50 protein-coding genes (2 of these 50 only partly in view) are annotated in these 57,671 nt (G+C 62.5%); 17 read left to right on the forward strand and 33 right to left on the reverse strand.

Translation table 11 applies throughout. From position 1 onward, the window contains the following. A protein-coding gene (locus tag Q8R81_RS15015; RefSeq protein WP_305619201.1) for a M20 family metallopeptidase crosses the window boundary here: on the reverse strand, positions 1–476 show its 5' portion. 727 nt of this gene lie to the left of the window's left edge; 476 of the gene's 1,203 nt are visible here — the first part of the coding sequence; its start codon is at positions 474–476; the stop codon falls past the left edge of the window. Positions 477–609: 133 nt separating this feature from the next. On the opposite strand from Q8R81_RS15015, the gene Q8R81_RS15020 reads away from it, so the two are divergent. Beyond that, the gene (locus Q8R81_RS15020; RefSeq protein WP_305619203.1) at positions 610–1,857 is read left to right on the forward strand and encodes an acetyl-CoA C-acetyltransferase; all 1,248 of its coding nucleotides are present in this window, start codon (positions 610–612) and stop codon (positions 1,855–1,857) included. Positions 1,858–1,960: 103 nt separating this feature from the next. Then, positions 1,961–2,974: a sensor histidine kinase gene (locus tag Q8R81_RS15025; RefSeq protein WP_305619206.1), complete on the forward strand. Its 1,014-nt coding sequence runs from the start codon at positions 1,961–1,963 to the stop codon at positions 2,972–2,974. 173 nt (positions 2,975–3,147) lie between these two features. Here Q8R81_RS15025 and Q8R81_RS15030 read toward each other — a convergent pair whose 3' ends face one another. After that, positions 3,148–4,482 (reverse strand): M28 family peptidase, encoded by a 1,335-nt coding sequence (locus tag Q8R81_RS15030; protein ID WP_305619208.1) that lies wholly within the window; start codon positions 4,480–4,482, stop codon positions 3,148–3,150. A 136-nt stretch (positions 4,483–4,618) separates the two neighbouring features. Here Q8R81_RS15030 and ettA point away from each other — a divergent pair, with 136 nt between their 5' ends. Further along, entirely contained in the window at positions 4,619–6,292 is a 1,674-nt protein-coding gene (gene ettA / locus Q8R81_RS15035) for an energy-dependent translational throttle protein EttA (RefSeq protein WP_305619210.1), read from the forward strand. A 21-nt stretch (positions 6,293–6,313) separates the two neighbouring features. On the opposite strand, the gene Q8R81_RS15040 is transcribed toward ettA, so the two are convergent. Further along, a complete protein-coding gene (locus Q8R81_RS15040; protein ID WP_305619212.1) occupies positions 6,314–6,790 on the reverse strand; it encodes a DUF6265 family protein in 477 nt (158 codons plus the stop codon). Positions 6,791–6,800: 10 nt separating this feature from the next. Then, on the reverse strand, positions 6,801–7,391 hold the full coding sequence (locus Q8R81_RS15045; RefSeq protein ID WP_305619213.1) for a flavin-binding protein: 591 nt from the start codon (positions 7,389–7,391) through the stop codon (positions 6,801–6,803). A 133-nt stretch (positions 7,392–7,524) separates the two neighbouring features. Here Q8R81_RS15045 and Q8R81_RS15050 point away from each other — a divergent pair, with 133 nt between their 5' ends. Continuing rightward, a complete protein-coding gene (locus Q8R81_RS15050) occupies positions 7,525–8,547 on the forward strand; it encodes an RcnB family protein (protein ID WP_305619217.1) in 1,023 nt (340 codons plus the stop codon). A gap of 83 nt (positions 8,548–8,630) precedes the next feature. Here the strand turns inward: Q8R81_RS15050 and Q8R81_RS15055 are convergent, their stop codons facing one another. Next, on the reverse strand, positions 8,631–8,999 hold the full coding sequence (locus Q8R81_RS15055; RefSeq protein ID WP_305619219.1) for a MarR family transcriptional regulator: 369 nt from the start codon (positions 8,997–8,999) through the stop codon (positions 8,631–8,633). A gap of 249 nt (positions 9,000–9,248) precedes the next feature. Here Q8R81_RS15055 and Q8R81_RS15060 point away from each other — a divergent pair, with 249 nt between their 5' ends. From Q8R81_RS15060 to Q8R81_RS15085, 6 genes are all read left to right on the forward strand, one after another. Beyond that, a complete protein-coding gene (locus Q8R81_RS15060; RefSeq protein ID WP_305619221.1) occupies positions 9,249–9,926 on the forward strand; it encodes a 2OG-Fe(II) oxygenase in 678 nt (225 codons plus the stop codon). After that, a complete protein-coding gene (locus Q8R81_RS15065; protein WP_305619223.1) occupies positions 9,926–11,809 on the forward strand; it encodes a DUF885 family protein in 1,884 nt (627 codons plus the stop codon). Before Q8R81_RS15060 ends, Q8R81_RS15065 begins: the two co-directional genes overlap by 1 nt. A gap of 86 nt (positions 11,810–11,895) precedes the next feature. After that, the gene (locus Q8R81_RS15070) at positions 11,896–12,303 is read left to right on the forward strand and encodes a DUF350 domain-containing protein (RefSeq protein WP_305619225.1); all 408 of its coding nucleotides are present in this window, start codon (positions 11,896–11,898) and stop codon (positions 12,301–12,303) included. Positions 12,304–12,326: 23 nt separating this feature from the next. Next, positions 12,327–12,725, forward strand: coding sequence for a hypothetical protein (locus Q8R81_RS15075; protein WP_305619227.1), 399 nt, complete (start codon positions 12,327–12,329; stop codon positions 12,723–12,725). Between the two features lie 3 nt (positions 12,726–12,728). Next, on the forward strand, positions 12,729–13,880 hold the full coding sequence (locus Q8R81_RS15080) for a glutathionylspermidine synthase family protein (protein ID WP_305619230.1): 1,152 nt from the start codon (positions 12,729–12,731) through the stop codon (positions 13,878–13,880). Further along, positions 13,877–14,248, forward strand: coding sequence for a potassium channel family protein (locus Q8R81_RS15085; RefSeq protein WP_305619232.1), 372 nt, complete (start codon positions 13,877–13,879; stop codon positions 14,246–14,248). Before Q8R81_RS15080 ends, Q8R81_RS15085 begins: the two co-directional genes overlap by 4 nt. Before the next feature lie 12 nt (positions 14,249–14,260). Here Q8R81_RS15085 and Q8R81_RS15090 read toward each other — a convergent pair whose 3' ends face one another. Beyond that, a complete protein-coding gene (locus tag Q8R81_RS15090) occupies positions 14,261–15,865 on the reverse strand; it encodes a lysine--tRNA ligase (protein WP_305619234.1) in 1,605 nt (534 codons plus the stop codon). A gap of 316 nt (positions 15,866–16,181) precedes the next feature. Further along, a complete protein-coding gene (locus tag Q8R81_RS15095) occupies positions 16,182–17,075 on the reverse strand; it encodes a flagellin (protein WP_305619236.1) in 894 nt (297 codons plus the stop codon). Between the two features lie 207 nt (positions 17,076–17,282). Here Q8R81_RS15095 and Q8R81_RS15100 point away from each other — a divergent pair, with 207 nt between their 5' ends. Then, a complete protein-coding gene (locus Q8R81_RS15100; protein WP_305619423.1) occupies positions 17,283–19,985 on the forward strand; it encodes an ATP-dependent DNA helicase in 2,703 nt (900 codons plus the stop codon). Continuing rightward, positions 19,982–20,527, forward strand: a complete 546-nt coding sequence (locus Q8R81_RS15105) for a histidine phosphatase family protein (protein WP_305619238.1) — start codon at positions 19,982–19,984, stop codon at positions 20,525–20,527. The genes Q8R81_RS15100 and Q8R81_RS15105 overlap by 4 nt, the downstream gene beginning before the upstream one ends. On the opposite strand, the gene Q8R81_RS15110 is transcribed toward Q8R81_RS15105, so the two are convergent. The 5 genes from Q8R81_RS15110 to rpmF all read right to left on the reverse strand — a co-directional run bounded on the left by Q8R81_RS15110 (position 20,524) and on the right by rpmF (position 23,632). Further along, positions 20,524–20,913, reverse strand: a complete 390-nt coding sequence (locus tag Q8R81_RS15110; protein ID WP_305619240.1) for a MerR family transcriptional regulator — start codon at positions 20,911–20,913, stop codon at positions 20,524–20,526. The genes Q8R81_RS15105 and Q8R81_RS15110 overlap by 4 nt on opposite strands. A gap of 23 nt (positions 20,914–20,936) precedes the next feature. After that, positions 20,937–21,233 (reverse strand): integration host factor subunit alpha, encoded by a 297-nt coding sequence (locus Q8R81_RS15115; RefSeq protein ID WP_305619242.1) that lies wholly within the window; start codon positions 21,231–21,233, stop codon positions 20,937–20,939. Between the two features lie 136 nt (positions 21,234–21,369). Then, positions 21,370–22,347: a beta-ketoacyl-ACP synthase III gene (locus Q8R81_RS15120; RefSeq protein ID WP_305619244.1), complete on the reverse strand. Its 978-nt coding sequence runs from the start codon at positions 22,345–22,347 to the stop codon at positions 21,370–21,372. Then, on the reverse strand, positions 22,344–23,426 hold the full coding sequence (plsX, locus tag Q8R81_RS15125; protein ID WP_305619247.1) for a phosphate acyltransferase PlsX: 1,083 nt from the start codon (positions 23,424–23,426) through the stop codon (positions 22,344–22,346). Before plsX ends, Q8R81_RS15120 begins: the two co-directional genes overlap by 4 nt. Before the next feature lie 26 nt (positions 23,427–23,452). Beyond that, positions 23,453–23,632, reverse strand: coding sequence for a 50S ribosomal protein L32 (gene rpmF, locus Q8R81_RS15130; RefSeq protein ID WP_305619249.1), 180 nt, complete (start codon positions 23,630–23,632; stop codon positions 23,453–23,455). 247 nt (positions 23,633–23,879) lie between these two features. Between rpmF and Q8R81_RS15135 the strand changes: the two genes are divergently transcribed. Continuing rightward, the gene (locus Q8R81_RS15135; RefSeq protein ID WP_305619251.1) at positions 23,880–24,272 is read left to right on the forward strand and encodes an MAPEG family protein; all 393 of its coding nucleotides are present in this window, start codon (positions 23,880–23,882) and stop codon (positions 24,270–24,272) included. 67 nt (positions 24,273–24,339) lie between these two features. Here the strand turns inward: Q8R81_RS15135 and Q8R81_RS15140 are convergent, their stop codons facing one another. From Q8R81_RS15140 to Q8R81_RS18395, 3 genes are all read right to left on the reverse strand, one after another. Continuing rightward, a complete protein-coding gene (locus Q8R81_RS15140; RefSeq protein ID WP_305619253.1) occupies positions 24,340–25,008 on the reverse strand; it encodes an MBL fold metallo-hydrolase in 669 nt (222 codons plus the stop codon). Positions 25,009–25,104: 96 nt separating this feature from the next. Then, positions 25,105–25,812, reverse strand: coding sequence for a LexA family transcriptional regulator (locus tag Q8R81_RS15145; protein WP_305619255.1), 708 nt, complete (start codon positions 25,810–25,812; stop codon positions 25,105–25,107). Beyond that, a complete protein-coding gene (locus Q8R81_RS18395) occupies positions 25,731–26,111 on the reverse strand; it encodes a hypothetical protein (protein WP_371135379.1) in 381 nt (126 codons plus the stop codon). Before Q8R81_RS18395 ends, Q8R81_RS15145 begins: the two co-directional genes overlap by 82 nt. Here Q8R81_RS18395 and Q8R81_RS15155 point away from each other — a divergent pair. Further along, positions 26,110–26,487: a hypothetical protein gene (locus tag Q8R81_RS15155; RefSeq protein WP_305619260.1), complete on the forward strand. Its 378-nt coding sequence runs from the start codon at positions 26,110–26,112 to the stop codon at positions 26,485–26,487. The two genes, Q8R81_RS18395 and Q8R81_RS15155, sit on opposite strands and share 2 nt — an antisense overlap. Positions 26,488–26,531: 44 nt before the next feature. Here Q8R81_RS15155 and Q8R81_RS15160 read toward each other — a convergent pair whose 3' ends face one another. From Q8R81_RS15160 to Q8R81_RS15230, 16 genes are all read right to left on the reverse strand, one after another. Next, a complete protein-coding gene (locus Q8R81_RS15160; RefSeq protein WP_371135380.1) occupies positions 26,532–31,127 on the reverse strand; it encodes a hypothetical protein in 4,596 nt (1,531 codons plus the stop codon). 11 nt (positions 31,128–31,138) lie between these two features. Next, positions 31,139–33,175, reverse strand: coding sequence for a hypothetical protein (locus Q8R81_RS15165; RefSeq protein WP_305619262.1), 2,037 nt, complete (start codon positions 33,173–33,175; stop codon positions 31,139–31,141). Then, positions 33,175–35,157 (reverse strand): heme-binding protein, encoded by a 1,983-nt coding sequence (locus Q8R81_RS15170; protein ID WP_305619263.1) that lies wholly within the window; start codon positions 35,155–35,157, stop codon positions 33,175–33,177. Before Q8R81_RS15170 ends, Q8R81_RS15165 begins: the two co-directional genes overlap by 1 nt. Further along, positions 35,157–36,557 (reverse strand): multiheme c-type cytochrome, encoded by a 1,401-nt coding sequence (locus Q8R81_RS15175; protein WP_305619265.1) that lies wholly within the window; start codon positions 36,555–36,557, stop codon positions 35,157–35,159. Before Q8R81_RS15175 ends, Q8R81_RS15170 begins: the two co-directional genes overlap by 1 nt. A 224-nt stretch (positions 36,558–36,781) precedes the next feature. Continuing rightward, entirely contained in the window at positions 36,782–38,218 is a 1,437-nt protein-coding gene (locus tag Q8R81_RS15180; protein WP_305619266.1) for an aldehyde dehydrogenase family protein, read from the reverse strand. 100 nt (positions 38,219–38,318) lie between these two features. After that, entirely contained in the window at positions 38,319–39,974 is a 1,656-nt protein-coding gene (locus Q8R81_RS15185; protein WP_305619268.1) for an acetolactate synthase large subunit, read from the reverse strand. A gap of 164 nt (positions 39,975–40,138) precedes the next feature. Then, on the reverse strand, positions 40,139–41,077 hold the full coding sequence (locus tag Q8R81_RS15190; protein WP_305619270.1) for a D-2-hydroxyacid dehydrogenase: 939 nt from the start codon (positions 41,075–41,077) through the stop codon (positions 40,139–40,141). Next, on the reverse strand, positions 41,074–41,565 hold the full coding sequence (locus Q8R81_RS18400; RefSeq protein WP_371135381.1) for an RES family NAD+ phosphorylase: 492 nt from the start codon (positions 41,563–41,565) through the stop codon (positions 41,074–41,076). Before Q8R81_RS18400 ends, Q8R81_RS15190 begins: the two co-directional genes overlap by 4 nt. Beyond that, the gene (gene cysS, locus Q8R81_RS15195; RefSeq protein WP_305619272.1) at positions 41,550–43,028 is read right to left on the reverse strand and encodes a cysteine--tRNA ligase; all 1,479 of its coding nucleotides are present in this window, start codon (positions 43,026–43,028) and stop codon (positions 41,550–41,552) included. The genes Q8R81_RS18400 and cysS overlap by 16 nt, the downstream gene beginning before the upstream one ends. 54 nt (positions 43,029–43,082) lie before the next feature. Next, the gene (locus Q8R81_RS15200) at positions 43,083–43,829 is read right to left on the reverse strand and encodes a hypothetical protein (protein ID WP_305619274.1); all 747 of its coding nucleotides are present in this window, start codon (positions 43,827–43,829) and stop codon (positions 43,083–43,085) included. A 2-nt stretch (positions 43,830–43,831) separates the two neighbouring features. Then, positions 43,832–44,599 carry a hypothetical protein gene (locus tag Q8R81_RS15205; protein ID WP_305619276.1) on the reverse strand — a complete coding sequence of 256 codons (768 nt, stop codon included), beginning with the start codon at positions 44,597–44,599 and terminating at the stop codon, positions 43,832–43,834. After that, on the reverse strand, positions 44,586–46,631 hold the full coding sequence (locus Q8R81_RS15210) for an adenylate/guanylate cyclase domain-containing protein (RefSeq protein WP_305619277.1): 2,046 nt from the start codon (positions 46,629–46,631) through the stop codon (positions 44,586–44,588). The genes Q8R81_RS15205 and Q8R81_RS15210 overlap by 14 nt, the downstream gene beginning before the upstream one ends. Before the next feature lie 165 nt (positions 46,632–46,796). Continuing rightward, entirely contained in the window at positions 46,797–47,468 is a 672-nt protein-coding gene (locus tag Q8R81_RS15215; protein ID WP_371135382.1) for a nitroreductase, read from the reverse strand. A 43-nt stretch (positions 47,469–47,511) separates the two neighbouring features. Further along, positions 47,512–49,323 (reverse strand): cobaltochelatase subunit CobT, encoded by a 1,812-nt coding sequence (gene cobT, locus Q8R81_RS15220; protein ID WP_305619279.1) that lies wholly within the window; start codon positions 49,321–49,323, stop codon positions 47,512–47,514. 74 nt (positions 49,324–49,397) lie between these two features. Further along, positions 49,398–50,051, reverse strand: coding sequence for a fructose-6-phosphate aldolase (fsa, locus tag Q8R81_RS15225; RefSeq protein ID WP_305619281.1), 654 nt, complete (start codon positions 50,049–50,051; stop codon positions 49,398–49,400). Positions 50,052–50,123: 72 nt separating this feature from the next. Further along, positions 50,124–50,807 (reverse strand): DUF4197 domain-containing protein, encoded by a 684-nt coding sequence (locus Q8R81_RS15230; RefSeq protein ID WP_305619283.1) that lies wholly within the window; start codon positions 50,805–50,807, stop codon positions 50,124–50,126. A 71-nt stretch (positions 50,808–50,878) separates the two neighbouring features. Here Q8R81_RS15230 and Q8R81_RS15235 point away from each other — a divergent pair, with 71 nt between their 5' ends. Together Q8R81_RS15235 and Q8R81_RS15240 are read left to right on the forward strand one after the other, a co-directional pair. Further along, positions 50,879–53,044: a primosomal protein N' gene (locus Q8R81_RS15235; protein WP_305619285.1), complete on the forward strand. Its 2,166-nt coding sequence runs from the start codon at positions 50,879–50,881 to the stop codon at positions 53,042–53,044. 48 nt (positions 53,045–53,092) lie between these two features. Further along, a complete protein-coding gene (locus Q8R81_RS15240; protein WP_305619287.1) occupies positions 53,093–54,649 on the forward strand; it encodes a cryptochrome/photolyase family protein in 1,557 nt (518 codons plus the stop codon). Positions 54,650–54,807: 158 nt separating this feature from the next. Here the strand turns inward: Q8R81_RS15240 and Q8R81_RS15245 are convergent, their stop codons facing one another. Together Q8R81_RS15245 and ada are read right to left on the reverse strand one after the other, a co-directional pair. Beyond that, positions 54,808–55,683, reverse strand: a complete 876-nt coding sequence (locus Q8R81_RS15245) for a CPBP family intramembrane glutamic endopeptidase (RefSeq protein WP_305619289.1) — start codon at positions 55,681–55,683, stop codon at positions 54,808–54,810. Beyond that, positions 55,680–56,723 (reverse strand): bifunctional DNA-binding transcriptional regulator/O6-methylguanine-DNA methyltransferase Ada, encoded by a 1,044-nt coding sequence (gene ada, locus Q8R81_RS15250; RefSeq protein WP_305619426.1) that lies wholly within the window; start codon positions 56,721–56,723, stop codon positions 55,680–55,682. The genes Q8R81_RS15245 and ada overlap by 4 nt, the downstream gene beginning before the upstream one ends. Before the next feature lie 154 nt (positions 56,724–56,877). Between ada and Q8R81_RS15255 the strand changes: the two genes are divergently transcribed. Then, positions 56,878–57,671, forward strand: the 5' portion of a protein-coding gene (locus tag Q8R81_RS15255) for a serine protease (RefSeq protein ID WP_305619290.1). 769 nt of this gene lie beyond the right edge of the window; only the first 794 of its 1,563 coding nucleotides appear in the window; it begins with the start codon at positions 56,878–56,880; its stop codon lies beyond the right edge, outside the window.

A 57,671-nucleotide genomic window follows, 5' to 3' on the forward strand; every position in this document is an offset into this window, starting at 1 on the left:
GGCAGTGGATCGATCAACCCATCGTCGAGCATGAAGCGCGCGCCGTGGTAGCCCTCTTCCCCCGGTTGGAACATGAACTGCACTTCGCCTGCCAGTTCGTCGGCACGCGCGCAGAGCAGTTCGGCAGCCCCTGCCAGCATGGCGGTGTGGGTATCGTGGCCGCAGGCGTGCATCGCGCCGGGGATGGTCGAGGCAAAATCGAGGCCCGTCTGCTCGGTCATCGGCAGCGCGTCCATGTCGCCGCGCAGCAGGACTCTTCGGCCTGCGCCTGCCCTGCCTTTCAGTGTGGCGACGAGGCCGGTGGTCGATGGCCCCTCGCGCCATTCGAGCGGCAGATGGGCAAGTGCTGAACGCACCTTGTCGCGCGTTTTGGGCGTGTGCAGGCCGAGTTCCGGCTCCGCGTGGATGGCGCGGCGCAGGGCGACGATGGCGTCGGCATGCCGGTGCGCCTGTTCGAGCAGTTCGTGATGAAGCATGGGGCCTCGCTGTGTGGATGTTCGCGAGGCTGGCAGGTTGCAGCGCCGCTGTCGAGCCTGCCGGTTAAGGGTTGCACACACGCGCTCCTTGCGTTAATCGAGCGATTAAACAAGCCCAGCGGGAGAGTCAGCAATGCCTGAAGCCTATATCATCGACGCCGTCCGCACCCCACGCGGAGTTGGCAAGCCCGGCAAGGGCGCGCTTTCGCATCTGCATCCGCAGCATCTTGCGGCAACGGTGCTCAAGGCGCTGAAAGACCGCAACAATCTTGATACGGCAACGGTGGACGACATCATCTGGTCAACCTCGTCACAGGTGGGCAAGCAGGGCGGCGACCTTGGCCGCATGTCCGCGCTGGCAGCGGGATATGACATCTCGGCCAGCGGCACGACTCTGGATCGCTTCTGCGGCGGCGGCATCACTTCGGTGAACCTTGCCTGCGCTTCGGTCATGTCTGGCATGGAAGATTGCGTGATTGCGGGTGGCACCGAAATGATGAGCTTCCACGCCACGCACGGTGCAGAGCAGGCCAACGCCGGGATCAAGCCATTGGGCATGGGATCGGGCAACATGGCATTGGACGCGATCCACCCGCAATCGCATCAGGGCGTATGCGGTGATGCCATCGCCAGCATCGAAGGCATCAGCCGCGAGGCGCTCGACGGGCTGGCTCTGGTCAGCCAGCAGCGCGCCGACATGGCGATCAAGGAAGGCCGCTTTGCCAAATCGGTCGTGCCGGTGCTGAACGAGGACGGATCGGTCGCGCTGGACCGTGAGGAGTTCCCCCGCCCCGAAACCACTGCCGAGGGTCTGGCCGGACTGAAGCCAAGCTTTGCCGGGCTGGCCGACTTTGACCTTGGCGGCACCACATTCCGCAAGCAGATCAACCGCCGTTACCCCGACGTGGAAATTCAGCACTTCCACCATGCGGGCAATTCCTCGGGCGTGGTCGATGGCGCGGCGGCACTGCTGATCGTCTCGCCCGCCTATGCCGAAAAGCACGGGATGAAGCCGCGTGCGCGCATCGTGGCCTATGCCAATCAGGGCGACGATCCCACGCTGATGCTCAACGCGCCGGTTCCAGCGGCGAAGAAGGTTCTGGCCAAGGCGGGCCTGACCAAGGACGACATCGACGTCTGGGAGATCAACGAAGCCTTCGCCGTGGTTGCCGAAAAGTTCATCCGAGATCTGGAACTGGACCGCTCGAAGGTGAACATCAATGGCGGCGCGATGGCGCTGGGCCACCCTATCGGCGCAACCGGTTCCATCCTGATCGGCACTGCGTTGGATGAACTGGAGCGGTCTGGCGGGCGCTATGGCCTGATTACGATGTGCGCGGCGGGCGGGATGGCCCCGGCCATCGTAATCGAGCGCATCTGACAGACAAATTGCGAATGAAACCATAAGCCCGCCGATTATTTCGGCGGGCTTGTAACTTGTGACATTGCAAAGCATCAATGTTGCTGCCAATCGTCACCCAGATATGCTGCCAGTTGCCCGCGCCCTATTCAGACCCGTTCGCGGCAGGCTGACCGCCTATTCGCTTGCCGTGCTCTTCGCTCTGATAGCAACCGTCGCCCGGTTTGCCGCAGATCATTTGCTGCCGCCCGGCTTCCCGTTCCTGACGTTCTTTCCGGCGGTGATCATCGCCGCGTTTCTGGGCGGGCGCGGTCCCGGCACGGTTTGCGGGGTGCTCAGCCTGCTGGCTTCGTGGTATTATTTCATCCCCCCGATCGAGAGTTTCGCGCTGAGCGTTCCGGTGGCGACAGCGCTGCTGTTCTTCACAGCTGTGGTGGTGGTTGATGTTCTGCTGATCGATGGATTGCAGCAAAGGCAGGCAAGGCTGGAGGACAGCCAGCGCCAGCTTTCCGCGATGGCCGACCAGCAAACCCTGCTGTTCAAGGAACTGCAGCACCGGGTGGCCAATAACCTCGCCTCTGTTTCATCGATGCTGCGCCTGCAACGACGCCAGATTGAGCGTGATCCGGCGTCTGCCATGCGCATTCTGGAAAGCGCGGATACCCGGATCGAATTGATGGGCCGGGTGCACCGCCAGCTTTACGATCCCGCTGCGCGTGAATTGGCCGTGCCTGAACAGATCGAAAGCGTGGTGCGCCATGCGCAGGAAGTGGCCGACGCCAGCCATGTGACGATAAACGTCGATGCGGTTGACGCGCGCATTGCGGTGGACCGCATGATGACCCTGATGCTGCTGGTAACCGAAGTGCTGAACAATTCGATCAAGCACGCCTTTTCTGAGGGGGAACCGGGCGAAGTGCGGCTGACGCTTGAGCGCAGCGGCAATAGCCGCCTGCGCCTGACCATCGCCGACAATGGGAAGGGCTTTGATCCGGCCAGCGGAAACGAGGCCCCGCGCCATCGCGGATTGGGCACGACGATTATCAAGGGCTTCGTCTCGCAACTTGGCGGCGAAGTGACCACCGACAGCCGCAATGGCGTGACGACAGTCGTGGAGTTTCCCGAAAACGCGGATTGAGCGGGGTTTGGGGATTTACAGGCCGAATGACACAATATCACCCCGTCACCCGTTCGTGTCGAGCCATTACCCGTTCGTGTCGAGCGAAGTCGAGACATCGCGCAACGTGTCTCGACTCCGCTCGACACGAACGGAATGGTGTGATGGCTTTGGGTTAGAATGCCATTCTCGTTCTACTCCACCGCAGCAATCGGCCCCGCCTCGTTCGCCACGATCTTCAGCACCTCGGTCCACGCAGCCACATTCTGCGCCAATTCCGCCGGATCGACCTTGTCCAAGGTGTCATCAGGCGTGTGGTGCAGATCGAAGTAGTGCGTGCCGTCCTGATCAAGGTCGACCACGGCAAGCTTTTGCTTGGCGATGACCGGAGCGACATCGGTGCCGCCGCTGGCCTTGCCCGCCCCGCGCACAATGCCCATCGGTGAAAGCGCCGTGGCAATGCGGTCCGTCAGGGCCTTGTTCGCGTCGGCCATGCTGAACGTCACACGCCACACTTTGCCAGCGCCGAAATCGCTTTCCATCGCCAACGCATAAGGTTCTGCGTGCTTATCGGCATAGGCCCTGCCGCCAAAACCGCCCAGTTCCTCTGACCCTGCCCACAATACACGGATCGTGCGCAGGGGCTTGCCGCCTTCCTGCGCCTTCATTGCGGCGGCAGTGATGATCGCGCAGCCTGCCGCATCGTCAATCGCGCCAGTGCCCATATCCCAGCTATCCAGATGGCAGCCCAGCAGGATCGCGGGCAGCGACGGATCGCGCCCCGGCAGATCGGCATAGACGTTGCCCGAAGGCAGCCCGTCAACGGTCTTGCCGGTCAGCGTCAGGTTCAGGCGGATCGGCTTGCCATTGCCGGCGATGCGCGCGATCAGATCGGCGTCCGGGTTTGACACCGCGCCCGCCGGGATGGCCTTCACGCCATCGGGGAACGTGGTGCCGCCGGTGTGCGGATTGCGGTGGCTGTCGGTGCCGATGGAGCGGATCACCGTGGCCAGCGCGCCTTTGCCCGCTGCGATGGCCGGTCCCTGCCTGCGCACAGCGCCATAAGGGCCATAGCCACTGCCATCCTGCGCACGCTTCATTGCGTGGTCGATGAAGGCGATCTTGCCCGTGAGCGAACCAGCGGGCGCGGCTTTCAGCGCATCGAGCGTGGGGAAATAGGCGACTTCACCTTCGACGCCCTTGTCCGGCGTGGTGCCGCTGTAACCCAGCGCGGTGACGGCCAGCCTGAACGGGATTGGCGCGATCAGGCTCGCCTCGTCACGCCCGCGCACGTAGCCACGGATGGTGAAGGGCTCGACCGTAACGTTGCTGAAGCCCAGCGCTTTCAGCCGCGCATCGGCCCAGGTGCGGGCGCGCGCCTCAGCCTCGCTGCCCGGCATGCGCGGGCCGACTTCGCTGGTAAGCCCTGCAAGAATATCCCACGCAACATCGCCCTTTGGCTCCTGCGCATAAGCTGTTGTGGACAGGAGGGCGACGGTGAGCGCGGTGGCGCGGGAAAGGTTTCTCATGCAACCTTGCTATCGTCCTGCTTCCCACCTGCCAAGCCCTGCCGACGCCCTTGTTTGTTACGCCCCGCTTGCCCGCGCGGTTCCTAGCCGGTAGAGGCGGCGCAACTCCTTTTCGCCATTCATCCAAGGACCAGACATGGCTGCCCAATACGCCTACGTCATGAAAAGCATGACGAAGACATTCCCCGGCGCGCAGAAGCCGGTGCTGAGCGACATCAGCCTGCAATTCTATCAGGGTTCCAAGATCGGTATTGTCGGCCCGAACGGTGCCGGTAAATCGACGCTCATCAAGATCATGGCCGGGATCGACAAGGATTTTACCGGCGAGGCTTGGCCGGGTGAGAACATCACGGTCGGCTATCTTGAGCAGGAGCCGCAGCTCGACGAGAGCAAGACCGTGCTTGAAAACGTCAAGGACGGCGCGCGCGCAATTGCCGATATGGTCGACCGGTTCAACCAGATCGGCATGGAGATGGGCGAGGAAGACGCCGATTTCGATGCGCTGGGCGCTGAAATGAGCGAGCTGCAGGACAAGATCGACGCGGTCGATGGCTGGACGCTCGACAATCAGCTGGAAATCGCGATGGAAGCGCTGCGTTGCCCGCCGGGCGACTGGCCGGTGGGCAGCCTTTCCGGCGGTGAAAAGCGCCGCATCGCGCTGACCCGCCTGCTGATCCAGAAGCCTTCGATCCTGCTGTTGGACGAACCGACCAACCACCTTGACGCAGAATCCGTCGAATGGCTGGAAAACCACCTGAAGGAATATGCCGGCGCGGTGCTGATGATCACCCATGACCGCTACTTCCTTGACAACGTGGTGGGCTGGATCCTCGAACTCGACCGTGGGAAATACTTCCCCTACGAAGGCAACTACTCGACCTATCTGGAAAAGAAGGCCAAGCGCCTTGAACAGGAAGATCGCGAGGAAAGCGGCAAGAAGAAGGCTCTCAGCCGCGAACTTGAGTGGATCCGGCAGACGCCCGCTGCCCGTCAGGTCAAATCCAAGGCGCGTATCCGCAAGTTCGAAGAACTGCAGAACGCGCAGGACAACCGGCCTATCGGCAAGGCGCAGATCGTCATTCAGGTGCCCGAGCGCCTTGGCGGCAAGGTGATCGAGGTGAAGAACATCTCGAAGGCCTTTGGCGACAAGCTGCTGTTCGAAGACCTGTCATTCATGCTGCCACCGGGCGGCATCGTGGGCATCATCGGGCCTAACGGCGCGGGCAAGTCCACGCTGTTCAAGATCCTGACCGGCAAGGAACAGCCGGACAGCGGCACGGTGGAAATCGGCAGCACCGTTCACCTCGGCTTTGTTGACCAGAGCCGCGACGATCTGAACCCGAAGAACAACGTCTGGCAGGAAATCTCTGACGGTCTGGACTACATGACCGTCAACAAGCAGGAGATGAGCACGCGGGCCTATGTCGGCGCGTTCAACTTCAAGGGTGCGGACCAGCAGAAGAACGTCGGCAAGCTTTCAGGCGGTGAACGCAACCGCGTCCACATGGCCAAGATGCTGAAGCTGGGCGGCAACGTGCTGCTGCTCGACGAACCGACCAACGACCTTGACGTGGAAACGCTGAGCGCGCTGGAAGACGCCATCGAGAACTTTGCCGGTTGCGCCGTGGTCATCTCGCATGACCGCTTCTTCCTTGACCGTCTCGCCACCCACATCCTGGCCTTCGAAGGCAACAGCCACGTCGAATGGTTCGAAGGCAACTTCGCGGCCTATGAAGAAGACAAGCGCCGCCGTCTGGGCGATGCTGCGGATCGCCCGACCGCGCTGGCCTACAAGAAGCTGACGCGCTGATCTGATCCGCTTGGTCTTCCGCTAACCGCCCTTTCGGCGGAAGCGGAAGACCAGCGTGTCGCGCTTGCCTTTTTCCTCGACTACGACTGACGCAGTCATTGCGTCAGGGCCGGTGCGTTCATAGACGAGGCCGGAGAAATCGAAGCGGTCTGCCGATCTTGCGGTCAGTGGAAAAGCCTCCACCTCGTCCTTTTCCTCCCAGCCGGTCAGGTCGGGATTGAAGTGCTTGAGCCGGTAGGCAAGCGATCCGCCCTGCTCCACGATGGTGATGATTTCGTAGAACATCACCATGCCATCGGCTCTCATCTGGCGGAAGTGGCCGACCATCTGGCCACCGGCGGGCGCGCTGTAGGATTCGAGCGCGGGCGCGCCGGCAATGCCCTCGCCCTCCCAAGAGCCTTGCAGCCACGCGAGGTCTGCCAATGTGGCCGCCGGTGCCGCCAGTGCTGTTGCCGGTGCCAGCAGCATCACGGCAAGGGCAAGGTTGAGGCTGTTCATGGCATTCTCCTCATGGTGCCACCCATTCTGCGCGCCACGGCAGATCCGCGCCAGCGCGGGCAAATCTTGCGCGTTCTCCGCCAAGGTGTGTCAGCCGCAGCCAATCGAGACTGCGCACTTCGACCAGCAGCACGGCGAAGTTGCTGTGCCCCGGCAGGGTCTCTTCGGGCAGAGGCGCGCGGTACAAGAGGTCTTCGGGCAGCGCCGATCCCGGCTCGTCCAGCAGAGCGCCCGGTCCCGCCTCGGCCAAGTAGCAGCGGCGGCTGGAAGGGGCAGATCGCTCCCACGCGGCGTCCGAAAGAAGGCTGCCGTGCTCGATCCACCCCGCGCCGCGCATGCGCAACTGCACGCGCGCGGCCGGATCATAAGCCAGCAATGAAACCGGAGCGCCATCACCGATCAGTGCACACTTGGGGCTGCGCAGGTCTGTGTGAAAGCGCAAACGTGCAAGGTCTGCGGTCGCCTCTCGCAGCACCATGATCCGCAGGTCACCATCGGCGGTGCCCACCACCGGCGTGTGCATCGCGTGCCGACGGTCTTGCGCTGCTGCAACAAGCCGCCCCGCCGCATCGGCCAGCACCCCATCCAGCGTCAGCTCCATTCATGTTTCTCCACACAAACCTGAACGAGAGGCCGTCAAGCCGGTTCATATATCGGACAGCGCGAATCAGGTATTACGAAATGGTAACGGCCCTGAAGTGTCACGGCCAACAATCGGGAAAGGGTCGGCCACGATGTCCGGCAAGTCAATCTTCAGCAAGAGCGCCATCGCAGTGCTGGTCGTGGCAATGGCAACCACCGCCATTCCCTTAGAAGTCATGGCGCAGGAGCGGCAGCAGCGCGGCGAACGCAGCGGCGCGCGTGACGGTGACGGTGGCAATGGTGGCGGTGGCCGGATGTGGGGCCGGAGCGGCGACGCAGGCAACCGTCAGGCAACGCAGGCCCGCCCACAGCGCGTCCAGCAGCAGCCTCAAACAGCCGCGGCACCCGTACAGCGTGCTGCGCCGCGTGTAGAGCGCCCGGCTGCGGGCAGCTGGCGCGGCACCGGCAATGTCGAAAACGGCGCACGCTGGAGCCGCGAAGACCGTGGCCAGGCAGACCGTGCAACACCGCAGCGCACCACCCCGGCCCCTTCGCAGATCCGCACGCCGGACCGGCCAACCACCGCGCAGACCACACCGCAGCGCGGCTGGGACGGCACCCGCTGGAATGGCACGTCGCCCGGCCGCAACAATGGCAGCAACAACGGCAATTGGCGTGACAATGATCGCCGCGACGATAACCGCAACGCGAATGGCAGTTGGAATGGCCGGAACCAAGGCTATGCCGACCGGGACCGCAACCGCGATTACCGCGACCGGGATCGCAACGACGGGCGCGGCAATTCGTGGAACAGCAACAACGGTCGGCGCGATGGTTGGAACAATAACAACCGGGGCGATAATCGCCGCTGGAGCAACGACTGGCGTCGCGACAACCGCTACAACTGGAGCCAGTATCGCACCCTCAACCGTGGCTTCTATCGCCTGCCAACGTATTATGCGCCCTATCGCGGTTATGGGTACAACCGCCTGTCGATCGGGATTTTCCTGAACTCAGGCTTCTATGGCAACAACTACTGGATCAATGATCCTTGGTCGTACCGCCTGCCACCGGCTTACGGCTCGTACCGCTGGGTCCGTTACTGGAACGATGTGATTCTGGTCGATACCTATTCAGGCGAAGTTGTTGACGTGATCCACAACTTCTTCTGGTAAGATAGCTTTGATGGCTGGCAACCGTCAGCCATCAATCAGGCGGCCCCACTGACAAAAGACAGTGGGGCCGTTGTTTTGTAGGATCAACCGAGAGCAGCGCCCGATAGCGCGCGCAGCACATTGCGCATCATTTCGTGCCCGTCCTCGGTAAGCCGGACGTATCGACGGCGCGCGTCGGCATTATCGGCAATGCGATAGATCAGGCCTTCCTGTTCCAGCCGGGCAATCCAGCGCAGTATGGTGGTCGACGGTACGCCCGCATCAAGGCACACCGAAGAGACCTGCACTTCGGTACGGCGACGATCCGCGATGTACAGATCGAGAAGGATATCCCAGCCGGGTTCGCCAAATAAACCCCGCCGGGCGCTGGCTGCATCCCGCTTTCTACGAAGGCCGTAAATCGCTACGGCGAGTTTCAGACTTTCCAGTTCCGGATCAGCGAAGGCGTCCAAACAAAACTCCTCCGGCCAACCAACGCTCATGACGGCAAAAGGCCGCTTTTAGACCCGACAGCAGGTACACGCCCCTAAGCACTGCATCGAAACTTATGATCGTTCAGCGACCGCTAAAAACAACCCTTGTTGCTTTTGGTTAACCCAAAGTTGCGGGAAATGCTTGATGAAATCTGTATTAAGCGTCCACTTCGGACTAAATGACGGGGCTTGCACCATACAACGCATTGAAGCAGGACGGTTCCTGAGATGTCGATTTTTGCAAAGACCACGCGCTTGTCGACTGAGACACTTGCCCTCAAGCGTGTAGGTGAGGTTGTCCGCAAACGGCTGACGCAAGACCCCGGCGTCTACCGGCTGCCGGTCGATGAACTCGAAATATTTGGCGTCGCCCAATTTTTTTCCGAAGCCGAATGTAACAGGCTTATGACCATCGTCGAGTCGGTCGCGCGCCCCTCTCCAACCTACATGGGGACTGACGCTACCGGGCGGACCAGCTACTCTGGTGACGTCGATCCTAACGACCCGTTCGTCATCATGCTGCAGCGGCGGATTGATGATCTGATGGGCATTGATCCTGCATATGGTGAGACAATTCAGGGGCAGCGCTACCACCCGGGTCAGGAGTTTCGCGGGCACTACGATCACTTCCTGCCTTCACAACATTTCTGGGACGCGGAACAAAGGCGTGGCGGTCAGCGTAGCTGGACTGCAATGGCGTATCTCAATGCCGTTGAAGAAGGCGGGACGACCGACTTCACCCGCCTTGACCTGTCCATCCCGCCCCAGCCGGGCGCCCTGCTGATCTGGAACAACATGAAGCCTGATGGCACGCCCAATCCCAATGCCATGCACGCCGGAATGCCGGTGGTGCGCGGCGTGAAATATGTCCTGACCAAGTGGTATCGGGCGCGCCCGTGGTGCTGATGCGTCGGCTGGCTTTGGGCGGCGCTGCGCTCTGCCTGCTTGCTGCGACGGCAGCACCCTCGTCACCCGGGGTCGCCCCGCATGGCGCATCAAAGCCCGGAACGATTGAGCCGAAAGCAAGGATCGACGGACAGCCAGGCGGCCAGCCGGCACAGCGCGCAGCGCCGCCCATTTCCGCAAATACGTCGCTCGACCGTTTGTTTGCAGCAGACCTGCACCAAAGCCTTGCGCTTGATCCGCTGGGCGCGTTGCAACAGGGCAAGCGCGTGCCAACGAGCCAGTTCCTGCTACTATTCACGCCGCGCCTTGCACGCGAACGGCGCGATGCCAACAACCGCCTGCTAGGCGATCTGGGCGACATTGATCCCGCCGCGCTCGACGAAGGCCACCGCATCTCACGCGCGGTCATGCTTGATGCAAAACAGGCAGAGCAGGCGCTGCTTACGCCAGACTCACTTGCACTGACCGAGGTGCAGCCGTTCAACCACTTCGGCGGCTTCCATGTGTCGTACCCCGAACTTTCATCACCCGGCAGCGGGCTGGTGCTGGAGAACGCGGGCGATTACGAACTGTTGATTGCCCGACACCGCGCTCTTCCTAAAGTGTTCGATCAGGCCATCGCTCGTTTCCGCGAAGGCATGGCCAGCGGCGTCACTGCACCGCGCCTGACCGTGGATAACATGATCACGCAGATCGACGGGTTGCTGGCTCAGCCGGTCGACCGGTCGCCGTTCATGTCCGCTGCGCGCAGCTTTCCCACAGACATGCCGCAGGTCCAGCGCAGCAAGTTGCGCCACGACCTTCATCAGGTGACCGCAAATGTGGTCTATCCGGGTTATCGCGACCTGCGGCGCTTTCTGGCCGAGGAATACCGGCCCGCCGCCCGTAGCAGCGTCGGCCTGTCTGCCATCCCCGGTGGACCTGCGCTTTATCGCCGTCTGGTGCGGATCAACACCACGCTCGACCTTGATCCGGCGGCCGTCCACGACCTTGGCCTTGGCGAAGTGGCCCGGATTCAGAGCGAGATGGAGCAGGTGAAGGGCGAGTTGGGCTTTAACGGCCCACTGCGCGATTTCTTCGATCATATCCGCACCGATCCGAAATATCACCCGCGCACCGAAAACGAGCTGGCCGAAGGTTTCCGCGCGGTCGGCCGCAAGGTCGATACACTCGCACCGCGCTATTTCCTTCACCTGCCGCGCACGCCACTGCAGATCCAGTCATACCCGCCCTATCGCGCAAAATTCGAGGCGGGCGGCAGCTATGCGCAAGGATCGCCCGATGGCAGGCTGCCGGGCACATTCTTCTTCAATTCCTATGACCTGAAGAGCCGTTTTCTGACCGGCATTGCCACGCTTTATCTGCACGAAGGCGCGCCGGGGCATCACTTCCAGATCAGCCTTGCGCAAGAGAATACCGCCCTCCCCGATTTCCAGCGGTTCGGCGGCAACACCGCTTACATCGAAGGCTGGGCGCTCTATGCCGAAACGCTGGGGTACGAGATGGGGTTCTACAAAGACCCGATGCAGCATTGGGGCACGCTGGACGACGAGATGCTGCGCGCCATGCGGCTGGTCGTAGACACCGGCCTTCACACCAAGGGCTGGAGCCGCGAACAGGCGGTGGACTACATGCTCGGCAATTCAGGCATGGGCCGCAGCGATGCCGAAGCCGAAGTGGACCGCTACATCGCCATTCCGGGGCAAGCGCTGTCCTACAAGATCGGCGCGCTGACGATCCAGCGGCTGCGCAAGGAAGCCGAAACCGCGCTGGGCGATCGTTTCGACATCCGCCAGTTCCACGATCAGGTTCTGGGCAGCGGGGCCTTGCCGATGCAGGTGCTTGAGGCCAAGGTGCGCGCATGGATCGCCGCCAGCCGCTGATACCAGCCGCCGGTGGCTTGCAACTGTAACGCGGCGCTGCTTTACAGGAAGCGTCGGGGGCTAAGGCCGGAGCAGGGGGAATTGCGATGCTTGGATACTTCGTGGCAGCACTGCCACATTTTCTGGCGTATTTCGGAACGGTCATCGCCTTGGCGGTGGTGTTCCTGTTCCTCTATTCGCGCTTCACGCCCCATCCGGAATTCGTGCTCATCCGTGAAGGAAATGCGGCAGCCGCCACGCAACTGGTCGGCACGTTCATCGGGTTTGCCATTCCGGTCGCGGTCGTCACCGCCAATTCGGTCAGCCTGGCTGACGTGATGATGTGGGGCGCGGTGGCCGCGGTGGTGCAACTGCTGGTTTTCGTCGTGATTGCCCGCCTGCTCTTCCGGGAAGTCGCTGCAAAGCTTGGCGAAGGATGCATCGCCTCGGGAATCTTCGTCGGCGGGATCGGGCTTGGCACGGGCGTGCTGCAAGCCGCCTGCATGGTGCCCTGAGCGCCGTTGCGGAAGGATTGGCGATGAAAAAGCAACTCGTGCTGACCACCGCAATGGCGGCAACGCTGGCTGGATGTTCTGGCGGCAACGACTGGGACGATGGCGTGGTGGCAGACCGCGATACCGCTGTCTGCGTCGATCAGGAAGGCCGCCGCATTCCCGATGAGAACTGCCGCAATGGCCGCGCCACCGGGCGCGCTGGCAGTTCGTTCTTCTGGTACTACGTCGGGCGCGGCAACCGCGTGCCTTACTATGGCGATCCAGTGCGCGATCCCAGTTATGGGTACAAGGGCAGCTACTTCCCGGCCAAGGGCGCGACGTATGCGCAAGCGCCTGCAGGTGCAAACATGACGCGCAGCACGCCGGTTTCGCGCGGTGGCTTCGGGTCCAGCGGCAAGTCGTTCGGCGGCAGTTGGTCCTGATCGGTGCGACGCCTGACGCTTGCCCCGCGCACGGACTGGCAGGCAAAAGTCGCCGACCTCGGCCTGCTGTGGCACAGCGACGCTGACGGCCCCTACTGGGACGAGAGCGCAGCCTATGCGTTCTCGCTGGCGCAGATCGAAACGATCGAAGACGCGACCGAAGCCGTCCACAAGCTCTATATCGAAGCCGCTGAAGTCATCGTCCGCGATGATGTGCTGATGGCATCGTGCGGCATTCCCGCGCACTGGCACAACGTGGTGCGCGAGGCGTGGCAGCGCCGTTCGCCCGCGCTCGACTTCGGGCGGTTCGATTTTGCGTGGGATGGCACCGGTCAGCCCAAACTGCTCGAATACAACTGCGATACGCCCACTTCGCTGCTCGAAACCTCGATCGTCCAGTGGTTCTGGAAGGAAGAGGTGTTCCCGCAGGCCGACCAACTCAACAGCCTGCACGAAAAGCTGCTGGCGCGCTGGCAGGCCGTGGCAGGCGCACTGCCGGGGCGGCGTGTGTGGTTCACGCATGTGGCCGACGATGCACATGAAGACACGATGACCACCACGTATCTGCGCGATCTGGCGGCGCAAGCCGGGCTGGAAACGTTCGGCCTGCTGATCGACCAGATCGGGATTGATGCAGATGGCCGCATTCTGGATCAGGACGATTTCCTGATCACCGCGCTGTTCAAACTCTATCCTTGGGAGTGGCTGGCCACTGAGCAGTTTGGAACCGCCATCCTGCCGCACATTCACGAGACCATCTGGCTGGAGCCGGTGTGGAAGATGCTGTGGAGCAACAAGGCGGTATTGACGGTGCTGTGGGACTTGTTCCCCAATCACCCCAACCTGCTACCCGCCTCGTTCTCGCCCGGCGCGGTGGGGCCGGACTATGTGGCCAAGCCGGTGCTGGCGCGTGAGGGGGCGAACATTGAGGTCGTCTCGAACGGCACGGTTCTGGCGCGGTCGGAAGGCAAGTATGACGCCAGCCGCATGGTGTTCCAGCAGCGCTATCCGCTCAAGGATTTCGGCTGCGGCTACCCGGTGCTGGGCAGCTGGATCGTTGCGGGCGAGGCCGCTGGACTAGGCATCCGCGAGGATGGCCTGATCACGGGCAACCGCGCCCGCTTTGTCCCCCACGTGATCATGGAGGAAGCATGAAAAACCTGCGCGCTGCGACCGACACGTTCCTTGAACTCGTGCTGATCTACGCCCTGCTGCTGGCTATCGCAGCGGCACTGCTGGCCCGGTTCGAAGGGCTGGACTTCATGACCGGCCTCTACTGGGCCGCGACGACGGCAACCTCGACCGGGTACGGCGACATCTCCCCAAAGACCGGCGCGGGGCAGATCGTGGCGGTATCGCTGATGCACATTTCGATCTTCCTGATCGCGCCGATGATCGTGGTCCGCCTGATCGACCGCCTCAACGAAAACCGCGATGCCTTCACCCACGAAGAGCAATTGCACATTCTCGAAGCGCTCGGGCGGATCGAAAGCCGGCTGGATCGGCTTGAACAGGGGAAATAGTCCCCCTGCCCCTCAGTCCAGCGCCTCGGCAATCAGTTTGCGCGTGTTGTCAACGCCGTAGAGCGCGATGAAACTGCCCATGCGCGGCCCTGCGCTGGAACCCAGCAGCGTTTCATAGAGGCATTTGAACCAGTCGCGCAGCTGTTCGAAGCCGTAGTGCGGATCTTTGCCGATCTCGTAGACGATGTTCTGCAGTTCTTCCGCCGTCGCGTCGTCTGACGTGCCCGCCAATTCCTCGTCGAGTGCGGCCAGAGCCTGTGCTTCGTTGCTCTCCGGCTTGCGGCGCTGCAGCGTGGGCGCGATGAAATCGCGGTTGTAGGCGAGCGCGCGGGTGACCAGGCCGTCGAGCGCTGGGTGCGCCGCGGCGTCTGCGTTCTCCACGTAATTGCCGAGGTAGGACCAGACCTGCTCACGTGTGGCCGACGCGCCAAGCACGCCTACGAGGTTGAGCAAGAGGCCGTAAGTGACCGGCAGGCTGTCACCCTCGCCGCCTTGGTAGCCGTTGGTGCGCAGCAAGTGCCAGACCGGATTGCCCAACTGCTGCTCGACCGGCTGTGCGGGCAGCTTTTCGCGGAACTGCCAGTATTCATCGACCGCGCGCGGGATGATGCCGACGTGGAGCGACTTGGCGCTCTTGGGTTCGCGGAACAGGTAGAAGCCGAGCGATTCCTCGCTGCCGTATTCGAGCCACTGCTCGATGGTCAGGCCATTGCCCTTGGACTTGGAGATCTTCTCGCCCTTCTCATCGAGGAAGAGTTCGTAGATCAGGCCTTCGGGGCGATGGCCGCCCAGCACGCGGGCGATCTTGCCCGATTGGGTGACGCTGTCGGTCAAATCCTTGCCGCACATTTCGTAGTCCACGCCCAGCGCAACCCAGCGCATCGCCCAATCGACCTTCCACTGCAGCTTGGACCAGCCGCCCAGCACGGTGTGTTCGATGGTCTCGCCATTGCTGTCGGTGAAACGGACGATCCCGGCTTCGGCGTCCACCACTTCGACCGGCACCTGCAGCACTTCGCCCGTGGTGGGCGAGACCGGGAGGACCGGCGAATAGGTCTTGCGGCGCTCCTCGCGCAAGGTGGGGAGCATGATGTCCATGATCGCCTGCCAGTTGCGCAGCACGTTCTTCAACGCATCGTCAAAGACGCCGGCGTTATAGCGGTCCGAGGCCGAGACGAATTCGTAATCGAAACCGAAGCGATCCAGAAACGCGCGCAGCATCGCATTGTTGTGGTGGGCGAAGCTTTCGAACTTCTCGAACGGATCGGGAATGCGGCTGAGCGGGTGGCCGAGGTGCGCATCGAGCACCGCCTTGTTGGGCACGTTGTCGGGCACCTTGCGCAACCCGTCCATGTCATCCGAGAAAGCGACGAGGCGTGTGGGATGACCGCCTGTGAGCACTTCATAGGCGCGGCGCACGAAGGTGGTGCGCAGCACTTCCTGAAACGTGCCGATGTGCGGCAGGCCCGAGGGGCCGTAGCCGGTTTCGAACAGCACGGGCACCAGTTCGCCAGAGGCATCGCGTTTGCCGCCCGGGAAGCGCTTGATGAGCTTGCGGGCTTCCTCGAAGGGCCATGCCTTGGAGGTTTGGGCGGCGGTGTGGATGGCATCTGTCATAGTGCCCGCCCTTTTGCGCGGCTGTTCAGGTTTCGCAAGCGAAAGCTGAAGGGGTTTACGGGGTTTACACAGTCCTGAGAGAAAGAGTCATGCCCCAGGTGGGGTGGGATTTGGCGCGTTTAAGCGCGACCCCCGGTCAAGCCCGGGGTGACGAATGTGTGGGGGTGTGGGGCGGCAGTCAGCAGCATTTTCGCTGCCTATCATAAGCCCTGCCCTGTAGGAAAACGCCGAAAAGGCGGGGCCGCGCTCACGCGGTCCCGCCGTTCCGTGGAGGTGCTTCTGAGGGGAGGCAATCCTCAGAAGCGAGAAGTCATGCTTACTTCAGCAGCGACAGGACGTTCTGCTGGGCCTGATTGGCCTGCGCGATCATCGCCGTCGACGCCTGCGACAGGATCTGCGCCTTGGCCATCTGCGTGGTTTCTGCGGAGTAGTCCGTATCCAGAATGCGCGAGCGGGCGTCCGAGAGGTTCGTGACGTTATCGTTGAGGTTGTTGATCACCGATTCAAGGCGGTTCTGGCCTGCACCGAGGCCAGCGCGAGTAGCACTGACAGCAGCCAAAGCATCGTCGACATTGGTAATGGTGGCTGTGGCGTTCGTGGTGCCGCTGCCGTCTCCCGCAACGGTGTCATTGACCTTGAGCGACTGCGTACCGGCTGCCGTGTAGGCAGTATTGCTTGTGCCAAACAGCACGTCGCCATCGAAGGCCACGCTGACAAGCGTCACGGTATCGTTGGTTTCAGCACCGGTCTGGATCACGAATTCGAGATTATCTGCGGCGACCGGCGCTGTTTCCACTGTGAACAGATCGTTGCCGTTGAACTTGGTCTTGGTCAGAACTTCGCTGACCTGGCTGGTGAGGTTTTCCACTTCCGACTGCATCGCGTCACGGTCAGAGCCCTGATAGGTGCCCGATGCGGCCTGTACGGCGAGTTCGCGGATGCGCTGCAGCATCGCGGTGACTTCATTGAGCGCGCCATCGGCGGTCTGGGCAAGGCTGATACCGTCGTTCGCGTTACGCACGCCCTGACTCATGCCCTTGATTTGCGAGGTCATGGTGGTGGTGATCGCAAGGCCCGCCGCGTCGTCCTTGGCACCGTTGATGCGCTTGCCGGTCGACAGGCGTTCCATTGCAACGCCGAGCATCTTGTTCGCTGAATTTGAAGCGTTGGTCGCACGGACCGCGCTGATATTGGTGTTGATGACTGCCATTTCCCATTCTCCACTATGGGCCGAAGCGGGCATAAGCCGCGTCGGTAAAAGGTTCCCAGCGAGAAGGACGGATGCTGCGCACAAAGTTTAAGGGGGCTGGTTAATCCGCGTGCAGGATTCTTTTGAGCCGGTTCAGGCTTGCCGCGTGTTCCATTCCTGTTCTAACGGTTGTGCGTGACCGAAATCCCCGCCCTTGTACACCCAGCCATGTCGCTTCCGGCGATTCATGCCAGCCACGGCGGGTGCTGGCTGCGCGACGGATTCTCCACGCGCGGGGTGAGCAAGGGCGATGCGATTGTCGCGGCAGCCGATACGCCGCTGCTGATGCTGAACGCGCCACTGGTGGCCAGCCGTCTGGGCTATCCCGATCTGTCGGGGCTGGATCTGCTCGAACTGTTTGCGTTCATCCATCCGGCAAAGTTCATGGTGCCAACGCCCAAAGGGTTGGCCCACACGCTTGATCTGCCTGAACCTGTGGGCGACGATGCGGTGCCATTGCTGCTGCAACAGGCCGCCGAAGCCTTGCTGGCAACATGCGAGCGCGATGACTGGGCCGAGCGTGAAGGCGCATGGACAGCCCTGCAATCGCTGATACGCATGCGCTGGCCGTGGGCAACACTGCTGACACCACGCATCAAAAAGCCGCAACGCGCCGAACGCTGGCTGTTTACGCGCCTGCCCGAATGGGAAGAGACAGCGGACCGCCCGCAACCCGCCCAAGTTGTGCTCGCAGACGATGCCGTGGTGGCGCGTCTGGCAGAATTGACGGGCGCGGATGCGGAAAGCCGGCCCGCACAACAGGCCTATGCGCGTGAGGCGGGGCGGATGTTTGCGCCGCGCCGGGATCAACGCCAGCCGCACGTGGTGCTGGCGCAGGCGGGGACCGGGACGGGCAAGACGTTCGGCTATCTCGCACCGGCCTCGTTATGGGCAGAGCAATCGGGCGGAACGGTGTGGGTATCGACCTATACCAAGGCGTTGCAGCGCCAATTGCGGCGCGAAAGCCGTCGCGCCTTTCCCGCAGAGCGGAATGGCAAACCGCCGGTGGTGGTGCGCAAGGGGCGCGAAAACTACCTTTGCCTGCTGAACCTTGAGGATGCGCTGCAAGGCGGGTTCGGAGGACGGGCGGCGGTGCTGGCACAGTTGGTGGCGCGGTGGGCAGTGTTCAGCCAGGATGGCGACATGGTGGGCGGCGATTTGCCGGGCTGGCTGGGCACACTGTTCCGCAAGCGCGGGATCGCGGCACTGACCGACCAGCGGGGCGAATGCGTCTATGCCGGGTGCCCGCATTACCGGAAGTGCTTTATCGAGCGCGCGGCACGGGCCTCTGCCGATGCGGAACTGGTGATCGCCAATCACGCGCTGGTGATGGTCAATGCGGCGCGCGGGCGCGATGCAGCACAGCGGCCAACGCGGATCGTGTTCGACGAAGGCCATCACGTGTTTGAGGCTGCGGACTCAACGTTTTCGGCAGCCATTACCGGGGCGGAAACAATTGAACTGCGCCGCTGGGTAATCGGGCCGGAGGGCAAATCGCGCGGACGACGGCGCGGGCTTTCGGCTCGGCTGGCCGATGTGGCGAGTTATGACGAGGAAGGCGAGCGAGCGATTGCGCAGGCGCGCACGGCGGCAGAAGCCCTGCCCTCTGAAGGCTGGCTGGCGCGGGTGGTGGAACGCACGCCTTCAGGGCCGATGGAAGAACTGCTCTGCGCAGCACGGGCGCTCGCCTATGCGCGGGACGAAAGCGGCGGGCAGGAAGCGGGCTACGGCCTTGAGACCGAGATTGCACAGTTGGACGGCGCATTTATCGAAGTCTCCGGCCGTGCGCAGGAAGCTCTGGAGGCTTTGCGCAAGCCGCTGGTGCGGCTGGGGCTACGGCTGGAGGCCCTGATCGAGGATGGGCCGGACTGGCTCGATGGCACTGCACGCGCGCGGATCGAGGGTGCGCGCGGGGCGATTGGCTGGCGCAGCGATCTGATCGCCGGGTGGATCGCGCTGCTGGCGCGCCTGGGCGGGCCAGGCGATCCTGACTTTGTAGACTGGATTGCGGTGGAGCGTTCGGACGGGCGCGAGTGGGACGTGGGGCTGCACCGGCATTACCTTGATCCGATGAAGCCCTTCGCCGAAAGCGTGCTTGCGCCTTCGCATGGGGTGATGATGACGTCTGCCACATTGCGCGATGGCGAGGACTGGTCGAGCGCAGTGACACGCAGCGGCGCGCCGCATCTTGACGTGAATCCGCGATTGTTCGGTGCGGACAGTCCGTTCGACTACGCCAATCAGGCCGAAGTGCTGATTGTAACCGATGTGCCGAAGGGCGACATTCCGGCGCTGGCAGCGGCCTATGGACGGTTGATCGAGGCTTCGGGCGGCGGCGCGCTGGGGCTGTTTACCGCAATCCGGCGGCTGCGCGCGGTCTATGGCCGGATTGCCGACCGACTGGCACGCAACGGGCTGCCCTTGTTTGCGCAGCACGTCGATCCGATCGATACCGGCACGCTGGTGGACATCTTCCGCGATGATCCGCGTGCATCGCTTCTGGGCACCGATGCGCTGCGCGATGGGGTCGATGTGCCGGGCCACTCACTGCGGCTGGTGGTGATGGAGCAGGTGCCGTGGCCCAAACCTTCGATCCTGCACCGGGCGCGGCGACTGGCGGGCGGCGGCGCTGTATACGATGATCGCATTATCCGCGCGCGGCTGGCGCAGGCCTTCGGGCGACTGATTCGTTCGGCCGGAGACAAAGGGCATTTTGTGGTGCTGTCCTCCGCTTTCCCATCACGGCTGCTATCAGCTTTCCCGGCAGGCACCCCGATCCGGCGCGTTACACTTGATGCGGCTTTACAAAGCGTGGGCAGCGGTGTTTCTGGGAACGCGGACGCAACCAAGCGTCACGAGGGGATTTCGTGAAAACACTGGCCCTGTTCCGCCATGCCAAATCGGACTGGAGCGACGCGCGCGCGCGCGATTTCGACCGCCCACTGAACGCGCGCGGACAGCGGGGGGCGCAGGCGATGGGTGGTTATATCCGGGAAACCGGGCGCACGTTCGACCGCATGATCGCCAGCCCCGCCGTGCGCGCGGCCGAGACCGTTGAAGAGGCAAGCAAGGCGTGGAAATGCACTTTCAAGGTCGAATGGGACCGGCGCATCTACCTTGCCAGCTCAGCCACGTTGATCGACCTGATCAAGGAGCTTTCGGGCGATCCGGCCAGCGTGCTGATGGTAGGGCACAATCCCGGGCTGGAGGATCTGATCTTCGATCTGGTGCCTGACGATGGGTCATCGCCCCTGCGTGACGTCGTCGAGGAGAAATTCCCGACGGCGACGTTTGCCGTGCTGGAACTGGATGTTGCGCGTTGGGCCGACGTTTCAGAAGGCTGCGCGCGACTGGTGGAGATCAAGCGACCGCGCGATCTGGACCCGGCGCTGGGTCCGCAACTGATCGACTAATCGAGTGCCACGGCCAATCGGTCGCGGATACCTTGCAGGAATTCAATGAGCGGAGCGGCGGATTCTACCGGCGCGGGGCGCTCTTCATGCTGCTGGTCGGCTTTGACTATTGTGGTTTTGCCGCCGCCGAGCGCCTGCTTGGCACCTTTGATTGTGTACCCTTCGTGGTGGAGCAACCGGTCTATCCGAGAGATCAGCGCGACATCTTCGGGGCGATAATAGCGTCGCCCTCCTGCCCGCGTCAGCGGACGCAGCAGGGGAAATTGCTCTTCCCAATAGCGTAGAACATGCTGCCGAATGCCCAACGCCTTCGCCACTTCGCCAATGGTGCGCAAAGCACCTGGTTCTTTGCCATCGGCAGAGCGGGGAAGGTTGGTTTTTTCCATAGGCGCTGGTTCTTGCAGGGTGATCAAACCTGGCCGATGCGATCCTTTAGCATCTGGCTGGCGCGGAAGCTGAGAACGCGGCGTGGCGTAATTGGCACTTCAACGCCAGTCTTGGGATTGCGGCCCACGCGCTCTGCCTTGTCACGCAGCAGGAACGTGCCGAAGCCCGAAATCTTGACGTTTTCGCCTTCAGCAAGCGCTTCGCACATGTGTTGCAGGATGGATTCAACCATCTCCAACGAATCTGCCCGCGACAGGCCGACACGACGATTAATGCTTTCTGCAAGATCCGCGCGCGTCAATGTACCAACAGACCGCATCCCCGATTTACCCCCCAAGAGTGACAGACAAGTGTCGGACAATAACGCGGATTCCACAGAACGCAATCCAGTGGCTTGGGGATAAGGCCCCAGCTTGTTACGTAACGACACGCAGGACAATTCACACACAGCCGATTCAGACACGGACCAGACTGGCGCCCCACGTAAATCCACCGCCCATTGCCTCAAACATCACGAGTTGACCGGGCTTGATCCGTCCATCACGCACCGCCGTGTCATAGGCCAGCGGCACGGAGGCGGCGCTGGTATTGGCGTGCCGATCAACCGTGACGATGACCTTTTCCGCAGGCAGATCAAGCTTGCGCGCGGTGGCATCGAGAATGCGGAAATTGGCCTGATGCGGCACGACCCAATCGATCTCAGCGGCGTTATGCCCTGTTGCTTCAAGCACTTCGCGCAGCACGCTGGCAAGATTGGTCACCGCGTGGCGAAACACCTCACGGCCCTTCATCCGGACTTTGCCAACTGTACCGGTGGTAGAAGGTCCACCATCGACATAGAGCAGTTCGCTGTGCGCACCATCTGCATGGAGCCGCGTGGCGATTACACCGGGTGCCGTGGGATCGCTCTCGTCCACGTCCTGTGCTTCAAGCACAATCGCGCCGGCACCATCACCGAAAAGAACGCATGTGGTTCGGTCTTCCCAATCAAGGATGCGGCTGAAAGTTTCCGCACCGATTACCAGCGCGCACTTGGCCATGCCTGTGCGGATCATCGAATCCGCAGTTGCCAGCGCATAGAGGAAGCCGGAGCACACCGCCGCAACGTCAAACGCGATGCCGCCATTGCAGCCCAAATTGTGCTGGACCAGCGTGGCAGTGGCCGGGAACGTCTGATCGGGCGTAGCCGTAGCAAGCACGATAAGATCGACCCGCGCCGCATCGATGCCAGCGGCTTCAAGCGCGCGGCGGGCTGCCAGAGTCGCCAAGGTTGCTGTGGTCTCACCCTCGCCCGCGATATAACGCTGGCGAATGCCGGTACGTTCGACGATCCATTCGTCCGTAGTATCGACCATCGTCGTCATTTCAGCGTTGGTCACGCACCGCTCAGGCAAGGCCGAACCGCTGCCGCGAATGACCGCACGAATGGTCATGCCGCGTCCTCACTGCTGACAGCGGCGGTGCGACCACGCCCGGTGGTGCGGATGCTTTCTGCGCCGAGGCGTGCAAGGTCGGCCTGGATACGCTCGGTCAGGTTTTCCTCCAGCAGGCGCGCAGTAACCGCCACGGCATTGGCCACGCCAACCGCCGTTGCGCTACCGTGGCTTTTCACCACGACGCCGTTAAGGCCAAGGAAGACTGCGCCGTTATGGTTGTTTGGGTCGAGATGGTGCTTGAGCAATTCAGTCGCCGGGCGCGAGATCAGGAAGCCGAACTTCGAACGCAGCGACGAGGAGAAGCTGCGACGGAGCAGATCGGCCACGAAACGTGCCGCGCCTTCCATCGATTTAAGCGCAATGTTGCCCGAAAAACCGTCTGTCACGACGACGTCGCAATCCCCGCGCGAAAGCTTGTCAGCCTCGGTGAAGCCATCGAAGCTCATCGCAAGCTCACCGGCCAGCCCCCTGAGCTGGTTGGCTGCGTCACGCACCGAATCGGTGCCCTTGGTTTCTTCGGTGCCAATGTTGAGCAGACGCACGCGCGGTGCCTCAAGCCCGTTGACGATGCGCGCGTAGGCTGCGCCCATGATTGCGAACTGCACAAGATTGCGCGCGTCACAATCGGTATTGGCGCCAAGATCAAGCATGATCAGGTCATGTTCGCCAAGCGTAGGCAGCAACGCAGAAAGCGCCGGGCGATCGATCCCTGGCATCGTGCGCAGCGCAAGCTTGGCCATAGCCATCAACGCGCCGGTATTACCCGCGCTGACCGCAGCACCAGCATGACCCTGCTTCACTGCGTTGATTGCCAAGCCCATCGACGTGGTCTTGGCGCGGCGCAGGGCCTGAGTCGGCTTTTCGTCACCCGAGACAACATCGGGTGCGTGGAGGATCTCCGCCGCACTCCGCAGGTTGGGATGGCTTTCGAGAGCCTGCTTGATGCGGGCCTCATCACCGACGAGAAGGAACTTGAAGCGGTCATGACGACGGCGGGCAAGTGCCGCACCCTCAATCATGACACGCACGCCTTCATCGCCGCCCATCGCATCGACGGCGATACGCGGCAGGCTCATGTCCTCAGTCCCCCCGATTTAAAGGCTTAAAGCCCGACGGCGATGACTTCGCGACCGTTGTAGTGACCGCATGCGTTGCACAGGTTGTGCGGACGCTTCAGTTCACCGCAGTTTGAGCATTCATGGAATGCATCAGGGCTGAGGGAGTCATGGCTGCGGCGCATGCCCCGGCGTGAAGGCGAAGTTTTTCTTTTGGGGACGGCCATTTCGGCACCTGTTCCTGAATTGCGTAGTTTTGTTGCGGGCGCGATAGGGAAAACCGGCCCATCGCACAAGCCCTGTTCAGCACAGGACCGGAGCGCAGCGACTTGTCGCCAACGGGATCGGGATTCGCCAAATCACGGGCGAAGGCGCGCCTATACGGAATTTCTGGTGCTTTGCAAGCATAGGCGCGCTAGCAATGCGCTGGATCACGACGACCAAGTCATCAAAACAGGGGGAGTACCAAAAGGCATGATCATTCTGCCCATTACGCTGTGCGCGGCTGCGGCCGCTGCGGCAATCAACATATGGCTTTCCATCCGCATCGGAATGCTGCGGACGTCAAAAAAGATCAGCATAGGCGATGGCGGTGACATGGACCTGATCGCCCGCATGCGCGCTCAGGCAAATTTCATTGAAAACACGCCAATCATGCTGGTGCTGATCGCCGTGATCGAACTGGCGCGCACCGGGAACATCTACCTCATGGGCGTGGCCGGGGCGTTTATGTTGGGCCGAGTGGCGCATGGCGTGGGCATGGACGGCGGGCCGCTGATGCCGTTGCGCGGTGTCGGCACGCTGGTGACCATGCTGTCGCAACTGGGACTGGCCGTGTGGGCCGTTTCAATCGCGCTGGATATGTAAAATTGGCGGCGGGGAGCCGTGTGCGAACACGCCCTCCCCCCCAATTCCGCCTGCGAGCGGAGAGCTTTCAGCTTAGCGCGTAATCACTGACATAGCTGTTGGTCTGACGTTCACGGCCGAAGGTGCTGTTTGGACCATGACCGGGGACGAAAGTCACATCATTGCCCAGCGGCCAAAGCTTTTGTGTGATCGAATCGATCAGATCCTGATGATTGCCCAGTGGAAAATCGGTGCGACCGATTGAACCCTGGAAGATAACATCTCCGACAATCGCAACTTGGGACGGAGCGTGGTGGAACACCACATGGCCGGGCGTGTGGCCGGGGCAATGAATCACGTCGAGCTCAACTTCGCCCACGGTGACCTTGTCACCATCGTTCAGCCAGCGCGCAGGCTCGAACACCTCACCGGTGATGCCCCAGCGCTTGCCGTCCTCATCCAACTGCGAGATCCAGAACCGGTCCGCCTCGTGCGGGCCTTCGATCGCAACGCCCAGCTCCTTGGCGAAAATGCCGGTCATGCCGCAATGGTCGATATGACCATGCGTGACGAGCAGCTTTTCAATGGTGACGCCTGTGACTTCGACGGCTTTGCGCAGCTTTTCAAGATCGCCGCCCGCATCGATAAACGCGCCGCGCATTGTCTTGGTACACCACACCAGCGTGCAGTTCTGCTGGAGCGGCGTGACGGGGATGATTGCGACTTTGAAGGGTGGTTCGGCTGAGGGCTGTGTCATTTCGATGAGATGGCGCGCGACAGAGGGATTGGCAAGACCATGCAGCGTTGCCTGCGCCGCCCGACCACCTTCGACGCGGCCGCTGTAGGCGACGATTTATAGACGACCGCCTTTCCAAACGACGCGGCCGACAAGTTCGACGTCCTGCACTGGCCGTTCAAGGCGTGGATAGGCGACGTTGTCAGAGATAACGCGCACCATGCCGCCGGGGCCGGATTCGAGCCGTTTGACCAGCAGTACATCGTCGAGCCGGATCACGTGAATGCCTGCGCGCAAGGGGCGCGGGGTACGGTCGACGAGGATTTCGTCGCCATCGCGCAAGGTCGGCTCCATCGAATCACCTTCAACTTCAATCACTGACAGCATAGCCGGTTCGAGCCCCTGCCCCTTGAGCCAGCGGTTGGAAAAGCGCAGGCGGCCAGAGGGTATTTCCTCTGCAGGAAGTGCGCCCGGCCCTGCTGATGCACCAAGCGGCAAGCGCGGAACGTCAGCCCATTCGGCGGTCATCGCGCGTAAGGGGGCGGAAACTGGCAGCACCCGGCCCTGTTCAACAGCAACTACGCCGCCGCGCTGGGATGCCCCAAGCTCGCCTTCCGGCACGCCAAAGAACTCGGCCAAGGTGCGACGGTCGTTCTCCTCAAGCTTGCGCGGGCTGCCTTTGCGGACGAATTGCTGAAGGTACGTAGTGTTACGACCAATCAACGCAGAAAGCGCCGCAAGACTTACGCCGCGCCCCGCAGCCAGCGCGACCAACCGCGTTCGGGCACCGGTATCAGAATCACCGGCATCAGAATCATTGCCCATCGGCCTTCCTCCACTTTCGAAGGACTTTTCCTAGCATTGTAGGATTTCAAGATCAACATAGGAAAAATCCTATTACGAGTCGCTTCATCCGGTTGCACTTTCAGGGAGGGTCCAAGTCCATGCTTCTCCGCCGCATTGAAAAATTCATCGAGAGCACGGGCATGCCCGTGACGAAATTCGGCCGCCTTGCCGCGCACGATCCCCGCCTGATCGGCGATTTGCGCAACGGGCGTGAGCCGCGCTCCGCGATGGTAAGACGTGTAGAACATTTCATGAACAATTTTGCGGAGAATGTCCATGTTGCTTGATTTGAACGCCTTCGAAACCAAGTCCACAGTGGGCACTTCCCTGCCCCCACGCCGTCTTGGCACGGCGGAGCGGCTGCTGCGTTCAGTGCGCGATATCGCCGGGCCACAGGCCGAAGTGGTGAGCCATGCCGAAGCCCCGTGGGCGAGCATCACATTCTCGGGCGCGCGGCACACGCTGGTTCTGCGCTTTGCCGGAAGCGATGCGGTGAGCGACGGCGAGCGCTTCGTCGCGCTATTGCCTGAACATGAGTTCCGGGTGCGAGGCCAGTTGGTGGCCGATGCAACTGTGACCCGCGTTGATCACGAAGTACTGCCCGCGCCGCTGATGGAAGTGGAGTGCGAAATCCTGCTACTCAGCGAGGATTGAACGGATTGCCGGGTGCCCTGTGATGCACCCGGTCTCCTCGCCAACTAGTTGCTTCGAGCCAGCATGGGTGCGGTCTTCGCGCCAACCCAATGGTTCATGTCCACGGCATTCGTCACCCGGTACACCTCACCCTTGGCATTGAGGAACAGCTCTTCCATTTCGGGCCGGGTGAACGGGCGTGAGCCAAGGCGACCGAACACCGCCATCTGTCCGCCGGTTTCATCGACACCCCGGTCACGGTCCAGCCCCTTGGACAGTGCCAATGCAGGCGTGGGCGTGCGCGCCCATGCGATCAGCTCCGGCTTGGGTTCGGGCGAGAAGCCATAAAAATTGGGCTGGCTGCCGGGGCTGGTCAGTTGCAGCACTTTCACACCGTTCCGGCCATCGGCGACATAGGCGAATAGCGAAGCGTTCGTGGACGCCACGATCACGTCTTCGGCATCGGTCAGTTGCCCGCCTGCTGTGTAGCTGGTGTAGATCGATGGGCGTGTGGGTGCGGTTATATCCACGATCACAAGGCCTTGTCCCTTGGCCGCGACATAGGCGTAAGTGCGCGAAAGGTAGACGCGGCGGGCATCCGCCAGCGGCACGGTGGCTCCGCTGACCGGCTTTGGCTCGGCCAGATTGGTCACGTCCATCAATTCAAGGCCATTGGCGGTCGTCACCCACAGATAGCGGAACTGCATCGCGGTGCCGCGCGGATCGCTGAGCGGCACGACGGAGGTGACGCGCGGATCCAGACAGGTCTCGCCGCCCTTCGTCGCGCTGATCTCGCACGGTTTGGCCGCCGACCAAGGCTTGGTCAGGTGGACCGTAACCAGCGCCTTGTCGGTGACGACATAAGCATAGTCGCCCGCCAGCGTGATGTGACGCGCGCCGGTGAGCACGCCGTCGGGGTTGAAGGTGAAGCTGCGGTCAAAGAAGTTGTTGCGGAATTCGCCATCGGCCAGCGTATCGACATTGACCGCGATCAGACCTTCGACCGCATCGGTAACGAAGGCATAGCTGTAGATCGGCGAGAACGGCTGTTCCTGATTGAGGCCGCGCAGTTCAGGCGTGTTGCGCGTGGGGGCGATGGCCTGATTGGTGGGCAAGGCCATGCAAGTCGCGTTTTTGGTCTTTATGTGGGTATTGTGACCGAGCGAGGAGAACGGCGCGGTAACGATGCGTTCGGAGAAGCCTTTGTCGCCAATCGCGGCAATGTCATAGGCGCGGAAGCCGCCTTTGCCTTCGGCCACGAACATGTATTCGCCGCGCATCTGCAGACAGCGCACCGCATCCTTCGTGCCTTCAACGACGTTGGCAAATTCTTCCTGCCCGGTGGTTTCGCCCGAAAGCTTCGCATCGAAGATCTTGCCGCGGGTCCAGTTTTTCAGCTCACGGTCGTTCTTTTCGACGTGGAGTTTCCAGTAGTCTGGATAGGCGTAGCGGTGGAGGTAGGAGCCGATCACGGCTTGCGGTTCGTCCCATTCGGTCACGCGCACGGCTTCAAAGCCGCCTTCCAAGCCGAACCAGGCGTTCATGCCCACGAAGTTCACGTAGTTGGTGCCGAGCAGCAGGAGCTGCGCCATCACCGCATTGTTGTCCTCACCTTGCGCAACATGGCAGTCGGTACACTGCTTCGTCTCGTTCTTGCGGACTGTGTGCGGGAAGTGCGGCGCGAAGGCCTGTGACGAATAGCCGATCGAGGAAATCGGCGGCTGCTGGACGTAGATGCGTTCGCGGTTGATGTTGGTCGATGACAGGATCAGCGCCGAAGTGGAGCGGATCGGCGCGGTGATCGCCTTGCCGCTGACAGGATTGCCTGCTGCATCGAATTGCACCGGATCGGAACCGGACGATTTGTTGCGCTGGTGCTTGCCCAGCTGGAACATGTCATCACGCGCGACCTGCGGGTTGTAGGTCGCGTAGTTGCGGGTGAAGTCTTCCTCGTACTTGTGCGTCGCTGACTTCCAGTTGGCCTCAATCGGCAGATGGCAGCCTGCGCACGATGTGGTCCATGAAAGATGGCAGGTGAAGCAGGCCATGTCGTCGTCACGGTGGGCGCGCGATTCCTTGGGGATACCAGTGCCGAACTTGTAATCACCATCGTCCGAAGCGGACTTTGCCATCAGTTTGGCACGCGCAGCCTTGGGATTGAAGATCGGGGCGCCTGCGCTGTCCATCTGCCCGGCAAAGCGCGCATCGACTGAATCTCTGACGAGGCTCACGCGCCATGACAGGTTCGGATCGATGATCGAACGCTGGAGCAGCACGCGGCGGCCATCGGATTCGTTGAACCATTCAAAGCGGCGCTGGCCGTCGGCGTTGCGCAGCAGCGACAGGTTGTTGCCTTTCTCGGGCGCTGCAAGGTTCGATGTCAGCAGCGTGGGATAGGCGTCGGGGGTGCCGTGGCAGTCCTTGCAGCCGATCTCCACGGCATTGGCGACCTCGCCATAGATCAACCCGTTGCCGTGGCTGTCCTGCGCGAAGTGGCAGTCCGCGCATTGCATGCCGATCTGGGCGTGAATGTCCATCATGTGGACTGTCTTGCCGGGATTGTCGGGGCCAACCTCAACAAACTTGCCCTCGGTGCCTTTACGGAACTTCTCGGGGTCGTTCGGGTCGATGATATGCGCCGTGTCAGTGCCGTAGGTGCTCATGTCGCCATCGTCGTCGAGCAGGTTGCCGCGACGGTCGCGCTTCAGGATGGCGCGGAAGTTCCAGCCGTGGCCGTGATAGTCGGCGAACTGGGTGTCCTTGGCCTGGCTGTTGACGTCATAGACGTTGCGCAAAAATTCGACATCGCGCCATAGCCCGCGCGTGGACGCGCCTTCGGGGTTGCGGTCCAGCACTTCGCGTTGCTCGTCGATGTTCGGGTAGAACTGCTTCTTGAACGCCTTTTCATAGTCCGCATCGGACATTCCTGCAGGCTTGGGCGCGCGGTTTTCCGGCCCCGGCCACATGCTGGGCGCATCGGATTCATAGTCCCACATCGTGTAACCGAGGTAGCTGTTCAGGAAGATGTTCGGCTGGTGCATGTGGCAGTTCATGCACTGCGCAGTCGGAATGGCGCGGGTGAAGGCGTGGACGAGTGGATGGCCGCGTTCACGATCCTGCATGGCCGCGGGGCCGGTGGGTTCATGCGAATCATCGCCGTGCCCTCCACCGTGCTTGGCGTCAGCCTTTTTCGCATGGCCCTTTTCGTCCAGCCCGGCAGTGGCGTGGGCCGAGGCCTGGTCCATGTTGTCATGGTCCATCGTGCCGTGCGGGGCGACGCCCTTGGCCGGGGCATAGACCAGTTGTTCGGCGGCCGAAATCGCGCGGGCGCAGTCGGCTTCCATGTCGTGCGACGCTTCGGGATCGGACTTGTCACCGCCCATGTAGCTGCCCTGCCCGCCGAGCACGGTGCCGCGCACCTTGTCGTGCGATTCATGGGCTGCGGCATCATAAGTGCCATAGGCGCCCTTGCGGTGCTGGCCTTCCCGCAAGCTGTTGATCGTGGGGTCGGACGTAATCGTCTGCCCGTCGCGCCCGCACTTGCCGTAGTTCAGCGAGTGGCGCGGTTCGCGGTCATTCGCATAGATCACGTGGCACGATGCGCAGCCCGACGAGCGGTAGTCGCCCGGCTGGTCGTTGGTGCCCATCTGGAACAGGAACGGGTCGTTCAGCCGTGTCTTGTGGATGTTCAGGACCGGGATGGCGACGCGCAGGCCAGTGGCTGGGCCACGGTTGGACTGCTTGAGATCGGGGCGGCCCGGCTCGTCCAGACGCTGGATCAGCCCGGTCGAGTTGGGCAGGCCGATTTCGGGGAACTGCGGGTTGATCGTGCGGCCACCATCCTCGAACACGCGAAACACGTCACCCGGCGGGATCTGGTGCCAGCGCGGCAGCGGATAGAGGATCGGCAACGCACCGCGCGCCTTTTCCTTCGGCGTGACCGTGCCCCACATCGGCTTGCCATCGGGGCCAATTTCCCTGGAAGCGGATTTGATCAGCGCGGGTTCGCCCTCACGCGTAACGCTTTCCCCGAACATGTAGTTTTTGAACGGAACGATGCCGTTGTTATAGGCCGCCCCGCCCCACAGCATCGCACCGGTGGACATGAGCGAGCGTTCCGATGCCTCGATGATCGACATATGGCACGCCCCGCAGGAATCGCGCGCTACGCGATAGTCTGAGGGGTTCACGAAGCGGATGAAGTCCGGGCTTTCCTTGGCCAAAAGCGCATAGGAGCGCTTCGGATTGGCCGAGGACGGCCAGCCCCACGCCACCGGGTACTTCGGCAGCACGTGAGCGTCCTTCATCGCGCCCACATATTCCATCGAATTGTGGTTCCACGAACGGTCCGCGACGACCTTGGTATCGCCGCCGTGGCAATCGGCGCAGGACAGGACCACGGCAGGGCTGGCGTGCATGGTGCGGTGGTCGCTCTGCGTGTGGCAACTGACGCAGCCCGCGTTCTGTTTGTCGACGAAGGCCCACTGCTCTTCCGCCGTATCACCCGGCTGGCCACGCGGGGCGGCAGGGGCGCGGGTGTGCTTGACCTTCTGGGCCGGTTCCTCGCCCGCCGCAAACAGGGCGCTTGGCACCAGCAGCGCGGCAAATGCCGCCATCAGCCAAGTCATCGGAATTGAGCGGATGCGGCGCGTCAAGGTCATGGGCTGGGTCATCAGAAGGCCAAAGTCGCGTTGGCGAGGACGGAATAGAAGCGGCTGGCTTTGCCCTGTTGCGCAAACAGGTTGTCAAAGCCGCGCCCCGGTTCGAGCACCGCGCCCGACAGGCGGAAAACGAGGTTCTGCGAGGCATTGGGACGCCAGATGGCCGAGACCGAGGCGTCCCAGCCGATATCCTTGGGGATCGAACCTTCGTTGCGCAGCACCTGCAGAACTTTCGTGTTCTCGAACCACAAGTGGTTGACGTTGGTCGACACGCGCACCGTTGGCGTCAGGTCAAAATCCGTGCCGACCCCGAGCAACATCGTGCCGGGATTGGTGAAGTTCGATTGGCCCTGCTCTTTCGAAGAGCGCAGCGAATTGAGAATGCCGTTGCGGCCATTGATCGAGATTGCACGGCCACCGCCCGCAAAGGGGATGGTCTGGCGAATCCAGTAGCTGGTGTCGGCCCCTGCGAATTGCGGGTTCTCGAACACGGCGTCAAAGCCGCCTTCGACCTTGTCATAGGGATCGCTGTCGCCGCTGGCGTAAAGGCCGGACAGGCGGATGCGCGTCCAGTCGATGTCATAACTGAGTTCGGCAGCGGCCATGAATGCGCGGATGCTGGCGGGGCCGCTGGTCAGGAAATTGTTGCTGTCATGGCCGAGCGCGCCATAGAATTGCCCGGTCAGGTTAATGCGGCCAATGCGTCCGTCAGCGGCGTAGCCGAGATAGACCACATCATAATTGCGCCCGCGCAGATCGCCCAGCAGCGCAGGGCGCACCGGAAAGCCGTTCTTGTCCACCGCCACTTCACCGCGTTCACGGTTGATGTTCCATGTGGCGGAAAGCTGGCTGGTGAGGCCGACAATCGGAAAATCCTGCCGATAGACATTGGCCATCAGCAGGAAATCGTTGCGAGGAGCCTGCGTAATGTCATTCAGGCCGGAGTTTGTGTCCTTTTCCAGGCGCCAGAATGCGGCCAGATTGAACTGGAAGCGGTTGTTGTCCCGATTACCAAAGAAGCGGATGCCAAGCTGGTTGTCGTTGAACAGGAAGCCGCGAAAGTCTGATTGCATCGGCTGGATGCCCGCGCGGACCGAGAAGAAATCGTAGCGCTTTGAATCGTACTTGCCGAGGTGGTAGTCAACGAAGGCTTCCTGCAAGCCGACAAAGCCATCGGTGCGGCGCGTGCCCTTGGACGGTTCAACGAACAAGACGCGGCGTTCCGGCACTTGGACGTGGTTGATATTGCCCGCAATCGCGATGCGATATTCAATCGTTGGCGGCTTGAACGCGGTCATGCCTTTGAGCAGCGAGACGCTGGCAATGAAGGTCTGCGCCAGCACCAGGCTGTTGCTGCGGCCGAACACGTCGATCTGATTGGCATTGCTGGTGGTCTGGTTGCCGACGGGGATCGGAAAACTGCGGGGTTCGACAATCGTGTCAGAGACTGCGCCAGCGATCAGGAACCAATCCTCACCCTTCAGGAAACCGGGGCGTTTCCCGCGCGCCAGCGGTCGGTCACCTTTCAGCAGGCTGTGGTGGAACGGGTCGAGCGAGGAATGGCAGACGTGCTCCAGCCGGGGAAACAGCGTGTAGAGCGAACGGTCAATCTTGCCCGATGCCTTGTCCTTCTGCGGGCAAAGCGAGGACACGATGCGCCAGCGATCCGGCAAGCCGACCTGCAGGCCGAGATTGCTCATCGGACCTTCGCCATCATACTTGTCGTAAAACGCTTCGGGCGGTGGGGCGTTGACCGCGCCGGGATTGTCCTGCTCGACCTTGTCGGGAAGCTGCTTGTTGTAGCCTGGGCGGCGGCGGCCATCGATCAGCGCTTCGTCGGCTTCGGTTTCACCACCGGGGAGCGCAGTGGTGTTGGGATCAACCTGTTGTGATGCACTGTCTGCTGCAGGCGAGGCACCCTGCTGTGGCTCCGCCGCACCGGGTGTTGCTGCCTCGACTGCTGCGAGCACCTGAAACGGCATCATCGGCATAGGCATTGGCTGGGTGATGCCAAATGCCGGTGCAATCAGGGCGATCACCTGCTGCATCATTTGCCCTCGCAGACGTTCTGTTCGCTCGTATCGAGGAACGGCGCGAAGGGGCAGTTCACATAACGCAGGCGCACACCGCTGCCCACCGCGACGACAATCGTATCAGAGCGCATGTCCTTGGGTGCATTGCCGATTCCCGACACTTTCGTTCCGGCGTTGTGCAAGCCCAGGAACGAGATCATGTCGTCCTGATCGATCCCGTCACCCGAAACGCCAATCGCGCCGACCAGACGATTGCCGCGATAGATCGGCACAGCGCCGGGGAAAATCTGGATGCCGTTGGCAAGCCGCTTCTTGCCGGTTGGCGTATCAGGCACGGCAGAACAGGTTTGCGGGGTGTCGCTGCCTGCTCCCTGCACGAAGCCGGCGTGTTGCACCACGTTCCCGGCGACCAGCGCGATCTGAAGGCCCGTGGCAAAGGGGCTGAAATCATCAATAGGGCGTGACAGCGGACCGGGCGGACGCCCCAATTCTCCATCAGGGAAATAGGGGCGTGCAACGTTGCCAACGGCGCGGTCAGCAAAGGCCTTGGTGCCGGTCAATGCCGTTGAATCGCCGAAGAAATCGCGGAAACGCTGAACAAAAGCGGGGATGCCAGTATCGGTATTTCCGGTCAGTTGCGCCGCCGCTGCCGGGTTGGAGAAAAACGCCACAGTGCGTGCCTTCTGCAGCGATACGTCGGTGCCAAAGATCGGCGCATCGGGGCTGCGCACCTGCCCCAGCACTTCGCCGAAGGTATCGACCACGGTGATCGTCACTTGTGCGCGGCTGTCGAGCGGGCGGCGGATCTGCGCGCGGGCTCGGGTCATCACGGTGAACGCTTCTTCCAGCACGGCGCGGGATTCAGCAGCGGTCAGCGCCTGTCCGACGGCGGAACCATCGGTCCCAGCCTTCACCGGGAAGCGCGGATTGCCCGCACCATCCGTGAGCAGGTAAGCGTCCGCCAGCGAGAATTCCGACGCGCTGACCCGGCGGATGCCGCTGCGTTCGCTACCATAGGCCGTGCCTGCCAGAACCGCGCTGCCATCATAATAGCCGCGCACCGGGATCAGCGTGCCGCGCACGTTGTTGATCGCGAAAAAACTGGTCTGCAAGGTCGCAAGCTTGCCCGGCTGGGCATCGGCAAAGCGCAGTGTGGTGCCATCAGCGGTGATGCGATCCCCGCCAATGTCGGCGGCGGGCGCAAAGCCCTGAATCCCGGCGAGCGCGATGTATTCCTCGGCGTCTTCATCGACGTCGGTAACATCGGCGTCGTAGCCATAATCCCCATCGGCCATCACGCCAATGCCGCCGACGACCACGCCGTTCTTGTAGAGCGGCAGTCCGCCGGGGTCAGCAGCAAGACCAAGCGGCGAACGCTTTGGCCCGATGAACGCGCCTGCTCCCGCATTTCCAGTGATGAACCGCGTGTTGAGATCGGAGCAGGGCAACTGGCTGAACTGCACGCCGAACAGCGGCCCGGATTCAAGGCCCGGCGTGTTGGGCGCGGGCGGGAAATGTTCCTGCACAATCATGCTGGCGGTGCGGGTGGTAAAGGCATTGCCGCTGGAGGATAGGTAAGCGCCGGTGATCGCCTTGCTGATCGCGCCCATCGTCGCTTCAACATCCAGGCCTTGTGCATCAATGCCGGGGTTCGCGATCCGGCCTGTGGCAGTGCGGCGGCTGGTGAGCATCCGCGTGGGCGCACCGTTCATGCGGAACATGGCAAGCACGTTGCCCACCCGGTCCACCACGCTGATGATCGCGGGCTTGCCGCGCGCTTGCGCCTCGCCCACGGCTTGCGCGATGATCTGCTGGACCTCGCTGGCGGTTAGCGCTTCCTGCGCAGGATCGGCAAAGAAGCGCGAGGATGCAGTGGGCGTAGGCGTTGGCGTGAACGTATCGCCAGAGCCGGAATCACCCCCGCCGCATCCGGCAAGAGCAAGCGATAGCGACAGCACGACGGCAGTGGTCTGACGAAGAGCCAGCGGCAGATGCATCAGCGCAGGCTCCGGATTGAACGCACTGCCCCGCCCAGTGCGCGGCGGAAGGCAATGGGCTGGAACCCGTTGGGATCGCGCACGGCGGCATAGGCCTGGTTGATCTGGACACGCAGGGTGGTTGCCGATGCGGTGGACACCATGCCCTGATTGACCATGCCGCCCAGCAGCGTATCCACCGCCATCACCGATTGCACCGCGCCTTCATAGTCGGTGAAGCGGTCGCCTATCGCATCGCTGGCGATTGAATCCATGATCGCGAAGGTCTGTTCGCGCGTAAAGCTGGACGCTGCAAAGCGGCTGGACAAGGCATCCGCAGACTGGCGCAGCGCCTGTGCAGCGGCCACGGTTTCTGCCCTTCCCGCCAGCATTGCGCGGTGGAACGCCTTTGCGCGTGCGTCAAACGTGGCGGCGGCATCGGGCGCGACGACCTTGGCCGCAGCCAGCAGCATGATCATGTTTTCGTCGTTATAGGGCGGCGTTCCAAGATCGACCGGACGGCCCGGATTGGGCACCGCCGTTACGTTTGCGCCTGCTTCGCCATCGTAGATGCGGCGGTGGCACGAGTGGCAATCGTAGAACGTGAATTCGGGGAAGATGCCGTCAACCACGCGGGCAGGCTGGCTGAACAGTTCAAGGCTGCGCTTGACCGCCTCGGCCTGCCCAACGGCCCACATGCGCATGGCATTGGTCTTTCCACCCTTGCGCTGGGCATAGTCGGCGTCTTCATCGTGATGCGACTGGAGCGTGGTGAACAGGTCAAGTTCGAACGAGATGCGGGGGTGGCCCGCTGCCATGATGCGATGCGCGATAAATTGCCCCCGCGCGTCACCCGAGAAGTGGCAATCGAGGCAGACTTGCGCTTTAACCTGAGGGTTGACCAGATCAGTCATCCCCTGCGCCACGTTGCGCCCGTGGCTTGCGCCCACGGTGTAGTGTGTGGACAGCCAGTTGCCCGATGAACCGTGGCAACCTTCGCAATCGACCCCATCGGCAACGCGCGCCGCGCCGGGTGTGGCATGGCAGCCAGCGCAATCCCGCTGCGCCCCTGCGGCATCAAGGCCAAGGCGGCGTAAGATCGCCTGTCCGCGCGGTTCCTGCACCACGCGCCACGCACGGCTGTGCGCACCGGTGGGCGAGGATTCTTCCTGCCAGCGCAGCAGTTCGTCCTGACGCACAACAGCGCCATCGGCAATGCTGCGGCCGTGGCAGGTGGAACCCGCGCACGATGCAACGCCCATGTGCCCACGCAGGGTTTGCCCTGCAGCAACGGAGGGGGATTCGGCCCGGACAGAATCGGGGCCGAGCAGCGAGGAGGCACCCAGTGCCGCCCCAGCCATCGCCAGACACGCCGCAATAGCCAGCGCACCCGAGCGTGATGTCGCCCGAAGCACAGCCATGCGCTGCCTTAATCCCTTGAAAATGCCCTGCATTGCCCCTCGTCCCCACCGACAGGAAAGCCGCCCGACGTTTCGTCTATCGCGGAATTCCGAACCGGAAGTGCTGCAATGCGACCCCGTAGTGAACAGACTAGGCCACCAACCGAGCAAGGTTCAAGTGGCTAAACACCCTTTCTCACACAATTCAGCAATAGTTCGGGTCAACAGGCGGGATTTGGACGGTTTCAGGTGCGGCGGATGACCAGATTTCGGATCTCGGACATATCTTCCATCGCAAAACGGATGCCCTCGCGCCCAAGGCCCGAATCCTTCACACCGCCGTAGGGCATGTTGTCGACCCGATAGGATGACACATCGTTGACCACGATTCCGCCCACATCAAGCTTGTCCCACGCACCCATCACCTTCTGGATGTCGGACGTGAACAGGCCCGCCTGAAGGCCGAACTTGCTATCGTTCACTTCATCCAGCGCGGCTTCCCAATCGGTGAACTTCGAAAGGATGACGACCGGACCAAACGCTTCTTCGGTATAGACGTCCATGTCGCTGCTGCAGCCTTCCAGCAGCGTGGCTTCGAGCATGTTGCCCTCGCATCCACCGCCTGCCAACAGGGTCGCCCCGCCCGCAACTGCCGCATCGATCCAACTCTTCAGCCGCTGCGCTTCCTTGGCCGAGATCATCGGACCGATGAAGGTGTTGCGGTTCTTGGGGTCACCGGACTTCAGTTCCTTGACCTTTGCCGCCAGCCTATCGCGGAACGTATCGTAGATGTCAGCGTGGATGATTACGCGCTGGACGTGGATGCATGACTGGCCAGACTGGTAGTACCCGCCAAAGATGATCCGGGCGAGCGCGTGCTCAAGATTGGCGTCCTTGTCGACAACCACTGCCGCGTTCCCGCCAAGTTCGAGCACGACCTTCTTCTTGCCTGCCTTGGCCTTTAGCTCCCAGCCCACGCCGGGAGATCCGGTGAACGAAAGCAGCTTGAGCCGCTCGTCAGTGGTAAAAAGGTCAGCGCCATCGCGGCTGGCGGGCAGGATCGAGAACGCGCCTTCGGGCAGAACATCACACTCGGCCAACACCTCGCCCATGATGATCGCGCCCAGCGGTGTGAGGCTGGCAGGCTTCATCACGAAAGGGCAGCCCATCGCGATGGCAGGCGCAATCTTGTGCGCGGCAAGGTTCAGCGGGAAGTTGAATGGCGAGATGAAACTGCACGGCCCGATCGGCACGCGCTTCCACATGCCCACATAGCCCTTGGCACGTGGGGAAATGTCGAGAGGCTGAACTTCCCCATAGTTGCGCGTTGCTTCCTCTGCCGCGATGCGGAAGGTGTCGATCAGACGGCCCACTTCGCCTTCGGAATCGGCAATCGGCTTTCCAGCTTCGACGCACAGGGCATAGGCCAGTTCGTCCTTGCGCTCGGCAAAGCGCTTCACGCAGTGGTCGAGCACATCGCGCTTTTCGTAGCTGGCCAACCGCGCCATCGGCTCTGCCGCGCGCACGGCCCCGGCAATCGCCGCGTCGATCACGTCAGGCGTGGCAAGCGCGGTGCGGAAAGCCACCTCACCGGTGAACTTGTCGGTCACCGCCAGATCGGTGTTGGGCTGCACCGCCTTGTTGTTGAGGTAGAGCGGATAGACGTCTTTCAATTGGGTCACTGTTCTGAAACTCCACGCTTTCCTCTGCGGCAACCGGGCTGCTATCGCCCTCCCGCAAGGAGAACTCAAGCAGCCCTGTGATTGCCGACACTGCGATGCGTCAAAGCGCCTTGGACAGATCCTTGATATCCTTGTTCAGAATCTGGTCGTTCTCCGAATAGTCCACCGGACATTCGATGAGATGCACGCCCGGCGTATCGCGGCAATGGGCGAGCAGTTCCTTCAAGTGCGCAGCGCTCTCCGCCCGGTAACCGCTCGCGCCATAGCTTTGCGCATACATCACGAAATCGGGGTTGTTGTAAGTCAGCCCAAAGTCCGCAAAGCCCATGTTCGCCTGCTTCCAGCGGATCATGCCATAGGAATTGTCGTTGAGAATCAGCACCGTGAGGTTCAGGCCCAGCCGAACGGCAGTTTCCATTTCCTGGCTGTTCATCATGAACCCGCCATCGCCGCAGATCGCCATGACCTTGCGATCGGGGTAAAGCATCGCGCTCATCATCGCAGACGGCAGCCCTGCCCCCATCGTGGCCAGCGCATTGTCCAGCAGCACGGTGTTGGGCTGGTATGCGGTATACCCGCGCGCAAACCATATCTTGTAGACGCCGTTATCGAGGCAGATAATCCCGTCCTCGGGCATGCAGTCACGCACCTGCTGCACCAGATGCGGCGGGAACACCGGGAAACGCTCGTCCGCCGCAAGCGGCACAGTGTGCGCCACTTCAGCAGCACGATAGGACAGCATCCGGTCAAAATTCCACGCCGGATTGGGCGTGATCGCTTCTTTCATCTGCCAGATGGCATTGGCGATATCGCCAATGACTTCGATGCTGGGGAAGTAAACGGGATCAACCTCTGCCGTCTTGGTCGAAACGTGGATGACGGGCGTTCCGCCGTTCCGCATGAAAAACGGCGGCTTTTCGATCACGTCGTGGCCGACGTTCACGATCAGGTCGGCGTCTTCCACCGCGCGATGGACGAAGTCGCCGGATGAGAGCGCCGCGCAACCCAGAAACTTGGGATGACGTTCATCAATTACGCCCTTGCCAAGCTGCGTGGTCAGGAACGGGATGCCACTCTTTTCCACGAATTCAGCAAGCATCTTTCCGGTCATCTTCCGGTTCGCACCCGCACCAATCACCAGAACCGGAGCCTTGGCATTCTGCAACGCGTGGACGGCCTGCATGACGGACTTCGCATCGGCATTGGGCCTGCGGACCAGACTTCGCTTCAGCGGCCGGGAATCGGTGTGTTCGTCAGCAATGTCTTCGGGCAGTTCGATATGCGTCGCGCCTGGCTTTTCCTCCTCGGCCAAGCGGTAGGCTTCCCGCACCCGGCTGGGGATATTGTCCGACGACTGCATCTGGTGCGTGAATTTTGTGATCGGTCCCATCATCGAGACGACATCAAGAATCTGGAACCGGCCCTGCTTCGATTTCTTGATCGGCTTTTGCCCGGTGATCATCAGCATCGGCATGCCGCCCAGCGTGGCATAGGCAGCGGCGGTCACGAAGTTCGTCGCCCCCGGCCCTAGCGTAGCAATGCATACGCCGGTCTTGCCGGTGTGGCGACCGTAAGTGGCCGCCATGAAGCCGGCGCCCTGTTCATGCCGTGTCAGGATCAGTTTGATCTTGGTGGAGCGTGACAGCGAATCGAGGAAATCGAGGTTCTCTTCGCCCGGAACGCCGAAGATGTATTCGCAGCCCTCTTCCTCAAGGCATTCAATGAACACGTCGGATGCTTTTTTGCCGTCAGCCATTTTCGGTCGCTCCACTTGCGGGAACGCGCAGCCACATGGCGCTCCCCTCCCCAACTCGGCTGCGACCGTTCAGAGCAAAAATCCGGCGCGTGTCGTTATGGCCCCGCACCTGCCCCTTGGGTCATGGGCTAACAAACCCCGACAGTAGAGTCACGCCCCGGCTTTCAGTAGCCCAAAGAAAGATCGACTTGCGGCTGCAATGGTTCGCCACGGCGGAAGCGGGGTAGGTTTTCAAGGAAGCGCGTGACCGACCGTTCAAACATGCGCGTCTGCGCGCGGCCCGAAAGATGACTGGTGACATGCGCGTTGGGCACGCTCCACAGCGGATGCTCAGGCGGCAGGGGCTCTGGCGTCACCACATCAAGGAAGGCATGGCCCGGACGTCCCACGTTCAGCCCGGCGATCAGCGCTTCCTGATCCACCACGGCCCCACGCGCAACATTCACCAGCGTGGAACCGGGCTTCATCGCCGCAATCTCTGCCGCGCCGATCATGCCGTCTGTCTCGGGCGTGGCGGGCACGGCCAGAACCACCCAATCAAACGTGCCAAGTAGCGCGCGCCATTCATCAGGCCCCAACGCCCCATCACCACCAGATCGCCGGACTTTGACCACATCTACATCAAAACCCTGCAGCATCCGATCCACCTGCTGCCCAATCGCACCATAGCCAAGGATCAGCGCCCGGCTCCCCGCCAGTTCCATTTTGCCCGGCGAATCCAGCAGCCATTCGTGCCGGTCCTGCGAACGCACAACCTCGCGGTAGCCCTTGGCCACGGTGAGCATGCCCATCACGACGTATTCGGCAATAGTGATGGCGTTGATGCCGGTGCCGTTGGTCAGGATCACGCCCCGTTCACGCAGCACATCGAGCGGGAAGAAATCGACGCCAGAGTAGACCGAGTTGAGCCACTTCAGCTTCGTCGCCAGCCGGATCGCCTTGTCCATTCCGCCGGGCTGATAGAGGTCGAACCAGCCGATTTCGGCATGGGGCGCGAGTTCGAACAGTTCATCGGCACTGCGGAAAAACCGCGGCTCGATCCAATCGGGCAAGCGACCCTCAACCAACGGCGCGGCCATCGCATTCATCACTAGGACGGTCATCGATTTTGCTCTCCCGCTAGGTCGCCAGCAAATCTTTCCAGCATTGGTGGACGATGCATGCAATCATCGAAACTGAATGGCCGGACGGCAAGCGGCGCTACGGTGGCAAATTCCGCATGAAGGGGGTTCATCAAAACCACGTCGGCCTCTGGCAAGACACGGGATCGTATAGCGATCAACAATGACCGCCCTGATACCAGCCATGCTTCAACTTCTTGCCTGATCTGCGCTTCATCAAATCCGTCCGGTAAACGTTCAGGAGCGCAGTTCACATCGGTCCATCCAAGAATAAAGTCTGTTGGCCAATCTTCTCTGGACGCCGGGAGATAACGCAATGCTACTAAAACCGCGAGGCCTGCTTCCGACGCCAATGAGATAACCGGGTAGCCGGGAGGACTGTAGCGCCCGCCAAATCGCCGTGCTCCTTCACCATCGAGCGCAGAGTGCTTTTCGCGTGTGACCCGCCAGAGTCTCAACCCAGCTTCCACTCCCAGCCCAAAGGATCGCCGTCCATCACGTCCACGCCCTTGGTGGCGAGTTCGTCGCGCAGGGCGTCTGAACGAGCGAAGTCCTTTTCGGCGCGTGCGGCTTTGCGAGCTTCGAGGGTGGCTTCGATTTCGGCGTCCTCGATCTCGACACCCTTCGGCCGCAGCCGCAATGCCGCACGTTCCAGCGTCAGCAAGCCCAAGCCCAGAACGGCGTCCATCGCCGCAAGCGCCGCAAGCTTTTCCGCCGGATCAACTTTCTTGAGCGCCAGAACTTCCTCGAACACAGTCAGTGCAACCGGCGTGTTGAGATCATCCGACACGGCGGCATCGAAACGTTCGAGGAAGGGCGTGAAGCGCAGCCCCGGTTGCGCCTCGCCTTCGCCCGCACGCTCCTTCGACTGCCCCACGGCAATCAACATCCGCTTCAGCCGCGTCAGCGCCGCCGTCAGCCCGTCCCACGAAAACTCCAACTCGCTGCGGTAATGCGCCTGCAGGCACATCATGCGGTAACCCAGCGGGTGGAAACCCTTATCGATCAACAGTTGCAGCCGCAGGAACTCGCCCGAAGACTTGCTCATCTTGCCGGAGCGTTCGACCAGAAAGTTGTTGTGCATCCACACCCGCGCGCCGGAATTGGCGGGCAGGTCCAGCCCGCCCGCGCAGCAGAATGCCTGATTTTGCGCGATCTCGTTGGGGTGGTGGATTTCGCGGTGGTCGATCCCCCCAGTGTGGATGTCGAACGGAAAGCCGAGCACTTCGCCCGACATGACCGAGCATTCCAGATGCCAGCCGGGAGCGCCCTTTCCCCACGGTGAATCCCATTCCATCTGGCGCTTCTCGCCTGCCGGAGTCTTGCGCCAGATCGCGAAGTCAGCCGCGTTGCGCTTGCCCTCTACGGCTTCGATGCGGCCCTCACCGTCCTCGGTCTGTGCCCGCGCCAATCGGCCATAATCGGCCACGGTCGAAACGTCGAAATACAGCCCGCTATCCAGTTCGTAGCAATGCGTGTCCGCGATCCGCTCAGCAAAGGCGATCATCTGCGGCACAAATTCGGTCGCAATCGTCCAGCGTGCGGGCTGTCGGATGTTCAGCGCCTTGATGTCTTCCCAGTAGGCCTGGGTATAATGCTGCGCGATGTCCCAGATGGAACGCGCCTCGGCCTGCGCCATCTTCTCCATCTTGTCCTCGCCCGCATCGGCATCGTCGGTCAGATGGCCAACGTCGGTGATGTTGATGACGTGGGTAAGCTTGTAGCCCTTGAACGACAGCGTTCGGCCCAGAATATCAGCAAAAACATAGGCGCGCATGTTGCCGATGTGGGGATAGTTATAGACCGTCGGCCCGCAGGAATAGACGCGCGCCTCGCCTTCATGGACCGGCTGGAACGGTTCCAACTGGCGGGTCAGGCTGTTGAACAGCCTGAGCGGAGCGGACGGGCTTAACGGCACGGGAGCGTTTGACATGGCCCAGCCATTGCCCCGCACCCCCGCCTCCGGTCAAGTCATTCGGCGGTCAAGTTATTCGGCGGGTGCTTCTGCCAGAACCTCTGCCAGCCATTCGAACTGCGCCTTGCAGCCGTTGTCCAGCAGCAGCGTGCCAAGCGCTGCAGCATCGGCAGGCACGGCTTCCGGCTCCAGCGTCACGATGCGAAACTCCGCTGCCTTGTCGGGCGTGGTTTCGTCATAGATGCGATAGGTGCGGCCTTCCTGCGGCGCAAGCATGGTCTTGGGCCATGCAATGCCAGCCGTTTTGGGCGGCCACTGCATCCGCACCATTTCCCCGCCTTCACTCTCGGTCAGCCAGGTGAAGCTGCGCGCCTCGGCCTTGCTGCGCCACAGATAAAGGTCACTGCCACGCGGCACGCAGACATTGCCGTCCTGCACCGTATCGGCAATCCAGATGCTGACCGGCAGCACCACGTCGGGGTCACCAGACGCCGCCCCACGCACCGCTCCTGCCCGAACCGACGCCGGATTGCTGAGCGACCGCGCCAGCAGCGCAGCTGCCCCGCGATCACGGTTGACCGCAGAGTCCATCACGAAAGACCCCGCACCTTTCAAAACGCGCGTCCCCGCCTTGTCGAGCACGGTGACGACATCGCCCGCCTTCAACACAACGCTGGCATTGGCAGGCAACCGCTTACCCTTAGGATAATTCACCGCCGTCGGCCCGGTAGAGCGAACGACGACCGCTTGCGCCAATGCCGCCGATGACACTGCGACAGCCATGAATGCGCCCGCAGCCGCCAGCGTTCTGCGCCGCATGCTCAGCCCCCCGCCTGCGTCGCGCTGGCAAGGTTGGCCAGCAGATCAAGCTGCGCGGTGCAGCCCTTCTCCGCCATCGCGCCTGCAATCTCCACCTCGTCCGTCGGCACTGTGCCAAGCACCATCGTGCGGATCTTTACCGGCGCGCCGACCGGGCTGCTGAACGTATAGGTTTGCCCATCGACCACGGGCACGGTCGCCGATGGCCAGACTTTCAGCGGATTGCCTGCGCGCCAGCTTACTTCGGAAGTGCTGCCATCCTGCGAAAGCAGCGTTCCCGTGCCATCCAGCGTCTTGTCAGGCCGCCACAGCACCAGCGCGGCGGGATCGGCCACGCAATAGGTGCCGCCCTTGCTCACATCGATGTGCCACACGTTCTCAGGCGCGGTGGGAGCCACGACCACCGGAGCCGCACCGGCCCCGCGCACAGCCCCGGTCCGCGTGCGTGCCCCGCCGCCGCGCGCCATCATTGAGGCCAGCGCAGTCGCGCCACCGCCATCCCGATTGACCGCACCGTTCAGCGTGAAAGTGCCCGGCCCGGCCAGCACGCGGGTGCCAGCCTTGTCCAGCACCGTCACCTGATCGCCGCCCTTGAGCACGACGGTGGCGTTCGCGGGCAGCTTCTTGCCCTGCGGATAGGCCGCCGCCGTCGGCCCGGTTGAGCGAACAACCACCGATTGCGCCATCGCGCCGCCTGCCATTGCCACTCCGGCCAGCGCCGCCATTCCGGCAACACTCGTGCGGATCAGCTTGCGATCAACCCAGCCCATTGTTCTCTCCCTCGTGCGCCTCGCGCAGTCTTTCGATCAAATTCATCATCGCGTCATCGCCCTGCACCGAATCGGACAGGCTGTCTGTGAGGGCCTGCACACGGTCCGCCTCACCTGCTGAATGCGCGCTGAGCAGGTCGGCTGAAACCTGGCGCTGCTCCATCGGCATATCGGGCACCGGCTCGAATACCTGCACTGGCGTAGACCGCCCGCGCAGCACCACTTCGCCCATTGGCCGGAACCAGTCCAGCCCGCACCGCTCCACCGCTTCACGGCTCACCAGCACCTTCGTGTCGAGCGTCTTGTTCGCGCCTTCCAGCCGCGCGGCGGTGTTCATCGCATCGCCCAGCGCGGTGTACTGAATGCGCCCCTCGCCCCCAAAGTTGCCGACCACCGCCTCGCCATAATGCACGCCCACGCGGGTGCGGCCGATCTTCGGCACGCCTTCGGGCACGTTCTTGCGGAAATCCTCACCCGCCAGATACATCGCCCACGCCGCCTTCACCGCCCGCTCACCATCGTCCGGGTAGGCAATCGGCGCGCCCCAGAACGCCACCACCGCATCGCCCACAAATTTGTCGAGCGTGCCGCCATATTCCAGCACCACCGCGCTCAGCCGGTCGAGGTAATCGTTCAGCAGCCGCGCAATCATCTCCGGTTCAACCGCGTGGGTCAGCTTGGTAAAGCCCTCCAGATCGCTGAACAGGCAGAAAATCTCGCGCTTTTCGCCATGCAGTGAAAGCCGCTCAGGGTTGCGCATGATCTCTGCGGCAACCGAGCGCGGCAGGTACTTGCCCAGCGCCCCTTGCGCAAATTCGCGCTGCGCCGCGTTGATCGCGCGCAGGCCCGAACTGATCGCCGTAAACGCTATAAGCCAGCCGATCAGCCAGCCTGTGGCAGGCAGATCCAGCGTGTCATACCCCGCCCGCTCCACCAGAAACGGCACAGCGAGGAACGCCGCAAACTGTGCCACCACCGCCAACGCCAGCACCCACGTGCGAGTTTGCACAACCGCCGTTGCCACGCCAAGCCCCACCGCCAGCAAGGCCGCCAGCACCTTGATCCACACCGCAGGCGGCGCTTTCCACGCCTTGTCCAGGAGCTGCGCCAGCATAGAAGCGTGAACTTCCACCCCGATCATCCGCGTTTCTCCGGTCACCGGATTGCCGGTGCGGGTAAACGGCGTGTCGAACTGGTCAAAGTCCGCAAAATCGCCACCGATCAGGACATAGCGCCCTTTGATCACATCGGTCACGAAGGGCGCAGTTTCCGGGTCGGCCAAAAGATCAATCGGGATCTTGTCAAACACCGGACGATCACTCGCTGTCGGCACACGAAAGCGGATCGGCCCGGTGAACTTGGCAAAGCGCGCATCTGCGTCCGCACTGTTCTGCGTCAAAGCCAGCGAAAGAAGCGGCGGCAACCCCGGATACTGCTTGGGCCAGCGCCGCGCCACACCATCGGAATCCGTCTCAAGCAGGATCGACGCCGGGCCAACCCTGTCGGTCCGCACGCTCTGCTGGAACGCCTTGAGATCCTGCTCCTGCTCATAGGTAATCGCTTCGGGATTGGTGCGATTATCGGCATAAGCCAGATAGACCGGCGTCTGCATCGCCTTCAACGAAGCGCGCAGCACCTCATCATCGTCCTGCGGGCTATCGAACAGCACGTCGATGCCCACGCCCTTGGCACCCAGCTTGTCGATTTCCGCCAGCGCCTTGGCCAGAATTGTGCGGTCCACCGGTGAAATCTGGCCGGTCGCGCGGTTGGTATCGGCGGTATAGACCACCAGCGTCACGCGTTTGTCCGTATCGGCAGGCGGCGCAAAATTCGCGGCGCGCAAATCATAAAGCGCGGCTTCTGCATCGCGCAACAGCGGCAGTTGCCAGCTGTTGAACGCGATGAACAGCGCAACCGCAATCAGCCCCAGCGCAACCACGGTGCGCTGCACGCCCAGTTGCCCAAGCCCACGCAGTGCGGTGCGGCCAATCTCGCTCGCGCCCGCTTCCGCCGCCTCATTCCGCCAAGGCATGTTTCGCCCCCAATCCGCATATCTCAAAGACCCGCCGCCAAAGCGCGAGCCTTACCCCCGAAGATTTTGCGAACCCCTTGCGAGCGCCTTTGCGCCTCATCCCGTTGCATAGGCGGATTGTTGTGGCCCTGCCAATGCGGAACTGCACGGCAGTGGAGCGAAAGGTCAAAATCCCAGGAAGCGCACGTTCCCGTCCACCGGTTCACGCTCACGCGGGAAGCCATTTACGCTGGCATCCTCCACACGATAGCCGATGGCCATGCCGCAGAAGAAGATATGCGTTTCGTCGGATACGCCGATGAAATCCTTGATCAGGCGGGCATGCATCGCAAGGAATTCCTGCGGGCAGGAATCCAGCCCTTCCTCCCGCAGCAGCAACATGATCGTCTGCAACCACATGCCGGTGTCAGACCACTGCGGCGATCCCATGCGCCGATCAAAATAGCACATCAGCACCGCAGGCGCGCCAAACGAGCTGGCATTGTTGCGCACGAAATCCGCCCGCGCATCGCCATCAGCCCGCTCAATCGCCATCGCCTGATACATCGCCTTGCCCACCTGCTGCAGGCGCGCCTTGCATTCGGGGATCGCTTCGGGCTGAGACCACGAATATTCCAGCGGATCCTGCAAGGGCGATACCAGCATCTTGGCCTGCAATTCAGCCAGCGGTGCCCCGGTCAGGATCGTGGCTTCCCAAGGCTGGAAATTGCACCCGGAAGGCGCCCACCGCGCCTTGTCCATCACCCGCTGCAACACCTCGAGCGGCACCGCATCAGGCTTGAACGCCCGGATCGAACGGCGGGAAAGGACGGCTTCGCTGACGGTCATCTGGCTCATGCACAGTTAACTGCCCGCTTAAACCCAAACCGTCAAGCGCTGCCTACTCGTCCTCGAACAAGTCCGCCAACTGCTCGATGATCGTGCCGCCAAGCTGTTCGGCATCCATGATCGTCACCGCGCGGCGGTAGTAGCGCGTCACGTCGTGGCCAATGCCGATGGCGACAAGCTGGACCGGCGATTGCTTTTCAATCCAGTCAATTACCTTGCGCAAATGCTGTTCAAGATAGCCTGCATTGTTCACTGATAGCGTCGAATCGTCCACCGGCGCGCCATCGGAAATGACCATCAGGATGCGGCGGTCTTCGGGCCGAGCCAGCAGGCGGCTGTGCGCCCACAGCAGCGCCTCGCCGTCGATATTTTCCTTCAGCAGGCCTTCGCGCATCATCAGGCCAAGGTTCTTGCGCGCGCGCCGCCACGGCTCGTCCGCCTTCTTGTAGACGATATGGCGAAGGTCATTCAGACGGCCCGGCTGTGCGGGTTTTCCGCCTGCCAGCCATGCTTCGCGGCTTTGCCCGCCCTTCCATGCGCGCGTGGTGAAGCCGAGAATTTCAGTCTTCACGCCGCAGCGTTCGAGCGTGCGCGCAAGGATGTCGGCGCTGATCGCCGCAATCGAGATCGGCCGTCCGCGCATCGATCCCGAATTGTCGATCAGCAGCGTGACGATGGTGTCCTTGAATTCCACATCACGCTCAATCTTGTAGGACAGCGCATGGCCGGGCGAAATCACCACGCGCGCCAGCCTTGCAGCATCGATCAGGCCTTCTTCCTGATCAAAGTCCCAAGACCGGTTCTGTTGCGCCATCAACCGGCGCTGCAACCGGTTGGCAAGCCGCGTGACCACGCCTTGCAGGCCCTTCAACTGCGTATCGAGATAGGCGCGCAGCCGCGTCAGCTCTTCCTCGTCGCACAGGTCGGTCGCCGCGATGATTTCGTCGAACTGGCTGGTATAGGCTTTGTAATCAAAGTTTTCGGGCAGATCGGTCCACGGGCGGTTCGGGCGCGTGGGCAGCATGCCCTCCTCACCCTCATCCGCCATGTCGGAATCAGCGGAATCGTCGTCCTCAATCTCCTGCTCGGACTCCGAATCCTCGTCGCCCTCGCTGGTATCGCCCGCCATTTCAGACGGCTGCTGCTCCTGATCGTCAGAGCTGCTCGGCTCTTCCTCGCCCTCGTCCTCCTGATCCTCGCCCTCGTCTTCCTGAGACTCCTCGTCCTGCTCGCTGGCGGATTGGGTCAGGTCGAGATGCTGCAACATGTCGAGCGCAAGTTGCTGGAACGCGCGCTGGTCATCCAGCGAAAGCGCCAGCGCTTCCATGTCGTTGCCAACCTTGCTTTCGATCCAGCTGCGCACCATCGCCATGCCGGTTTGCGCCGAGGCGGGCGCTTCTTGCCCGGTCAGCTTTTCGCGCAGCAAAAGCGCAAGCGCCGTTGGCAGCGGCACTTCTTCAGGCTTGGCCGCGCGGGCAATCGGATCAGACGCCGTGCGCACCGCAACTGCCGCGTTCAGGTTGCCGCGCATGCCCGCATAGGCATTGGCACCCAGCGCTTCATAGCGCACCTGCTCAACCGCATCATAACACGCGCGCGCCAGCGCCTCGCCCGGCGCATGGCGGCCGTGAATCGCGGCGTTGTGGTGGCGCAAGCGCAGCGCCATCGAATCCGCATGGCCGCGCGCCTCGGCCACCTGATCGGCAGGCAGCGCGCGTCCCGGCATCGGCACACGCATCGATTGGCCAGACTGCACCGGCGCATCCGCCGTCCACGCCACTTCCACCTCGGGATCGAGCGAAATGGCGCGTGCGGTGCCTGTCAGCACCGCACGGAAACGGTCGAGGGGGGATTCGTCAGCCAATGCCTGCCTTCAAAATTCGAGCCACACCATTGCGCCCCCGCGGAGGCGGGGGCCTCAGGCAGGCCAACTCAAGTTCAACCGATCTTCTGGCCGCTCTTCGCCCAGTCCGCAAGGAAGCCTTCGATACCCTTGTCCGTAAGGACATGTTTGAAAAGGCCCTTGATCACGGCGGGCGGTGCGGTGATGACGTCCGCGCCAATCTTTGCGCTGTCCAGCACGTGAACGCCGTGGCGGATCGAGGCGACAAGGATCTGCGTTTCAAACGCATAGTTGTCATAGATCAGACGGATGTCGCTGATCAGTTCCATGCCATCGAAGCCATTGTCATCATGACGGCCCACGAAAGGCGAGATGAACGTCGCGCCCGCCTTGGCCGCCAGCAGCGCCTGATTGGCCGAGAAGCACAGCGTGACGTTGACCTTGGTGCCTTCGCTGGTCAGCGCCTTGCAGGTCTTCAGACCGTCAATCGTCAGCGGCACCTTGATGCACACGTTGTCGGCAATCTTGCGCAGAATTTCGGCCTCGCGCATCATTCCGGCATGGTCGAGCGCCACGACTTCTGCCGAAACCGGACCATCGACCAGACCGCAGATTTCGCGGGTCACTTCGATGAAGTCCTTGCCCGCCCTGGCGATCAGCGTGGGGTTGGTGGTCACGCCATCGAGCAGGCCGGTGGCGGCAAGGTCCGCGATTTCTGCAGTATCGGCGGTGTCGACGAAGAACTTCATGGGGCTGGCCTTCCAGATGGGGAGGAATGATTCCCCCCGCCTATAGGGAAGCTGGTCCGCGTTGTCAGTCCGTCACTTTATGCCGAACGCCGCCATCAGCACCGGATCGTTGGTTGAACGCGGGTCGGCGCGGATCGCCGCTTCCTCGCGCCCAATCGCGCGGAAGATGGCGTTGTCGGCCTGCATGGCCAACGAATTGGCAATTCCGCCTACGTCCACGCCGGTGAGTGCCCCCAACACCTCGGCCAGAAGCGGCTCGCGGCTGACGCGAATCGCATCGCCGAATTCCGGCACCATGATCTCGACAAGGCTCGTGCCCATTTCCTGATGAAGATAGGAGCTTGCCGCCATCGGATCGCTGCTGCGGATCAATGCCAGCGCATCGCGCACGCCGATGGTGCGCACGGCATCGGCCACGGCGGGTGCGGCACGTTCCGCCGCATCATAAGCCATGTCGTTGAAAGCGCGGCTCAAACGGTCCTTCATCAGCGGCCCGGTCAGAATGCGCGCCAGCACGCCACCGCGATTGCCGATGGATTCCGGCAGGGCCAGCCGCGTCACAGAATCATCCCAGAAGCCGCCCGGAGCCAGAAGGCGCGCAAAGGCACGGTCGCTGGAGAGGAACAGCAACCGCCGCACCGCTTCCTCCAGCGAAAAGGAAGGAAAAGTTGAACATCCGGCGACTGCGAGCACGCCGATTGACGTCATTCCGCCCAGTAAGGCCCGCCGCCCCAGCACGTTGGAAATCAGCGCCATATCTTTTCTCCTCAGTTCCTTGATGCCCGGGCTTTGCCCCCGGCTCTTGCGCCCCATATAGACGGGCTAACATGAACCGCGTCCGATGCCTTGTCTTCAATGCCGCACTCGGCCCGCTCGATTACCGGGTGCCCGCCGGGATGGACGTGGAACCGGGCAGCGTCGTCCTCGCCCCGCTCGGCCCGCGTCAGATCATCGGCGTGGTCTGGGAGGCGGAACGCCTGCCCGCCACGGAAGTGCCTGAAAACAAACTGCGTCCGATCCTGCAGGTGCTCCCCGTCCCCCCGCTGCCTGCCCCCTTGCGCCGGCTGATCGAATGGACGGCGGACTACTACCTGGCCCCGCTGGCCTCGGTCGCGCGGATGGCGCTGTCGAGCAACGCGGCGTTGCAGGGTGGCGGGACGATCACGGAATACCGCCTGACCGGGCGCGAGCCGGGCCGGATGACCCCGCAACGGCTGATCGCGCTCGACCTGCTGCACGATCAGCAAGCCACGATCCGCGAACTGTCTGAAATTGCAGGCGTTTCCGACGGCGTTTTGCGCGGGATGGTCAATGCCGGACTGCTTGAGGCGGTGGTGGTCGATTCAGACCGCCCCTATCCCCGCGCTGATCCGCACCACGCCGTGCCAGATCTTTCGGACCAACAGGCTGAAGTTGCAGCGAAATTTGTGGATGCCGTGAAGGCACGGGAATTCCGCCCCTTCCTGCTCGATGGCGTGACCGGATCGGGCAAGACGGAGACCTATTTCGAAGCCATCGCCACCGCAATCGAAGCGGGTCGGCAGGTTCTCGTGCTGCTTCCCGAGATCGCCTTGACGGAAACTTTCCTCAAGCGGTTTGAGGAACGGTTCGGCGTTCAGCCGGTGACATGGCACAGCTCGTTGAAGGCGTCAGAACGGCGGCGCGCGTGGCGTTCGGTGTCGCTAGGTGTCGCTCAGGTGCTTGTAGGTGCACGTAGCGCCCTGTTCCTGCCGTTTGCAAATCTTGGCCTGATCGTCGTCGATGAGGCCCACGAAATTTCGTTTAAACAAGATGATGGCGTGCGCTACAACGCCCGCGATGTGGCCGTGATGCGCGCCCGCTTCGAGTCCACACCTGTCATTCTCGCCAGCGCCACACCCGCGCTCGAAAGCCTGCAGATGGCAGAGGCGGGACGCTATGAACGGGTCATCCTCCCCGCCCGTTTCGGCGGCGCAACGATGCCCGAAATCAAGGTGTTGGATTTGCGGGTCGAGCAGCCTGAACGCAACCACTGGATCGCCCCGCCGCTGGTCGAAGCGCTGAAGGACCGGCTGGAAAAGGGCGAGCAATCGCTGCTTTTCCTCAACCGCCGGGGATTTGCCCCGCTGACGCTGTGCCGGGCCTGCGGATACCGCTTCCAGTGCCCCAATTGCTCGGCCTGGCTGGTCGAACATCGCCTGTCGAAACGCCTCGCCTGCCACCACTGCGGACATGAAGTGCCGACGCCCGATGCCTGCCCCGAATGCCATGAACCGGACTGCCTTGTCGCCTGCGGCCCCGGCGTGGAGCGCATTGCCGATGAAGTGGCAGAAATCCTGCCGAATGCGCGGGTTATGCTCGTCACTTCAGACACGCTGACAAGCCCGGCCAAGGCGGCAGAGTTTGTCGAACAGGCCAGCGCCGGTGCGATTGACGTGATCGTAGGCACGCAATTGGTTACGAAGGGCTACCACTTTCCCGAACTCACTCTCGTCGGCGTGATCGATGCCGACATGGGGCTGGAAGGCGGTGATTTGCGCGCGGCGGAGCGGACCTACCAGCAAGTCGCGCAAGTTGCCGGACGCGCGGGACGCGGAGCGAAGCCGGGCGTCGTGATGATCCAGACGCGCCACCCCGAAGCCGCCGTGATCGAAGCACTGGCCAGCGGCGACCGCGATGCCTTCTACGCCGCCGAGGCCGAAGCCCGCCGCGATGCCGGAGCGCCGCCGTTCGGGCGCTGGGCGGCAATCATCGTATCGAGCGAGGACGAAGCCGAAGCCCGCGATGCGGCGCGCGGCATCGGCGGCACCGCGCCCCGGCTGGAGGACGTCTTGATACTCGGCCCTGCGCCTGCCCCGCTGTCTTTGCTGCGCGGGCGCTATCGTTATCGTCTGCTGATCAATGCCCGCCGATCCAGCGAAATCCAGCGTGTGATCCGCGAATGGCTTGATCCTTTGCGCTTTCCGCCGGGTGTGCGCGTGGCCGTGGATATTGACCCCTACAGCTTCGTCTGACCCGAACGGGCAGGTTGAACCAATCGCGCGGTCGGCCATTCACCCCCAATGACTGGCCCCGTTCTCGTCCCCATCCTTGGCGATCAGCTTTCGCCCGATATCTCCAGCCTTGCCGACCGCACGCCGGAGGACACGGTGGTGCTGATGATGGAGGTGGCCGAGGAGACGACTTACGTCCGCCACCATAAGGCCAAGATCGCGCTGATCCTTTCAGCCATGCGCCACTTTGCCGAGGAATTGCGCGCGGCGGGCTGGACCGTGGATTACATCAAGCTTGACGATCCCGAGAACAGCGGCAGCTTCTCAGGCGAAGTGGCCCGCGCTGTGGAGCGGCACCGGCCTCGCGGCGTGCAGGTGACCGAACCCGGCGAATGGCGGGTGCGAAACGCGATGGACCAGTGGCGCACCGACCTGCCGTTGCGGGTGCGCATCCTGCCGGACACCCGCTTCGTATGCCCCTTGCCCGATTTTTATGAGTGGGCGGCGGGGCGCAAGGAATTGCGCATGGAGTGGTTCTACCGCGAGATGCGTCGCAAGACAGGTCTGTTGATGGAGGGCGACAAGCCGGTTGGCGGGCGCTGGAACTTCGATGCGGAGAACCGGGGCGGGCCGGAAGCGGGGTTGCAGCCGCCTGCCCTGCCCGTGTTCGAACATGATGCGTTGACGCGCGAGGTACTCGATCTCGTCTCAGCGCGCTTTGCCAAGCATTTCGGATCGTTGGACAAATTCGGCTGGCCTGTCACCCGCGCAGAGGCCGAAGCTGCGCGCGACGATTTCCTGAAGTACCGCCTTCCGCTGTTCGGCAAGTATCAGGATGCGATGGTGGCGGGCGAGGATTTCCTGTTCCACGCGGCGCTTTCGCCCGCCATAAACATCGGCCTGCTCGATCCGCTGGACCTATGCCGCCGCGCCGAAACCGAATGGCGTGAAGGCCGTGCGCCTTTGGAAGCGGTGGAGGGCTTCATCCGCCAGATCATCGGATGGCGGGAGTATATTCGCGGCATGTATTGGCTGGAAATGCCGGGGCTGGCCGACGCCAACGGCCTCGAAGCAAACCGCCCGCTGCCAGACTTTTACTGGACCGGCGAAACGCCGATGCGCTGCCTTTCTGATTGCGTGCGGACGACGCAGGAAAACGCCTATGCCCACCACATCCAACGGCTGATGGTGCTCGGCAACTTTGCGTTGCTGGCGGGGTTGAAACCGCAGGATGTCGCCGACTGGTATCTGGTGGTTTACGCCGATGCGTTCGAGTGGGTGGAACTTCCCAACGTGGCGGGGATGGTGCTGCACGCCGACAAGGGCCGGCTGGCGTCGAAGCCCTATGCCGCCAGCGGGGCCTATATCGACCGCATGAGCGACTATTGCGGGAAATGTGCGTTCAACGTGAAGAAGAAGACCGGCGATGGGGCTTGCCCGTTCAACGCGCTGTACTGGCACTTTCTGGCGCGCAACGAGGCGAAGCTGGCCGGGTATCACCGGCTGGCGCAGCCCTATGCAACATGGCGGCGGATGAGCGAGGACAAGCAGGCGGAATACCTGGAGAGCGCGGAGGCGTTTTTGGCGACGTTGGAGCCTGCTGAGGTGGGTTGGGCGCGGAATTGACGGCACAGCGCTTGTGCCCACCCCGCTGCGACTAATTTCGCCTTTGGCTCACTAAGTCTCGCGGCCCTCCCGCCTGCCGGAGGGCAAAGAACAGCGCCTGCACTCCCCTCCCGCAGGCGGGAGGGGTTGGGGGTGGGAATTCTGACCAGCCTGAAGTCTCAGCGCTTCACCCACATCGGCGGCCTGATTCCGCCCTGCCGCACCACGCGCACCAACAGCAGCAGCCCCGCACCCGTCGCCACGGCCATTGCGATCACGCTGGCCTCCAGTCCGAACACACCACCCGTCAGCCAGTCCGGCCCTTCGCGCACGGTGGAAAGCAGGCCTTCGGGGGCTTTTCCGCCCGAAACCGGGACGCTGAACACCCAGCCTTGCGTGAAATTCCACGCGGCGTGGATGCCGATGGGCACCCACAGGCGGCGCGTCCACAGATAGGCCGCGCCAAGCAGGATGCCCGCTTCCATCGCGATGGCAAAGGCGGCGAACAGGCTGGCACCGTCGTTGGCAAGGTGGGCCGCACCGAACAGCGCCGAGGTTATCAGCAGCGCTGCCCACGTGCCCAGCATCGTTTCGATGTGGCGCAGCAGGATGCCGCGAAACAGGATTTCCTCGATGGTGCCAGATGTGACCGCCATCGCCAGCATGCCCCACAATGCGCCAAGGCCGTTTACGCCTTCGACGCGGAAGCCTCCCATCACCGCAACGATGCCCGTCATCAGCGTGAACAGGCCTGCGCCGATCAGCAGGCCCAGCGGCACATCGCGCATAAAGGCAGCGGCGGGCAGTTCATCGTTCGCGCGCCATTCGATCCAGCGGCGACAGGCAAGGTAGATTGCGATTGCGAGGCCAGCCACCGCGAGCGCACCGAGCAGGCCGGTAACGCCATCGACATCAACAAACGGAATCAGCAGCGCCGACGCCAGCGAGGCGACGAAGCCCACGGTGAGAAATTCAACGATGAGCAGCGTCAGCGGAAAGGCAATGATCCTCCGCAAGAGACCGGGCTTTGGCTGCTGCACAACGTCCACAATCACTCCCCACTGCCTTCGCGTTCCTTGTTCAGCAATTGCTGCTTGATCTCAAGCCCATAGGCATAGCCGCCCAGCGAGCCGTCCGAGCGGATCACGCGGTGGCACGGGATCAGCACCGCCACGTTGTTCGCACCGTTGGCCGAACCTGCTGCCCGCACCGCGCCGGGTTTGCCCACTTCGGCAGCGATCTGCGCGTAGGAGCGCGTCTCACCCAGCGGGATTTGCCGCAGCGCCTGCCACACGGCTTCCTGAAAGGCGGTGCCTTTCACATCGAGTGGAATGTGCGCAAAATCGCCCGGTGCCTCCACCGCAGCGACCACATCGGCAAGCAGCGCGCCGAAAGCTTCGCCGCCCTGCTCCAGCACGGCATTGGGGAAGCGGGTGCGCAGTGCGCTTTCATTCTCGTTGAAAGACAGGCGGCACACGCCTTTTTGGGTGGCGGCAACGAGCATCGCGCCGAGTGAGGTCGGCACCACGGCCCAGCGGATGGTCACCCCTCGCCCGCCGTTGGTCCAAGCTGAAGGCGTCATGCCCAGCCGGTCCTCTGCTGCCGAGTAAAAGCGCGAAGGGCCGGAAAAGCCTGCGTCATAGATGGCATCGGTTACACTTTCTGCTGATGTCAGGGCCTGCGCCATGCGCTCCTTCTGCAAGGCGCGGGCATAGGCGGCGGGGGACAGGCCGGTGTGGCGGGCGAACACGCGCTGGAAGTGTGTGGGCGAATAACCGCAGCGCTGCGCCAGGTCGGCCAGCACCAGAGTTTGCCCGGCAGCCTTGATCGCCTCGATAGCGGTCAGAACAGCGCGCTCATCGCGCGAAACGTCGTCGGGCGAACAGCGCAGGCAGGGCCTGAGACCCGCCGCCCGCGCCGCCGCACCATCGGCAAAGAAGCGCACATTCTCACGCCGGGGATGGCGGGCGGAGCATGAAGGGCGGCAATAGATGCCTGTGGTGAGAACGCCGGTGACGAAGCGCCCGTCGAATGCTCGGTCGCGCGCCATGACGGCGGCCCATGCTTCATCATCGGGGATCAGCGGCGTTTGCATCGTGTGCGAGGGATAGTCGGCCCCGCGCGCAGGGCAAGTGTGCAGTCGATCAGGCATAGGACAACTCCGTGATTGTGGAGAGACCCTGCCAAATCCCGGTGACGCGCGCGTCCCGCACCTTGCGGTCAAAGCGAAAGGGCGCAAGAAGCAGCGCATGCGTGTCGCCAAGCCCATAATCGTATTGCTCACTGCCCTGTTTGCCTTGCTTGCAGGCTCTGCCGTGCAGGCCGATCCGGCTGATATTTCCGCCGCCAGCCGGTCTGTCGTGCGCGTGGTCATCGTGGAAAGCGATGGCGACCGGGCGCGGCTGATCACCCACGGCACCGGCTTTGCCGTCACGCCCAACCTGATCGTCACCAACGCCCACGTGGTCGAAGAACTGCGCGGCGACGATTCGCTGATCGCAGGTGTCGTCCCGGCCGAGGGGCGCAATGGCTATCCGGCGCGGCTGGTAGCCTATTCGCCGGGGAACGACCTTGCGCTGCTGCGCATCGAGGGCGGTGGATCGATCACGCCGATCACGCTGTTTCCGGGCGTGCCAGGTGATGGTGGCGAAGTTTACGCCGTCGGCTATCCGGGCAATGTCGATCTGGCGCAGGGGCTTTCGATGGCCGATCTGGTGACGCCGCAGGCCGCTGTGAAGACGCGCGGATATTTGTCTGGCGGGCGCTCGTCGCGCTCGTTCGACACGCTGCTGCACACCGCGCCGCTCGGTTCTGGCAATTCGGGCGGGCCGCTGCTCGATTCGTGTGGGCGCGTGATCGGCGTGAACTCATTCGGCACGATCAGCGACAATGGCACCGATTCGGCGTTCTATTTTGCGATCTCGATGCGCGAGCTGGCCACGTTCCTGCGCCGCGCCAATGTGGAAGTGCACAGCAGCGGGTTGCCCTGCCGCTCGATTGCAGACCTGAACCGCGCCGAAGCAGAGCGTGCCGTAGGCGAAGG

Origin of the sequence: Novosphingobium sp. (genome assembly GCF_030696665.1) — a bacterium.
In the GTDB taxonomy this organism is placed as follows: Bacteria; Pseudomonadota; Alphaproteobacteria; order Sphingomonadales; family Sphingomonadaceae; genus Novosphingobium.

Bases quoted from the DNA above. Each gene is read 5' to 3' on its own strand.
- Q8R81_RS15065 (WP_305619223.1), top strand. From the start codon at position 9,926: ATGCGTCGGCTGGCTTTGGGCGGCGCTGCGCTCTGCCTGCTTGCTGCG.
- Q8R81_RS15230 (WP_305619283.1), bottom strand. From the start codon at position 50,807: ATGGCGCTGATTTCCAACGTGCTGGGGCGGCGGGCCTTACTGGGCGGA.
- Q8R81_RS15025 (WP_305619206.1), top strand. From the start codon at position 1,961: ATGCTGCCAGTTGCCCGCGCCCTATTCAGACCCGTTCGCGGCAGGCTG.
- Q8R81_RS15115 (WP_305619242.1), bottom strand. From the start codon at position 21,233: ATGCGGTCTGTTGGTACATTGACGCGCGCGGATCTTGCAGAAAGCATT.
- Q8R81_RS15090 (WP_305619234.1), bottom strand. From the start codon at position 15,865: ATGACAGATGCCATCCACACCGCCGCCCAAACCTCCAAGGCATGGCCC.
- Q8R81_RS15030 (WP_305619208.1), bottom strand. From the start codon at position 4,482: ATGAGAAACCTTTCCCGCGCCACCGCGCTCACCGTCGCCCTCCTGTCC.
- Q8R81_RS15215 (WP_371135382.1), bottom strand. From the start codon at position 47,468: ATGAGCCAGATGACCGTCAGCGAAGCCGTCCTTTCCCGCCGTTCGATC.
- Q8R81_RS15050 (WP_305619217.1), top strand. From the start codon at position 7,525: ATGTCCGGCAAGTCAATCTTCAGCAAGAGCGCCATCGCAGTGCTGGTC.
- Q8R81_RS15135 (WP_305619251.1), top strand. From the start codon at position 23,880: ATGATCATTCTGCCCATTACGCTGTGCGCGGCTGCGGCCGCTGCGGCA.
- Q8R81_RS15075 (WP_305619227.1), top strand. From the start codon at position 12,327: ATGAAAAAGCAACTCGTGCTGACCACCGCAATGGCGGCAACGCTGGCT.
- Q8R81_RS15060 (WP_305619221.1), top strand. From the start codon at position 9,249: ATGTCGATTTTTGCAAAGACCACGCGCTTGTCGACTGAGACACTTGCC.
- Q8R81_RS15155 (WP_305619260.1), top strand. From the start codon at position 26,110: ATGTTGCTTGATTTGAACGCCTTCGAAACCAAGTCCACAGTGGGCACT.
- Q8R81_RS15040 (WP_305619212.1), bottom strand. From the start codon at position 6,790: ATGAACAGCCTCAACCTTGCCCTTGCCGTGATGCTGCTGGCACCGGCA.
- Q8R81_RS15070 (WP_305619225.1), top strand. From the start codon at position 11,896: ATGCTTGGATACTTCGTGGCAGCACTGCCACATTTTCTGGCGTATTTC.
- Q8R81_RS15200 (WP_305619274.1), bottom strand. From the start codon at position 43,829: ATGCGGCGCAGAACGCTGGCGGCTGCGGGCGCATTCATGGCTGTCGCA.
- Q8R81_RS15095 (WP_305619236.1), bottom strand. From the start codon at position 17,075: ATGGCAGTCATCAACACCAATATCAGCGCGGTCCGTGCGACCAACGCT.
- Q8R81_RS15190 (WP_305619270.1), bottom strand. From the start codon at position 41,077: ATGACCGTCCTAGTGATGAATGCGATGGCCGCGCCGTTGGTTGAGGGT.
- cysS (WP_305619272.1), bottom strand. From the start codon at position 43,028: ATGTCAAACGCTCCCGTGCCGTTAAGCCCGTCCGCTCCGCTCAGGCTG.
- Q8R81_RS15160 (WP_371135380.1), bottom strand. From the start codon at position 31,127: ATGACCTTGACGCGCCGCATCCGCTCAATTCCGATGACTTGGCTGATG.
- Q8R81_RS15140 (WP_305619253.1), bottom strand. From the start codon at position 25,008: ATGACACAGCCCTCAGCCGAACCACCCTTCAAAGTCGCAATCATCCCC.
- Q8R81_RS15085 (WP_305619232.1), top strand. From the start codon at position 13,877: ATGAAAAACCTGCGCGCTGCGACCGACACGTTCCTTGAACTCGTGCTG.
- Q8R81_RS15175 (WP_305619265.1), bottom strand. From the start codon at position 36,557: ATGGCTGTGCTTCGGGCGACATCACGCTCGGGTGCGCTGGCTATTGCG.
- Q8R81_RS15235 (WP_305619285.1), top strand. From the start codon at position 50,879: ATGAACCGCGTCCGATGCCTTGTCTTCAATGCCGCACTCGGCCCGCTC.
- ettA (WP_305619210.1), top strand. From the start codon at position 4,619: ATGGCTGCCCAATACGCCTACGTCATGAAAAGCATGACGAAGACATTC.
- Q8R81_RS15120 (WP_305619244.1), bottom strand. From the start codon at position 22,347: ATGACCATTCGTGCGGTCATTCGCGGCAGCGGTTCGGCCTTGCCTGAG.
- ada (WP_305619426.1), bottom strand. From the start codon at position 56,723: ATGCAAACGCCGCTGATCCCCGATGATGAAGCATGGGCCGCCGTCATG.
- Q8R81_RS15045 (WP_305619213.1), bottom strand. From the start codon at position 7,391: ATGGAGCTGACGCTGGATGGGGTGCTGGCCGATGCGGCGGGGCGGCTT.
- plsX (WP_305619247.1), bottom strand. From the start codon at position 23,426: ATGAGCCTGCCGCGTATCGCCGTCGATGCGATGGGCGGCGATGAAGGC.
- Q8R81_RS15210 (WP_305619277.1), bottom strand. From the start codon at position 46,631: ATGCCTTGGCGGAATGAGGCGGCGGAAGCGGGCGCGAGCGAGATTGGC.
- fsa (WP_305619281.1), bottom strand. From the start codon at position 50,051: ATGAAGTTCTTCGTCGACACCGCCGATACTGCAGAAATCGCGGACCTT.
- Q8R81_RS15145 (WP_305619255.1), bottom strand. From the start codon at position 25,812: ATGGGCAATGATTCTGATGCCGGTGATTCTGATACCGGTGCCCGAACG.
- Q8R81_RS15020 (WP_305619203.1), top strand. From the start codon at position 610: ATGCCTGAAGCCTATATCATCGACGCCGTCCGCACCCCACGCGGAGTT.
- Q8R81_RS15110 (WP_305619240.1), bottom strand. From the start codon at position 20,913: ATGGAAAAAACCAACCTTCCCCGCTCTGCCGATGGCAAAGAACCAGGT.
- Q8R81_RS15185 (WP_305619268.1), bottom strand. From the start codon at position 39,974: ATGGCTGACGGCAAAAAAGCATCCGACGTGTTCATTGAATGCCTTGAG.
- Q8R81_RS18395 (WP_371135379.1), bottom strand. From the start codon at position 26,111: ATGGACATTCTCCGCAAAATTGTTCATGAAATGTTCTACACGTCTTAC.
- Q8R81_RS15205 (WP_305619276.1), bottom strand. From the start codon at position 44,599: ATGGGCTGGGTTGATCGCAAGCTGATCCGCACGAGTGTTGCCGGAATG.
- rpmF (WP_305619249.1), bottom strand. From the start codon at position 23,632: ATGGCCGTCCCCAAAAGAAAAACTTCGCCTTCACGCCGGGGCATGCGC.
- Q8R81_RS15165 (WP_305619262.1), bottom strand. From the start codon at position 33,175: ATGCAGCAGGTGATCGCCCTGATTGCACCGGCATTTGGCATCACCCAG.
- Q8R81_RS15240 (WP_305619287.1), top strand. From the start codon at position 53,093: ATGACTGGCCCCGTTCTCGTCCCCATCCTTGGCGATCAGCTTTCGCCC.
- Q8R81_RS15170 (WP_305619263.1), bottom strand. From the start codon at position 35,157: ATGCATCTGCCGCTGGCTCTTCGTCAGACCACTGCCGTCGTGCTGTCG.
- Q8R81_RS15100 (WP_305619423.1), top strand. From the start codon at position 17,283: ATGTCGCTTCCGGCGATTCATGCCAGCCACGGCGGGTGCTGGCTGCGC.